The 57353-nt window shown below is 62.8% G+C and carries 50 protein-coding genes and 2 pseudogenes (2 of these 52 running past the window's edge); 19 read left to right on the top strand and 33 right to left on the bottom strand.

Annotation, left to right across the window (positions count from 1 at the left end; translation table 11 throughout):
• Window positions 1-360, top strand: partial view of a polysaccharide pyruvyl transferase family protein gene (locus tag ASPU41_RS01890; protein WP_197515730.1) — the final stretch only. It extends 819 nt beyond the left edge of the window; 360 of the gene's 1179 nt are visible here — the last part of the coding sequence; its start codon lies off the left edge, out of view; its stop codon occupies window positions 358-360.
• 162 nt (window positions 361-522) lie between these two features.
• Complete coding sequence (locus tag ASPU41_RS01895) at window positions 523-1557, top strand: IS30 family transposase (RefSeq protein WP_069952410.1); 1035 nt, start codon at window positions 523-525, stop codon at window positions 1555-1557.
• Window positions 1558-1720: 163 nt separating this feature from the next.
• Here ASPU41_RS01895 and ASPU41_RS23680 read toward each other — a convergent pair whose 3' ends face one another.
• Entirely contained in the window at window positions 1721-1843 is a 123-nt protein-coding gene (locus ASPU41_RS23680; protein WP_269450069.1) for a hypothetical protein, read from the bottom strand.
• Between the two features lie 106 nt (window positions 1844-1949).
• Here ASPU41_RS23680 and ASPU41_RS01900 point away from each other — a divergent pair.
• Together ASPU41_RS01900 and ASPU41_RS01905 are read left to right on the top strand one after the other, a co-directional pair.
• A pseudogene (locus ASPU41_RS01900) lies at window positions 1950-2189 on the top strand (transposase); the annotation flags it as partial.
• Between the two features lie 54 nt (window positions 2190-2243).
• Window positions 2244-3278: an IS30 family transposase gene (locus ASPU41_RS01905; RefSeq protein WP_069952410.1), complete on the top strand. Its 1035-nt coding sequence runs from the start codon at window positions 2244-2246 to the stop codon at window positions 3276-3278.
• Between the two features lie 404 nt (window positions 3279-3682).
• Here the strand turns inward: ASPU41_RS01905 and istB are convergent, their stop codons facing one another.
• Complete coding sequence (gene istB / locus ASPU41_RS01910; RefSeq protein ID WP_197515653.1) at window positions 3683-4414, bottom strand: IS21-like element helper ATPase IstB; 732 nt, start codon at window positions 4412-4414, stop codon at window positions 3683-3685.
• Window positions 4411-5877 carry an IS21 family transposase gene (gene istA, locus ASPU41_RS01915; protein WP_083266303.1) on the bottom strand — a complete coding sequence of 489 codons (1467 nt, stop codon included), beginning with the start codon at window positions 5875-5877 and terminating at the stop codon, window positions 4411-4413. Before istA ends, istB begins: the two co-directional genes overlap by 4 nt.
• A gap of 400 nt (window positions 5878-6277) precedes the next feature.
• On the opposite strand from istA, the gene ASPU41_RS01920 reads away from it, so the two are divergent.
• The 3 genes and pseudogenes from ASPU41_RS01920 to ASPU41_RS23945 form a co-directional block, all read left to right on the top strand.
• The gene (locus ASPU41_RS01920) at window positions 6278-6613 is read left to right on the top strand and encodes a hypothetical protein (protein WP_069949477.1); all 336 of its coding nucleotides are present in this window, start codon (window positions 6278-6280) and stop codon (window positions 6611-6613) included.
• The gene (locus ASPU41_RS01925; RefSeq protein ID WP_069949478.1) at window positions 6591-7358 is read left to right on the top strand and encodes an ATP-binding protein; all 768 of its coding nucleotides are present in this window, start codon (window positions 6591-6593) and stop codon (window positions 7356-7358) included. The genes ASPU41_RS01920 and ASPU41_RS01925 overlap by 23 nt, the downstream gene beginning before the upstream one ends.
• 255 nt (window positions 7359-7613) lie before the next feature.
• Window positions 7614-7754: pseudogene (locus tag ASPU41_RS23945) on the top strand (ATP-binding protein); the annotation flags it as partial.
• 182 nt (window positions 7755-7936) lie between these two features.
• Here the strand turns inward: ASPU41_RS23945 and ASPU41_RS01930 are convergent.
• From ASPU41_RS01930 to ASPU41_RS01945, 5 genes are all read right to left on the bottom strand, one after another.
• Window positions 7937-9055, bottom strand: a complete 1119-nt coding sequence (locus ASPU41_RS01930) for an O-antigen ligase family protein (RefSeq protein WP_197515731.1) — start codon at window positions 9053-9055, stop codon at window positions 7937-7939.
• 247 nt (window positions 9056-9302) lie between these two features.
• Window positions 9303-10352 (bottom strand): glycosyltransferase family 4 protein, encoded by a 1050-nt coding sequence (locus ASPU41_RS23685; protein WP_083266304.1) that lies wholly within the window; start codon window positions 10350-10352, stop codon window positions 9303-9305.
• Entirely contained in the window at window positions 10339-11115 is a 777-nt protein-coding gene (locus tag ASPU41_RS01940) for a glycosyltransferase family 4 protein (RefSeq protein WP_197515733.1), read from the bottom strand. Before ASPU41_RS01940 ends, ASPU41_RS23685 begins: the two co-directional genes overlap by 14 nt.
• A 377-nt stretch (window positions 11116-11492) precedes the next feature.
• Complete coding sequence (locus ASPU41_RS21870; RefSeq protein ID WP_197515734.1) at window positions 11493-12044, bottom strand: acyltransferase; 552 nt, start codon at window positions 12042-12044, stop codon at window positions 11493-11495.
• Window positions 12045-12154: 110 nt separating this feature from the next.
• A complete protein-coding gene (locus tag ASPU41_RS01945) occupies window positions 12155-13276 on the bottom strand; it encodes a DUF1972 domain-containing protein (RefSeq protein WP_069949482.1) in 1122 nt (373 codons plus the stop codon).
• A gap of 394 nt (window positions 13277-13670) precedes the next feature.
• Here ASPU41_RS01945 and ASPU41_RS01950 point away from each other — a divergent pair, with 394 nt between their 5' ends.
• From ASPU41_RS01950 to ASPU41_RS01965, 4 genes are all read left to right on the top strand, one after another.
• Entirely contained in the window at window positions 13671-15056 is a 1386-nt protein-coding gene (locus tag ASPU41_RS01950) for a sugar transferase (RefSeq protein WP_069949483.1), read from the top strand.
• A 77-nt stretch (window positions 15057-15133) separates the two neighbouring features.
• Window positions 15134-17008 carry a DUF4012 domain-containing protein gene (locus ASPU41_RS01955; RefSeq protein WP_069949484.1) on the top strand — a complete coding sequence of 625 codons (1875 nt, stop codon included), beginning with the start codon at window positions 15134-15136 and terminating at the stop codon, window positions 17006-17008.
• 172 nt (window positions 17009-17180) lie between these two features.
• Window positions 17181-17777, top strand: a complete 597-nt coding sequence (locus ASPU41_RS01960; protein WP_069949485.1) for an LPXTG cell wall anchor domain-containing protein — start codon at window positions 17181-17183, stop codon at window positions 17775-17777.
• An 87-nt stretch (window positions 17778-17864) separates the two neighbouring features.
• Window positions 17865-18299, top strand: coding sequence for a VanZ family protein (locus tag ASPU41_RS01965; RefSeq protein WP_069949486.1), 435 nt, complete (start codon window positions 17865-17867; stop codon window positions 18297-18299).
• On the opposite strand, the gene galU is transcribed toward ASPU41_RS01965, so the two are convergent.
• Genes galU through paaA form a run of 7 tightly spaced genes read right to left on the bottom strand, consistent with a single transcriptional unit; the run spans window position 18292 to window position 24071 of the window.
• Window positions 18292-19182, bottom strand: a complete 891-nt coding sequence (gene galU / locus ASPU41_RS01970) for a UTP--glucose-1-phosphate uridylyltransferase GalU (protein WP_069949487.1) — start codon at window positions 19180-19182, stop codon at window positions 18292-18294. The two genes, ASPU41_RS01965 and galU, sit on opposite strands and share 8 nt — an antisense overlap.
• 38 nt (window positions 19183-19220) lie before the next feature.
• Complete coding sequence (locus tag ASPU41_RS01975; RefSeq protein ID WP_069949488.1) at window positions 19221-20000, bottom strand: enoyl-CoA hydratase/isomerase family protein; 780 nt, start codon at window positions 19998-20000, stop codon at window positions 19221-19223.
• 37 nt (window positions 20001-20037) lie between these two features.
• Window positions 20038-21258: a 1,2-phenylacetyl-CoA epoxidase subunit PaaE gene (gene paaE, locus ASPU41_RS01980; RefSeq protein WP_069949489.1), complete on the bottom strand. Its 1221-nt coding sequence runs from the start codon at window positions 21256-21258 to the stop codon at window positions 20038-20040.
• A 14-nt stretch (window positions 21259-21272) separates the two neighbouring features.
• The gene (gene paaD, locus ASPU41_RS01985; RefSeq protein ID WP_069949490.1) at window positions 21273-21797 is read right to left on the bottom strand and encodes a 1,2-phenylacetyl-CoA epoxidase subunit PaaD; all 525 of its coding nucleotides are present in this window, start codon (window positions 21795-21797) and stop codon (window positions 21273-21275) included.
• Window positions 21798-21799: 2 nt separating this feature from the next.
• Window positions 21800-22741: a 1,2-phenylacetyl-CoA epoxidase subunit PaaC gene (paaC, locus tag ASPU41_RS01990; protein ID WP_069949491.1), complete on the bottom strand. Its 942-nt coding sequence runs from the start codon at window positions 22739-22741 to the stop codon at window positions 21800-21802.
• Window positions 22738-23043, bottom strand: coding sequence for a 1,2-phenylacetyl-CoA epoxidase subunit PaaB (gene paaB, locus ASPU41_RS01995; protein WP_028265291.1), 306 nt, complete (start codon window positions 23041-23043; stop codon window positions 22738-22740). The genes paaC and paaB overlap by 4 nt, the downstream gene beginning before the upstream one ends.
• Window positions 23040-24071 (bottom strand): 1,2-phenylacetyl-CoA epoxidase subunit PaaA, encoded by a 1032-nt coding sequence (gene paaA, locus ASPU41_RS02000; RefSeq protein WP_069949493.1) that lies wholly within the window; start codon window positions 24069-24071, stop codon window positions 23040-23042. Before paaA ends, paaB begins: the two co-directional genes overlap by 4 nt.
• A gap of 132 nt (window positions 24072-24203) precedes the next feature.
• Between paaA and lepB the strand changes: the two genes are divergently transcribed.
• On the top strand, window positions 24204-24920 hold the full coding sequence (lepB, locus tag ASPU41_RS02005) for a signal peptidase I (RefSeq protein ID WP_069949494.1): 717 nt from the start codon (window positions 24204-24206) through the stop codon (window positions 24918-24920).
• A gap of 66 nt (window positions 24921-24986) precedes the next feature.
• On the opposite strand, the gene ASPU41_RS02010 is transcribed toward lepB, so the two are convergent.
• The 3 genes from ASPU41_RS02010 to ASPU41_RS22455 form a co-directional block, all read right to left on the bottom strand.
• The gene (locus ASPU41_RS02010; protein ID WP_069949495.1) at window positions 24987-26453 is read right to left on the bottom strand and encodes a polysaccharide biosynthesis tyrosine autokinase; all 1467 of its coding nucleotides are present in this window, start codon (window positions 26451-26453) and stop codon (window positions 24987-24989) included.
• Between the two features lie 85 nt (window positions 26454-26538).
• Window positions 26539-27636 carry a hypothetical protein gene (locus ASPU41_RS02015; protein WP_231941137.1) on the bottom strand — a complete coding sequence of 366 codons (1098 nt, stop codon included), beginning with the start codon at window positions 27634-27636 and terminating at the stop codon, window positions 26539-26541.
• A 272-nt stretch (window positions 27637-27908) separates the two neighbouring features.
• Entirely contained in the window at window positions 27909-28499 is a 591-nt protein-coding gene (locus ASPU41_RS22455; RefSeq protein WP_157356902.1) for a hypothetical protein, read from the bottom strand.
• 201 nt (window positions 28500-28700) lie between these two features.
• On the opposite strand from ASPU41_RS22455, the gene ASPU41_RS02025 reads away from it, so the two are divergent.
• Window positions 28701-29333 (top strand): arsenate reductase/protein-tyrosine-phosphatase family protein, encoded by a 633-nt coding sequence (locus ASPU41_RS02025; RefSeq protein ID WP_442856229.1) that lies wholly within the window; start codon window positions 28701-28703, stop codon window positions 29331-29333.
• Between the two features lie 58 nt (window positions 29334-29391).
• Window positions 29392-30468, top strand: coding sequence for an LCP family protein (locus ASPU41_RS02030; RefSeq protein WP_231941138.1), 1077 nt, complete (start codon window positions 29392-29394; stop codon window positions 30466-30468).
• Window positions 30469-30511: 43 nt separating this feature from the next.
• On the opposite strand, the gene ASPU41_RS02035 is transcribed toward ASPU41_RS02030, so the two are convergent.
• Window positions 30512-31933 (bottom strand): sugar nucleotide-binding protein, encoded by a 1422-nt coding sequence (locus ASPU41_RS02035; protein ID WP_069949499.1) that lies wholly within the window; start codon window positions 31931-31933, stop codon window positions 30512-30514.
• Between the two features lie 3 nt (window positions 31934-31936).
• The gene (gene rfbB / locus ASPU41_RS02040) at window positions 31937-32935 is read right to left on the bottom strand and encodes a dTDP-glucose 4,6-dehydratase (protein WP_069952413.1); all 999 of its coding nucleotides are present in this window, start codon (window positions 32933-32935) and stop codon (window positions 31937-31939) included.
• Between the two features lie 66 nt (window positions 32936-33001).
• On the opposite strand from rfbB, the gene rfbA reads away from it, so the two are divergent.
• Window positions 33002-33874: a glucose-1-phosphate thymidylyltransferase RfbA gene (gene rfbA, locus ASPU41_RS02045; RefSeq protein WP_069949500.1), complete on the top strand. Its 873-nt coding sequence runs from the start codon at window positions 33002-33004 to the stop codon at window positions 33872-33874.
• A gap of 96 nt (window positions 33875-33970) precedes the next feature.
• The gene (locus ASPU41_RS02050; protein ID WP_069949501.1) at window positions 33971-36214 is read left to right on the top strand and encodes a S9 family peptidase; all 2244 of its coding nucleotides are present in this window, start codon (window positions 33971-33973) and stop codon (window positions 36212-36214) included.
• Window positions 36215-36563: 349 nt separating this feature from the next.
• On the opposite strand, the gene ASPU41_RS02055 is transcribed toward ASPU41_RS02050, so the two are convergent.
• Both ASPU41_RS02055 and ASPU41_RS02060 read right to left on the bottom strand, forming a co-directional pair.
• Entirely contained in the window at window positions 36564-37559 is a 996-nt protein-coding gene (locus ASPU41_RS02055) for an ROK family protein (protein WP_231941139.1), read from the bottom strand.
• A 268-nt stretch (window positions 37560-37827) separates the two neighbouring features.
• Complete coding sequence (locus ASPU41_RS02060; protein ID WP_442856230.1) at window positions 37828-39141, bottom strand: FAD-binding protein; 1314 nt, start codon at window positions 39139-39141, stop codon at window positions 37828-37830.
• A gap of 198 nt (window positions 39142-39339) precedes the next feature.
• Between ASPU41_RS02060 and xylA the strand changes: the two genes are divergently transcribed.
• Together xylA and ASPU41_RS02070 are read left to right on the top strand one after the other, a co-directional pair.
• Window positions 39340-40530 (top strand): xylose isomerase, encoded by a 1191-nt coding sequence (gene xylA / locus ASPU41_RS02065; protein WP_069949502.1) that lies wholly within the window; start codon window positions 39340-39342, stop codon window positions 40528-40530.
• A 5-nt stretch (window positions 40531-40535) separates the two neighbouring features.
• Window positions 40536-42059, top strand: coding sequence for a xylulokinase (locus tag ASPU41_RS02070; RefSeq protein ID WP_069949503.1), 1524 nt, complete (start codon window positions 40536-40538; stop codon window positions 42057-42059).
• A 335-nt stretch (window positions 42060-42394) separates the two neighbouring features.
• Here ASPU41_RS02070 and ASPU41_RS02075 read toward each other — a convergent pair whose 3' ends face one another.
• The 7 genes from ASPU41_RS02075 to ASPU41_RS02105 form a co-directional block, all read right to left on the bottom strand.
• Window positions 42395-43582, bottom strand: a complete 1188-nt coding sequence (locus ASPU41_RS02075) for a Gfo/Idh/MocA family protein (protein ID WP_069949504.1) — start codon at window positions 43580-43582, stop codon at window positions 42395-42397.
• A 152-nt stretch (window positions 43583-43734) separates the two neighbouring features.
• Complete coding sequence (locus ASPU41_RS02080; RefSeq protein WP_069949505.1) at window positions 43735-44886, bottom strand: Gfo/Idh/MocA family protein; 1152 nt, start codon at window positions 44884-44886, stop codon at window positions 43735-43737.
• A complete protein-coding gene (locus tag ASPU41_RS02085; RefSeq protein WP_069949506.1) occupies window positions 44883-45671 on the bottom strand; it encodes a ThuA domain-containing protein in 789 nt (262 codons plus the stop codon). Before ASPU41_RS02085 ends, ASPU41_RS02080 begins: the two co-directional genes overlap by 4 nt.
• Before the next feature lie 70 nt (window positions 45672-45741).
• Entirely contained in the window at window positions 45742-46611 is an 870-nt protein-coding gene (locus ASPU41_RS02090; protein ID WP_069949507.1) for a carbohydrate ABC transporter permease, read from the bottom strand.
• An 11-nt stretch (window positions 46612-46622) separates the two neighbouring features.
• Complete coding sequence (locus ASPU41_RS02095) at window positions 46623-47489, bottom strand: carbohydrate ABC transporter permease (RefSeq protein WP_442856231.1); 867 nt, start codon at window positions 47487-47489, stop codon at window positions 46623-46625.
• A gap of 151 nt (window positions 47490-47640) precedes the next feature.
• Complete coding sequence (locus tag ASPU41_RS02100) at window positions 47641-48849, bottom strand: sugar ABC transporter substrate-binding protein (RefSeq protein ID WP_231941140.1); 1209 nt, start codon at window positions 48847-48849, stop codon at window positions 47641-47643.
• 1161 nt (window positions 48850-50010) lie between these two features.
• Window positions 50011-51534, bottom strand: coding sequence for a SulP family inorganic anion transporter (locus ASPU41_RS02105; protein WP_069949509.1), 1524 nt, complete (start codon window positions 51532-51534; stop codon window positions 50011-50013).
• Between the two features lie 183 nt (window positions 51535-51717).
• Here ASPU41_RS02105 and ASPU41_RS02110 point away from each other — a divergent pair, with 183 nt between their 5' ends.
• A complete protein-coding gene (locus ASPU41_RS02110) occupies window positions 51718-52098 on the top strand; it encodes a MerR family transcriptional regulator (protein WP_069949510.1) in 381 nt (126 codons plus the stop codon).
• 242 nt (window positions 52099-52340) lie between these two features.
• Here the strand turns inward: ASPU41_RS02110 and ASPU41_RS23950 are convergent, their stop codons facing one another.
• The 4 genes from ASPU41_RS23950 to ASPU41_RS02130 form a co-directional block, all read right to left on the bottom strand.
• Complete coding sequence (locus tag ASPU41_RS23950; RefSeq protein ID WP_069949511.1) at window positions 52341-52619, bottom strand: recombinase family protein; 279 nt, start codon at window positions 52617-52619, stop codon at window positions 52341-52343.
• 89 nt (window positions 52620-52708) lie between these two features.
• On the bottom strand, window positions 52709-54070 hold the full coding sequence (locus ASPU41_RS02120; RefSeq protein ID WP_069949512.1) for a phenylacetate--CoA ligase family protein: 1362 nt from the start codon (window positions 54068-54070) through the stop codon (window positions 52709-52711).
• A gap of 12 nt (window positions 54071-54082) precedes the next feature.
• Window positions 54083-56635: a heavy metal translocating P-type ATPase gene (locus ASPU41_RS02125; protein ID WP_069949513.1), complete on the bottom strand. Its 2553-nt coding sequence runs from the start codon at window positions 56633-56635 to the stop codon at window positions 54083-54085.
• A 323-nt stretch (window positions 56636-56958) separates the two neighbouring features.
• Window positions 56959-57353, bottom strand: the 3' portion of a protein-coding gene (locus tag ASPU41_RS02130; RefSeq protein WP_083266311.1) for a DMT family transporter. Its footprint extends 31 nt past the window's final position; the window shows 395 of its 426 coding nt (coding positions 32-426); its start codon lies off the right edge, out of view; the stop codon is at window positions 56959-56961.

Consider the following 57353-nt stretch of genomic DNA (forward strand, 5'->3'; position numbering starts at 1 on the left):
CGCAGAAAGAGCCCAATGGCCCGACGTGCCGACGTTGTGGAAGCTCTGATCTCCCCTAGTGAAGTTCTTTCGCTTGTAAGAAGAGCAGACATGGTCGTAACCGGGCGGATGCACTTGTCAATTCTGGCCCTTTCTGCCGGCACGCCAGTCATAGTTCTGGCGACGCAAGGCAAGGTTTCCGGATTGATGAAACTGTTTGGCATTCCCGACCACTGTGTCGAACCCACCCTAGGGTTCGGCAAGAGAATCTCAAAGCTCCTTCGTGAAATTGAGAAGGATCGCTCCAGTATTTTCGATACGACGGCATCGAATCTTCAGGCCGTACGCGCCCTTTCTCAGGTCAACTTCCGCCACAGGTGACAGTTCCCCTGCGCGAAAGAAGTGGTAGGAAACCGCGGCGAGAAATGCGGTGTCCTCGGGGATGACTGGCGCCGAGAAACATGTGGTCTACCCGTATCCCGTTCGAATAATGGGCGGTGTCATACCCTCGAAGCAACAACACGTTGAATAGAGGGGTTGCCGGTGGCGCGCAGGGCGTTGACTTTTTCGGATCGGGCGGATATCGCGGTGGGGCTTCAGGCCGGTAAAACGGACCGGCAGATCGGGTCCGATATCGGCCGGGACCACACGATCGTGTGGCGTGAACGGCGGCGGAATTCCACCAAGACCCGTGGCTACCGCCCTGTCACCGCAGACGTGAGGGCGGAGCGGAAACGCAGCCGTCCGCAGGCCCGGAAGATGGACACCGATCCTGTCCTCGCGGCACGGGTGAAGGCTGACCTGTTCCGGTCCAGGACGCCGCGGCAGATCGCCGGGCGCTTGCGTTTGGAAGCCACGGAGACCAGCGTTGAGACCATGGTTAAATCTCCTGACGCGCAAGGCCGGACCGTCTCCCACGAGGCCATCTACCGGTGGATCTACGCCCTGCCCAAGGGCGAGCTGGCGAAGTCCGGGATCCTGCTGCAGTCCAAACGAACCAAGCGAAAAACCCGCAAGCCGTTGGGTGAGCGGACAGGCGGGAGGATCATCGGCATGGTCAGCATCGATGACCGCCCGGAAGAGGCCGCGGACCGGCGGGTTCCAGGGGCGTGGGAAGGGGATCTCGTGGTCGGCAAGGCCGGCAGGACCGCTGTGGCCACGCTGGTGGAGCGGAACAGCAGATTCCTGATCATGCTCGGCCTTCCCGACGGCAAAAAGTCTGCAGGACTGGCCGATGTGCTGATCGAGAAAGTCAATGACCTGCCGGCACTGATGCGCGGATCCCTGACCTGGGACCAGGGCACCGAAATGGCCCGCCACGCCCAGCTGACACTCGCCACGGACCTGCCCGTGTACTTCGCCCACCCGCACTCACCGTGGGAGCGGCCCAGCAACGAAAACACCAACGGCCTCATCCGGGAATACCTGCCCAAAGGCGAAGTCCTTCCCAGCCACCAGCCGTTCCTGGACTCCATCGCCGATGAACTCAACGACAGACCACGCGCCGTCCTGGGCTACTTCACACCGAGGGAAGTATTCACCAAGCTACTCAACGACGACGTTGCTAAGACGGGTTGACACCGCCATGGGCTACGGGCCCTCGACACAGTGACCCGTTCCGGACCACGAGGAATTCCTGGCCGCCGTGCTGTCCCGGGAAGTCGCCGCGGCTCTTCGTGGTTCGTGGGGAATTGAGTGAGGTGTGTCAAGGATGTGAGACAGCCGGTTGGTTTCTTTTTGGTTAGGCGGCCACGGGTAGTGGCTGGTTTTTGGTCTTGAAGTTGGCCATCGCCGTGGCCGGCGGCAACCCGTCATTGTTGGTATGGGGCCGCCAGCGGTTGTAGAACACCTCGATGTAGCGCATGGTCGCCCGGCGGGCGTCCTGCCGGGTAGCGAAGCTGTGAGCTGCCGCGGAGATATCGGACAGTGGGCCCTCTTAAAATGGGGGTCTACCGAAAGTAGAGATCAGCATGACCGCGTCACGTAAGCGATTTACCCAGGAGTTCAAGGACGAGCTGTGCCGCGAGGTGATCAACACGTCCAAGCCGATCAAGGACGTGGCCACGGCGTATGGTGTCGGGCCCGAGACGCTCCGCAACTGGCTGGTCAAGTACCGCGAGGCCAACGGCGGGACGGAGGTGGATCTGACGGTTTCGGAACGGGCCCGGCTGAAGGAGCTCGAGCGTGAAGTTCAAGAGCTGCGGGCGGAGACTGGGCGGTGTCATACCCTCGAAGCAACAACACGTTGAATAGAGGGGTTGCCGGTGGCGCGCAGGGCGTTGACTTTTTCGGATCGGGCGGATATCGCGGTGGGGCTTCAGGCCGGTAAAACGGACCGGCAGATCGGGTCCGATATCGGCCGGGACCACACGATCGTGTGGCGTGAACGGCGGCGGAATTCCACCAAGACCCGTGGCTACCGCCCTGTCACCGCAGACGTGAGGGCGGAGCGGAAACGCAGCCGTCCGCAGGCCCGGAAGATGGACACCGATCCTGTCCTCGCGGCACGGGTGAAGGCTGACCTGTTCCGGTCCAGGACGCCGCGGCAGATCGCCGGGCGCTTGCGTTTGGAAGCCACGGAGACCAGCGTTGAGACCATGGTTAAATCTCCTGACGCGCAAGGCCGGACCGTCTCCCACGAGGCCATCTACCGGTGGATCTACGCCCTGCCCAAGGGCGAGCTGGCGAAGTCCGGGATCCTGCTGCAGTCCAAACGAACCAAGCGAAAAACCCGCAAGCCGTTGGGTGAGCGGACAGGCGGGAGGATCATCGGCATGGTCAGCATCGATGACCGCCCGGAAGAGGCCGCGGACCGGCGGGTTCCAGGGGCGTGGGAAGGGGATCTCGTGGTCGGCAAGGCCGGCAGGACCGCTGTGGCCACGCTGGTGGAGCGGAACAGCAGATTCCTGATCATGCTCGGCCTTCCCGACGGCAAAAAGTCTGCAGGACTGGCCGATGTGCTGATCGAGAAAGTCAATGACCTGCCGGCACTGATGCGCGGATCCCTGACCTGGGACCAGGGCACCGAAATGGCCCGCCACGCCCAGCTGACACTCGCCACGGACCTGCCCGTGTACTTCGCCCACCCGCACTCACCGTGGGAGCGGCCCAGCAACGAAAACACCAACGGCCTCATCCGGGAATACCTGCCCAAAGGCGAAGTCCTTCCCAGCCACCAGCCGTTCCTGGACTCCATCGCCGATGAACTCAACGACAGACCACGCGCCGTCCTGGGCTACTTCACACCGAGGGAAGTATTCACCAAGCTACTCAACGACGACGTTGCTAAGACGGGTTGACACCGCCCTGCCTTCTTGAATTATCCTGATGTCCGGATTATGCCGATGTCTGCCTGAACCCGCAGCTCAGGGCCGGGAAGGTGCCGGAAATGTTCGGCATAATCCGGCGACTGTCTGATACTTGTCCTCCCGTCTTCTCTCGGAAGGACAAGGATCATGAGCGATCCTGCCAAGGTACGTGTCCGCGGCCCGCTGGCCTCACTGTTTCCAGGGTTCCGCGTCAGGCTGGCTGCGCTGGGCTATTCGCCGGGACCAGGTCATCTGCGAGCACGCCCGACGGCAGGGCCGGAAAGGCCAGTATTCCACCGATGTCGCGCATGTGTGTTTCGTCAAGTTTAAGTAGGCCGTTTCAGCGCTAAGAATTAGGCCACGTCGGCTCTTTTCTGGTCCATTTCAGCGGTTGGCTATTTCATGAGGGCATTTTTGACCCGGTAGGACTCGCCGCGGAACTGCAGAAGCCGCCCGTGGTGGACCAATCTGTCAATGACGGCGGCGGCCATGTTGTCGTCTCCGAACACGGTGCCCCAGCGGGAAAACTCCAAATTTGTTGTGATGATCAGGCTTCGTTTTTCATACCCGTCCGCGATCACTTGGAAGAGTAGCCTGGCCCCTTCGGCGTCGATCGGGAGGTAGCCCAGCTCGTCGATGGCCAGGAGCCGGTTCTTGGCCAGGGAGGCCAGTTCCTTGTCGAGGCGGTCTTCGTCCTTGGCGCGGCGCAGCATCATGACCAGGGCGGAGGTGGTGAAGAACCTGGCGGGGATGCCCTGCCGGCAGGCGGCGGCCACCAGGGCGGTGGCCATGTGAGTTTTGCCGGTGCCCACGTCGCCGTAGAGGACCAGGTCCTGGGCCCGGTTGATGAAATCCAGGGATTCGAGAGGTCCGCGGCCGTAGTCCTCCGGGAACCTGACACTGCTGTAGTCGAACCCGGTGAGTGTTTTCATGGCCGGCAACCTTGCGGCCTTCAACAGCCGCTGGCGCCGTGACTCCTGCCGGGATTCGTGCTCGGCGACCAGCACCCCGTGCAGGTATTCACGTTGCTTCGGGGTGCCCTTCTCGGCCCAATCGGTCAACACGCTGCCGGTCAGCGAGGCGTGCTTGCCCGCCTCAAGGAGGTCCTGGACGGTGATCGTGCTCATGCTATTTCTCCTGTGGTGGTGTTCAGGGTGGTGAAGGTGTCATAGACGCTCAGGTCCACGTTCGTTGCCTCCGGTTCGGTGCCATCAGCCAGACGGCGGGCCAGCATGCCCAGCATGGCCATGTCCGGTGCATCCCCGCGCTGGATCAGGGTGTCGGCAGCGGCCACCGCGGCATCGAATCCCGCCACCGATGAGGCAGCATCCACCGAGTTGAGCAGCCGGCGCCGATCCGTGGCCGTGGCCCGGTCCAACCAGTCACGCACCGGGTCCGTCACCAGGGCCCGCAGCGGCGAATGGGACCACGCCCCGGGCTTCGTCACCAGCAACGGCACCAGGGAAGCAGGGTCAAAGACCGTCTCGGCCTGCTTGCCGAAGACGCGCGGGAACGTGCGGACAGGTTCGGAATGCTCATCAAGGATCTGCACCACGTCGTGTCCCAACCCCACCGTGAGCATTCGCCCGTGGAAAGCGGGCCCGGCGGCGTACGTGTTCCCGTCAATGAGCAGGTTCCCGGTCTTGTCGGCCTTGCGCGATTCGTAGCGCACGGCATCGAAACCGATCCCCGGCAGGTCTATGGACGCCGCAACGTCCTGGGCGAACAGCTCACCCAGGGGCAGGCCCTTGCGGTAGTGCACGGTGGTGGCCAACGCGTCGCAGCGCGCCATGAGGTCCTTGTTCAGCCCCTCCAGGGTGGCGGCCTCCGGCTCGGGGACCATGAAGTTCCGGCGCAGGAACCCCACCGCGTTCTCCACGTTGCCCTTCTCATGGCCCGAGTACGGATTGCAATAGCGTGACTCGGACCTGTAGTGGAGTTTGAAGGCGCCAAACAGCTTCGTCTCGGTCACCCGGGTTCCCACCCGATTTCCGATGCCCGTGGCATTATCAAAGACCATGTGCCGCGGCGCAGCCCGAATGTGCTCAAACACCCTCCGCAGCCCGTGGGCCACGCATTCGGCGGTCTCGCCCCGATACGCCTGCACGAAGCGCATGTTCGAGAACGGGAAGGTCACCACCAGGATATGCAGGACCTGCCGGATCCCGGCAACGATGGCCTCGGCCTGACCGAAGTCGACCTGCACGGTGCCGGCAGGCCAGACCAGTTCGGTAAACCCCTCACCGGGCTGCCGGTGGGCGGCCAACCATTTCTTCACGTACCGCTGGACCGGTGAATAGGTGGCGGTAAAACCATGCTCGTCAACGAGCCGGTCGAAGATCCGCTTCGCCGTATGCCGCTGCTTGCGGTTCCGGCGCTGATCCTCGATGAGCCACCGCTCAATGATGTGCTCGAACCCGGTCAGCACCGAGGCCCCCGGCCTGGCCAGCGGTGCCCGCGGCGCCGGGGAGAAGTCCTCCTGCTCGGCGTACTTGGCCGCCGAGGTCCGGCTCACTCCAAGCCTTCGGGCGATCTGACGCACCGGGACTCCCTGGGAGTCGAGTCTTCTGATATTTTCTTGAACGGACATGGGTACCGTCATCTCACTTTCCAGCCCTTCCGGCGCATACGCTTCGCAATGGCAGCACCGTAAGGAACCTATCTGGGGGTGGCGGGCCCATGTCCCCAACACTCTGGGAAAGGCCCCCGACCACCCGGGTGATCTCTAACTTCAGGCAAGCCCCCGAAACCTGATTCCGGGAAGAAAAAACTGGCCTAATTCTTACCGCTCTTTTGGCCTGAAACGAGCCACCAACATGGCTCAAATTCCTGGCTGAAACGGCCTACAGATAGTCGATCACACACAGCATGCCCCGACCCGGCACCGGGGTATCGACGGGCTGTGGTCCAAGCGGTGGTTCACGGACCGCGCCCGGGGCTTCGGGCCAGCCACCGAGGCGGTCATCGCCGGGATCATCGACCGACACGCTGTGGAGGCCCAAGGCTATCTGGACTGCCAGAACATTCTGGAGTCCCTGGGCAAGCGGAACAAGGCCCGCCTGGAGGCCGCCTGCCAGGTCCTGCTCGACACCGGTCAGGGCCCGGGAACCTACAGCACGATCAAGCGGATCATGGCCACCATCGACTCCGACACCAAGAAGCCCAGAACGGTCACACCGGCGGCGGCCACCCGCAAACCCGCCGCCGGCGCCGACCCCGGCGCCGGCCTCGGGGCCGCGGGGCCGCGGTGCACGTGCGCTCGGCCGAGCACTACCGGCGCGGCGGCCAGGGAGGCGAGGGCTGATGTTCACCAGCGAGGACCATGAGAAATTCCGGGCCCTGCGCATCGCGCACCTGGCCGTGCGATTCGAGGAACTGATCACCGACGAGGCCAATGACGAGCTCACTCCCGAGCAGATCTTCCTCACCGCCGTGGACGACGCCCTCGAACAGCGCCGGGCCCACCGGATCGACAAGCTCATCCGGGCCGCCAGGTTCCCCATCACGCAGGCCTCGGTCGCCGAGATCAACTACCAGGAGGGACGCGGGATCACCCCGGTGCGGATGAAGCGCTATGCCGCCCACCAATGGCGCCAGGACCCCACGAACCTGCTGGTCATCTCACCGACCGGTGGTGGCAAGACCTACCTGGCCTGCGCGATCGGGATCGCCGCCTGCCAGAGCGGACACACCGTCGCCTACACCCGGATGGACGACCTCGCCCGCCGGTTGGTCATCGCCCGCGGTGACGGCATCGGCCACCAGAAGCTGCTCAACGAGCTCTCGGGCGTGGACCTGCTGGTCATCGATGACGTCCTCACCGTGGGCATCGACCCCGAAGCGGCCAACGACCTCTTTGCGGTCCTGGCCAACCGGGAACACCGCCTGCCCACGCTCATCGCCTCGCAGTCCGGTCCGGCCTACTGGGTCGAGGCCCTACCGGACCGGGTGGTCGCGGACTCGATCGTGAACCGGCTGGCCAACAACGCCCGCCAGCTCAACCTCGGCGACGTGGACATGCGACGGCACCGCGACGACAGGGCCCGGGCTCAACCGGACCACTGGGAATAGACCCCACCCAGGACGTGGTGCCGGCCCCGAGCGGACATGCGGAGGGCCGGTACCAAGTTCCCGGAATGCCGGTACCAACCATCCAGACCAGCGGTACCAACTGAAGCTATCTGTCATCAAGAACATAAAACGCACCGCCCGTGGCTATCGCAACCCCGCCAACTACAATCAGTTATTCTCTTGAGAAGTGCCGTCCGGACGGCGGCATGACACTCATCCGGGAATCCATTTCCCCACGAACCTTGAAGAGCCAGCTTCGCCCGCTGGGGCGATGTCTTCGGGGACCAGGTCGTCGCCTCCGCGATGATCGACCGCATCGTCCACCACACGGAAGTCGTCACCCTCAAAGGCTCCAGCTACCGGCTCAAGAACCACCAGATCGAAGCCCTGCCCTCAACGACCGAAAACTACGGCAGAATATTTTCGTCAACGTGGCTCAGTTTTCACCCCACGAAACGGCTCACTTTTCGACCAGCACTGACAGCTTGACAGGTCGAGAACGTCGAGGTCCAAAGATGATTCCCGACACGGAGCAGTTCTACCAAGGGTGCGATGCGACATTCTTACCAGTCAGGGTCTCATCGAATATCCGTTGCAAAAGCGAGGGATCGATCGCTCACCTTGTTCGAGAGCTGTTGCTGGAAACAAAAAGCAGCAAGGAACAGCCAGAGCGGGAGCACGTCGCTCATCATGCCCCACCCAGTGAGTGCCACGAGAGAGATTCCCGGCAATGCCGAAACATAGGCTCTAGCAAAATCACCGGTCTTCGAATCTTCACGACGGCGACGCCATGCAACACCAAAAGCGACTAGCAACGGCATAAAAAGAAGAATGGTGCCCAACATCCCGATCTCGACCGCCGCAAGCAGTACGGAATTATGCACAGGCCATCCCTGGGCCGTGAGCATGTCAGTGGGGCCGGCTGTGGTGATGTAAGTATTGGGTCCAGTGCCGGCAAGCGGATTGCCGGGAATCAAGGCAAGCGCCACTTCATTGAAGTGCTGTCTCGTCGATCCTTCAGGGTCTTCTTCAAACCTCGCAAACCAGACGCCCGCTGATGCGAACCCCACAACTGCCACCCCCAGAGGAATCGCAACCTTGCTCGCCAAGGCTCGGCCGCGAGGCAAGAGAAGCGTCCAAAGCAAGATCATGACCACTGCCGAGAAGAAGTTTGCTCTACCGCCGGACAACACAAACATCGGGAACGATGCAGCAACGGCAGCCCATGCTGCTGAACGCGTCCGGCGCAACGTAGACCTGGTGAAAGGCAGAGAAGCCATTATGAAGAGTAGAAGTACTTTACCTAAGGTTGTCGGGTGTCCGAAGGATCCGTTTACTCTGCTACCAACAAGTTCAGAGGTCACCGCATTCGTTGGGAACAACTGAAGACCCACAAACTGAAGCACCGAAATGCCCAATTGTAAGAGAACTGTTGCCAGGATCCAGTAAATAAAGATCTGTCCGTTCTTCTGGTCCCTCTCCACGCATGAGGCCGCATAGGCGCCTGCGGCCCAGGCTGCCGCGGCCGTTAGCATGTGAATCATGCCAGCCTGGACTTCACCCGTTTGCGTCCAAACGAACGAGTAGCAGAAAATGAGGAAAGCCACGAAAGGGAAGAACAGACGATTCGACTCCAAGCGCCTGCCAGTTAATAACCCTAGAACGGCAATGACAGCAATCCCTACGGTGTAAGTCATTACACGGGGCTCGGAACTGGATATACCACTTCGAGTCACGTCCGCTAATGATCCGCCGTACAATACCTTGGGCAAAAAGCACATTGTCGACATGGAAATTACCATAATTGTGTTGACTCGACCAGCCAGAGCGTGAAATATAAATAATCCCACGGCTGCCAATATGAGAATGACAATTGTCATCGAAGCGGCGCCTTTCATGATGACGTGTGAACCGAACTAGCCGCTGGAGCTACTTCCGGGTGTATCAGGACAGCTTGAACCCAGAGCGCCGCAACAAATCCCCCACACCTTCTGTGAAGCTGGACTCGCTAAACCGCGAATGCATCGCGCGGAGGGGTGCCACTTCCAGATTCCTATGATCATCATTCATAAGGTCGTAAACGTCACCAATATATTTCCAAAACGATGGATCAAAACCACTACGCACGTGTTCGGTTCCGTATATCGGCACACCGTAAACCATTGCCTCGAGAGCTTTCACTTTAATGCCACCACCGTGGTTGATGGGAACAATGACAGCATCAACGGCCGAATAGAAGGCTGCTACGTCGCCCACGGCGCCGAGTACAGTAACCTGGCTGGTCCACGACTTGACGACCTCTGAACCATAGCCCGCGACCACGAGTTCCATTCCCATCAGCCCCAACCGATCAGCGTACGTCGATAGGAACTGCTTTAGAGACATGACATTTGGTGGATAATTCATGTTTCCAAGAAACCCGATGCGGCGAGGCCTCTTCGATGGCCGAGGCACGATGGATTCTGGCCATTCGACTGGGGTAGGCAGCCAAGCAGAAGGCACTCTCCGGGAACGAGACAGTGACAAGAAGTCCTGGTGGCCGGCAAATGCATTGCCCGCAGCCTTCACCGGCAATCGTGACTCCAGCCTTCTCCACCAAAGAGATTGAGCAAGCCCCCCGGGCCGGAGCGACCGTGACGACTGGGCCATGGTCCTCGCGTTTACACTCCACAAGTCCATCCAATCAAAGAGCAACGTTGATTGATTAAGACTTCGGCCCGCGGAGGCAAAAACGGATGGAACCGTGATGACATTGAGGTCAGCGGCAGGCAGATTGGGCAGGCGGCCCTGAAGGGGCATAGGGATGACCCGCTTTTTGAAATTCCTCAGTCGGCTTTGTTTGGCTGCTTGGGGTTCCGTCGACCTAAGTGCATGGATGGATGCTTCATAGCCAAGATCGTTGAGTGCCTTATGCCAAGCAAGGGCTCGGAGGCCGCCCCCGTCTCGAGGCATCTCTGACAAGCCATACCAATAAACGATATTAGCTCTGCGCATATGCTTCGCCAGAGTCTTCAATCTTCATCTTGTGCCAAAGTTGGCGAAATCGCCCACGATATGCCTCTATGGAAAAGTTCTCTTCGTAACTCCGGCGAGCATTTCTCCCCATTTCCTGCGCCATTCCTCTGTCAAGAGAATTGAGCACCGACGCCAGCCCGGATGCGCTTCCCACTGGGAATAACCAACCGTCAGTTCCCCTAGTGACGACGTCCAGGACACCGCCCGCCTCGCTGGCAATGACTGCCCGTCCTCGGGCGAACGCCTCCAGCAGAACCAAACCAAACGGTTCCGGCTTGTCCGAGGGAAGTATGAGAAAATCCGCCGCATCAATATATGATGCGATATCGTCCACTTCCCCCACCACCGATATGTGTTCCCGGTGTCTTAGCCCACTGACCAGCCCCGGAACGTCGATTCCTGTCCCCATCGTCGGAGGCCCTCCAAGTATGACGAGGTCGCCAGGGCACACCTCTTCATCCCAGGCGCGGAGCAAGGTGCTATGACCCTTCCAAGCATTCCACCGACTAGCGACGACGAACCTAAGCTGTTCACCCTCGGGAGGAACTGGCACAAGTCTTACTTCAGAGTCACTGTGCGCGTTGAACAGTATTTCTGCTCTGTTCTGCAATTTCGCCGGAAGCGCGTCCCGCGCTGCCGTCGAGATACAGAAAATTCGATTAGCACCCCGGGCAAACAGGCCCAACACCGCAGCCTCCCTAGGCGACCATATCTCCTGCACATGGAGAACGATCTGCTTCACTCCGGCGACCCGAGCCAGCAACAGGCAAATCACCATTGCTGAAGTCGTGCAATAAACAACTTCCGGTCGAAGCCTCTTTAGCATCCTGGATGTCTTCCAAAGCCGAATGGGCAAGGGCCAGATACCAGATGGTGAGAGATATTTGCGCCTGAGAACCGGTGCAGGGCTGGGAAAATTCGGTATTCCCCTGGCTCTGAGCTCGGAGCTTAGGCGATTTTGCCCTTCCGGCAGATCGTCCGGCAACCAGACAACCGAGCGCCGCAAATCTACGTCAGGGAGGCTGCTGAGGACTTCTAACAGTATTTTGTCGGCACCATACATTTCGTTGGATGAGTGAATGAAGACAATTTCTTGCGGGGTGATATGGCTCTCAGTGCTCACCGCAGTCTCACAACCTTTGCGGGCACGCCTGCTGCGACGGAATTATCTGGAAGGTCGCGGGTGACGACACTGCCCGCAGCGATGATCACACCCGACCCGATGCACACCCCCGCAGTTATTGTGGCCCCACTACCAATCCACACATTATCTCTGATTGTCAGAAAATAGCGTTCAACCCCCTGGGCCTTTATCGGGAGGTCAGTCTCCGAAAAAATATGGTTTTCCGAGAATAGCCTGACGCCTGGCCCCAACATCACATCGTTGCCTATCCTGATCTCACCTGAACAGCCAATGAAACAGCCAGCGCCGAAGCTTGTTCGGTCCCCGACCCAGAGACCTTCGCCAATTTCACCGCCGTAATAGCTGCTGGGACGAATCTGTGTCGAACGCCCGATCGACACTTCGTTTCCAAAGTTGAGTCCATGCTTCGAAAGGCCCTGAACCTCGGCGAAGTCCTCAATGACCAGGCGCCCGTCGTGAGAGATTAGTTGGGGGTTCTTGAGTCGCGCCCCCCTGCCAACAAATAGGGGCCCCTTAGACCGTCTCAACCACGGCTTCGTTAGGCCCCCTCGAAGAAGCATGGGTCCGGAGCGCGCCACCATTTGAGCAGTGGCTACCAAGTTCGCTCCGTTGGTTAGCCCTTCGTAGCGCAATAAGTTCATGACAGTACTTTGCTGTGGGGGAACTGCGCGACCTGCTGAGTCAAAGCATGGTCGTAGGATGCGCAAACAGAGTCCCAGGTATAGCCCTCCTGAAGGCGCTGAAGTGAAACTTCCCTCAATCGGCGCTGTTCCTCACGGGACTCCATGACTGCGCGGATGGATTCCTCTATGCTCCGGGCGTCTGGTTGGCAGAACCTACCCTGCGGACCAAGCACCTCCCTGTTGTAAACAGTGTCCCGGGCGACAGTTGGTGCTCCGTTAGCCATGGCTTGGACTAGCGCTGGATTTGTTCCTCCGACGCTGTGCCCATGAAAATAGGCCGCACAATGCTTCCAAAGGGACAACAGACGCTGGTCGTCAGCCACGTGGCCCAGCCATTGAACATTGGCCTTATCAGCGACAAGCTTTTTTACATCATCTTCTAGCTGGCCGCCGTAGCCCGAAGACCCCACGATAACCACTTGGTAGTCAGCCGAGAGTGCTCTCACAGCCTCGAAAAACTCCGGGATCGTGTTTTCCGGTACGAATCGAGCCACCGCAAGAATGTAGCGATGTTTGAGGAACGACTCTTCAACAACGTCCTCGACGCTGGCGTCACCGCCGTATGGAATGAAGAGAGAGGATCGAGAAAATTCGTTCTGCCATCTACGAGATATTTCTTTTGAATCTGCCACGAGGACCGTGCCGAATCGCGCCGTGAGCTTGGCGCCCCATTTGAAGACTAGCTTTGCGATTCGTCCCCATTTGGCACGCTCCCATTCAATCCCGTCGACGTTCACCACAGTCGGTATCCCTCGCATGGCCAACAGAGGTAACCAGAAACCGTTGGCCACGTTCATTACCAATGCGACGTCGGGCTTCTTCCACGCCGCATGTAAACAAGCCATCAATCCGTATGAGAGCGTGCTGAGAGACTTGTTCTCGATTCCGCCGGTCGTCACAACGTTGACTCGCGCATCGCGGTTCGGGTCCCCTGGTGTGGGAGACGAACGGCCGTAGACCGTGACGTCCCATTCGTGATCAGCCAGATATGGGGCCAACTTTCGAACGGCGGTCTCAAATCCTCCGTAGAAGCTCGGATACCCGCGGGTCCCAATAATCGCAACAGATCGACTCATGAACGCTCCCCCATTGTTGACACATCTTTCAGGCTCCGACACAGTGCCAGCGTCAAGAATATCATTCGAGATTTGGACATCTAACCCCCCATAGGCATCCAGGTGCCGCGGCAACGGTTGGTGCCTACGGATCGCTTTCGCCTTAGTCACGCAGGATCGTGTGACCAAGACGGCGGATCACCGAGCTCGCGTGCCCCCGAGCAAAAAGACATGCGGCTGGTGGCGCGTCTGCACATGCGCCGGCCGCCGGTAATCGCAAGATTACGACCGGTTCGCCGACCGACTGTATCCTTTCGACAGGGATCTCCCTTGAGCGGAGTTACTAACCTTTGGGGGATGTTTATTGAGCGCCGTGTCGGATTGGCGGGTACGGACTTCACGAACGCTGCGTTTTGTGGATGCGTTCGTTGTGATTTGGGCCGTTGCAGGTGCATACGTAATTAGGTTCGGCGTCGAACCTAATTTTGGCGCATCGGGGGACGAGTCAAACTATATATGGTTTTCAGCTGCACTAAGCGTTGCTTGGTGGCTGATGTTGGAGGCCTGGAACAGCAGGAATAGCAGAATTCTGGGTTCTGGACCCGACGAGTATAAGCGAGTGGCCGCGGCCTCTCTTTGGCTTTTTGGCCTGGTGGCCATCTTCTCCTACGTTTTCCGAGTCGAAACAGCACGTGGCTATGTAGGGATTGCGCTGCCCGTCGGACTATTGGGACTCATAATGGGTCGCTGGCTCCTCAGACAGCACCTCAGCGTGAACCGCCAAAGCGGCGCGAGCATGTCCCGCCTAATGCTCTTGGGCGGTCCTAGCGCCGTTGCGCATTTGGCGTCGAGCCTCGTCGCGGCCAAGCACGCGGGATATCTTCCGATTGCGGCATATATACCCGGAGTACAGGAAATCCTCGCGACAGAACCTGAATCTGGCCTCCCGGTCCTTGGCCACGACCCAGAAGCACATGCGATTTTGGAGGCTATTGACCGGTGCCAGGCCGACGCAGTCGCGGTTTCGGCCGGCGTTCAGTTGCATCCCCAAACCCTTCGGCACCTTGGGTGGGAGCTAGCGGCGCGGAACGTTGGACTTATCATGGCACCCGCGCTCACTGACATTGCGGGGCCACGTATCCACACCCAGCAAGTGGCTGGCCTTCCATTGATTCACGTCACCACGCCAGCGCTTGATGGCGGTCAGCGTGTAGCCAAAAGGCTGTTCGATGTCGGAGTTTCAGGGGCCCTAATCGTCCTCGCATCTCCCGTTCTCATCATCATTGCACTGGTGCTCAAGCTAACCGACCCTGGTCCGGTGCTCTTCAAGCAGGAACGAGTCGGCATCGAGGGAACACATTTCGGCATGCTCAAATTCCGCTCGATGGTTGTTGATGCCGAACGACGACTCGCGGCGCTCGAAAATCAGAACGAGGGTAACGGTGTCCTTTTCAAAATGAAGGACGACCCCCGAATCACACCGGTCGGAAGATTTCTTCGAAAATACAGCCTCGACGAGCTACCCCAGCTCTTCAACATATTTACCGGCTCTATGAGTCTCGTTGGCCCACGTCCGCCCCTTCCTCGCGAAGTCGCAGCCTATGAGAAAGATGTCCGGCGAAGGCTGCTGGTAAAGCCGGGACTGACCGGACTCTGGCAAGTTAGCGGCCGATCGAATCTGTCATGGCAGGACTCAGTTCGCCTTGACCTTTACTACGTGGAGAACTGGTCACTGGCTGGCGACCTCGTAATCATCCTGAAGACAGCGCGCGCTGTCTTCAACAGCACGGGCGCCTACTAGTCACACCGACGGCGTTTTGACCACGGCCCCCAGCGGGGTCGTGACCGAAGACCCCTAGTGGGGAAGGAACCCGCTTCATGACTGAACCAAGCAAGATGGAACCCGACGAATACCAACAGAGCCACCTCAGCCGTTCAGTGAGGCGCCCAGCACGCCGGCGTCTTTACGTGATCGCAGCTGCATGTCTGACAGCCGCTGCGGTCATCGCAGTAGTGGCAGCATCGTGGCTGGGCACCCGAGCCTCTATCATCAAGGATGAACTTCAGGCCACCATTGACCTCATCCCCGTCCTTAAAGGCAGTATTTCAGGAGACAAGCCACAAGAGGCCATAGCTGCGGCCAATCAGCTTCGGGCCCACGCAGCGGCAGCACGCGAAGCCTCCGGAGATCCGCTTTGGACCCTGGCCGCTTCGGCGCCTTGGGTCGGAGCCAATTTCGGAGCCATTTCAGAAGTTGCCCGATCAGCGGACGATGTTGCCAGCCTGGGTGTCGTGCCCTTGGTGAAGGTCTACGAATCGCTCGATTGGGGTAGTCTCCTGCCTAGCAGTTCGGGGACGAACCTAGACCCGATCCAAGATGCATCCCCCAGCATTTCAACCGCCGCCCACGCCGTACGGGCCTCCGCCGAAAGGCTGTACAGAATCGACGCGAGCAACCTGTGGCCCCAGGTCGCTGAACCGTTGAAGCGGGCCCGGGAGCAGCTGCGCGAAGTAACAGGCGCCCTCGATGCCTCCGCAAACGCCGCCCAAATAGCGCCTAGCATGTTGGGAGCCGACGGCGAGCGGAACTACTTACTCATGATCCAGAACAACGCCGAAGCCCGCGCCTCCGGAGGTATTCCTGGAGCACTGGCAGTCCTCCAATTGGACAACGGCAAGCTGACGCTGGGGGCACAGAGCAGCGCCGGGGACGTTGGCGTGATGTCGCCCGTGGTTCCTGTGGACGCGGAGCAGCAGCAGATCTACTCGACGCGTCTCGGCAAATACATGCAGGACGTTAATCTGACCCCAGACTTTCCCACCGCGGCTTCCACTGCACAGGCCATGTGGGAGAAGAAGTCCGGCCAGCGGGTGGACGGCGTGATCTCCATGGATCCAATCTCGTTGGGGTATGTCCTTGACGCAACCGGACCCGTGGAAATCACGGAGCCCGAGCTCCTTGCCTTGGCTAGCCGCGGACTGCCGACCCAGCTGAGCGGCAAGAATGTCGTACCAACTCTTCTTTCCGACGTCTACGCCAAAATTCCCGTGCCAAAATATCAGGATGCTTACTTCGCCGGAGTGGCCAAAGAAATCTTCGGCGCGCTTTCCACCGGTGCACACGGCGACGCAAAGGGCCTCATCGACGGCATTTCCCACGGAACGTCAGAAGGGCGAATTCTGCTTTGGTCGGCCGCTGCGCAGGAGCAGTCAGTTCTTGCTAAGTATCCGTTAAGCGGATCAATCGCTGGCCCAAGCGTCGCCCCCGCGCAGTTCGGCGTCTATTTCAACGACGGCACGGGGGCAAAAATGGATTATCATGTCAAGCGGACGGTCCAACTTGTCAAGCAGTGTTCCGTCGGCGGCTACGAACAAACATCCGTGCGCATTACCAGCACCAACACGGCCCCCGCAGATGCGGCCACTTCGCTGCCGGCCTACGTCACCGGCGCTGGCGCTTTCGGTGTTCCGGCAGGCTCTGTCCGCACCAATGTGATCGCGTACGGCCCAGTGCAGGCCAACGTGGAAACAGCCTCAGTAGACGGCAAGAAGGCGGACTTCAACGCGCAGCGCCATGCCAATCGACCCGTAGGAACAGTGACCGTCACCTTGGCGCCGGGCCAAAGCAGCACGGTTGAGCTGACCTTCGGCAAAATCGTCCAGCACACGGAACCTAACGTGGTTGTCACGCCCACAGTCCAGCCTGTCAAAGACGTGAAACTCGCCACTGAGGAAGCAGTCTGCAATCAGTGAACGTAAACACTGCGTTAACGGTATGTAAAGCAACTTGATTCACTTTGGTCACACCCGTTATCAGTGCTATCGTCGGCAGGGACTTAACTAATGAGATTCCATCTGGCGGCCACTGGGGGGTCGGGAATCTCCACATCGCGTGACACTCGTATATACGGTCTCAGGGGGACTCATGAAGAAAACACTTGCCGCGCTCACACTTGCCGGCTCTATTGCGCTCATCGGCGCAGTTCCGGCCATGGCCGCCAACACGACCTACCCGGCTCCGCCCGCAAACTCCGCCGTTTCTGATGGCACCGTTGGCCCGGGCGAGCAGTTCGTCTTCCGCGGCAAGGGCTTCAAGGCCGGCGAAGGCCTCACCATCAGTGTTACGCCGGGCGCCCGGCCGGCATCGACCGGCGCAAGCGTCGCTGGCCGCGGTATGACGGTGACCGGAAAGATCACACTGCCGCTGGCAGCGCAGAGCTTCCCCTCCGCAGCAGACGCCAATGGCGCGTTCTCCTTCCCGCTCACCATCAGTGAGACTGGTGTTTACACCCTGACCGCGACCGGTCTGGAGTCTGGCATTTCCGTCAGCTCGAGCGTCACGGTGGAGGGCCGCGCGGTTGGTGCTGGCCTTGCAAACACGGGTAACGGAACCGCACTGGCTAACACCGGCGCAGATTCCAATCTGATGATCTGGTCCCTCGTGGGCGCTGGCGCCCTGGCTGCCGGCGTTACCTCCGTCGTGGTGGTTCGCCGCCGTGCCAAGGCTGACGTCACCGTCTAAGCACAAGTAACACGCATCAAGAAGGTGGTGGTCTCCGGGATACTGGAGACCACCACCTTTTGCTTTTAATACTTCCCTGAGGAGCATATGAGGGCCACGGCGACTCCCCAGGCCTGGCGCGCGGTCCTGGCAGGGTTTTTGGCGTTCCTGGCGCTGGTTGGTTTCTGGCCCAGCCCGGTGGACAAGCCAGTGCAGGGACAGGTTGCCGGATTCATCTTCTTTATCCACGCCCTTGGTGTTCCGGCATGGATTGGCTACGGCTTCATTGAGGCCTCCGCCAATGTGGCCCTCTTTGTGCCCCTCGGCGTCGTGGCGGCTTTGGCGTTCCCGGGGAAACCGTGGTGGCGGATCGGCGCCCTTGGCCTGCTGGTCTCCGGATTCATGGAGCTGGGCCAGCTGCTCTTTCTTCACAACCGCTTTCCCAGTCCGTTGGACCTTGCCACCAACACCGCCGGATGCATTCTGGGGGCTTTCCTGGTGACGCAGGTAGTCCGCTCCCGGAGCGGCGCGAGGGTTAGCTGACGAAGGCTTTCATCCAGGCCTTGAGCTCTTCACCGAATTCGACCCGTTCCGAGGCGATGGATATGACGGCCTTCAGGTAACTCAGCTTGTCGCCGGTGTCGTAGCGGCGGCCCTTGAAGACCACCCCGTACACCCCGCCGCCCTCGCAGTCCGAGGTGGCGAGGGTCTGGAGGGCGTCGGTGAGCTGGATTTCGCCGCCGCGGCCGGGTTCCGTTTCCTCCAGGACGTCGAAGACCGCCGGGTGGAGCACGTACCGTCCGATGACGGCCAGGTTGGAGGGAGCATCGGCGCTCGAGGGTTTTTCCACCAGCCGGTTGACGCGGACATGGCCTTCGCCGTCGACGGGTGAAACGTCTGCGCAGCCGTAGGCGCTGATCTCGAACGGGTCCACTTCGATCAGGGCGATGACGGATCCTCCCGTCCGGGCCTGCACCTCGATCATGGTGCTCAGCAGCTCATCGCGCTCGTCGATCAGGTCATCGCCCAGCAGGACGGCGAAGGGCTCATCACCCACGTGCTGGCGGGCGCACAGGACGGCATGTCCCAGCCCCTTGGGGTCCCCCTGACGGACGTAATAGAGGGGCCCCAGGGCGGACGCGTGCTGGACCGCTTCCAGCTTCTCGAAATCGCCCTTGAGTTCCAAGGCGCGTTCCAGGCTGGGCTCACGGTCGAAGTGGTCCTCGAGCGCGCGCTTCTGCCGGCCGGTGATCATCAGCAGATCGGTCAGGCCGGCGCGGACGGCTTCCTCGACAACGTACTGGATGGCCGGCTGGTCGACCACGGGCAGCATTTCCTTGGGCATCGCCTTGGTGGCGGGCAGGAAGCGTGTCCCAAGTCCCGCGGCCGGAATGACTGCTTTGGTTACTGGTTTCCCCGAAGTCATAGGGGAACCCTACAAGCGCACCCTCGAAATGAGAATGGCTAGCCCTTGAAAACCGGCTTGCGCTTTTCCTGGAAAGCCCGGAAGCCCTCCGAGTAGTCCTCGGTCTTGCAGAGCCGGGCCTGCTCGGCGTTCTCCTCTTCCATGGACTCCCAGAGGCCGAGGCGCTGGTCCCGGATGTGCGCCACGAGTTCCTTGCTGGCGGTGAATGCGCTGGTGGCACCGGTGGCAGCCTTGGCCACGATGGCGCGGGTGTTCTCCAGCAGCTCAGCCGCGGGCATGGCCCGGCTGAACATCCCCTGGGCCACGGCGTCCGCGCCGGACATGAGCTCGGCGGTGTAGATCAGGTCCAGGGTCCGGTGCATGCCGAGGCGTTCGGTGAAGTACCAGTGGCCGCCCGAATCGAGGGTGGCGCCCAGATTGGCGAACGGTGAGCCGAATTTGGCGTTCTCCGCCACGTAGACCACGTCCGTGGCCAGCAGCAGACCCAGCCCCACGCCCAGGCAGGCGCCCTGCGCCGCCGCGAAGGTGGGGGCCGGGAACGCAGCCATCTTCTTCAGCAGCGGCTGCAGAAGCCCGCCCAGGTACGCCTGGACGTCATCCGTCTCCGGCGTCACGCCGGCGATGTCCCGGCCCGCGCAGAAAGCCCGGCCCTCTCCCCTGAGCAGCAGCGCCCGCACTTCGCCCCGCGAGGCGGCGGCAGCGGCGTCGTCGTACGCCTGTGCTAAATCCCTGAGGGCCTGCCCGTCGAGCGAGTTTAGCTTGTGCGGGGCGTCAAGGACGATCTCGGCGATGCCGCCGGCGATGGAGAGGGAAATCATGGGGCTCCTGAGGTCGGGGCGGGAAGCGGGTGGGCTGCTAGACGTCGAAGTCGACGGTGACTTCCGGCGTCGTGGGGTGGGACTGGCAGGTGAGCACGTAGCCCTTATCCAGTTCGTCCTGCTCCAGCGCGTAGTTCTCATCCATGGTGACGGCACCGGTGACCACCTTGGCGCGGCAGGTTCCGCAGACGCCGCCGGCGCAGGCGAACGGCACGTCCGGGCGGACCCGCAGGGCCGCGTTGAGGATGGATTCGCGGGCGTGGGTGGGGCTGGCCACCTCGCCCTGGAGGCCGTCCAGCTTGAAGGTGATCTTGTAGGTTGCCTGGGACTCGTCCACAATCACGGGACGGCCGGCGTTGCCCTCGGGGCGGTCCGGCTTGCCGGTGGTGAAGAGTTCGAAGCGGATGTGGTCCGGGTTGACGCCGCGCTCGGCCAGGGTGTCCCGGCAGAGCTGGACGAGCTCGAAGGGCCCGCACAGGAACCACTCGTCGACGTCGTCGGCGTGGATCGCGGTCCCCAGCAGGGCCTGCAGTTTCTCCGCGTCGATCCGGCCGCTGAGCAGCGGGGCGATCCGTTGTTCGCGGGAGAGCACGTGGTGCAGGGCGAGCCGGGCCGGGTACTTGTCCTTCAGGTCGGCGAGCTCCTCGAGGAACATCACGTCCATGGCGGCCTTGTTGGCGTAGACCAGGTCGAAGCGGGTTTCCGGGTGTGCCGCGAGCAGCGTGCGGGCAATCGCGATCACCGGGGTGATGCCGGAACCGGCGGCAATCGCGACGAAGGAGCCCGGCTCCCCCGCCAGCTCCTCCGGATGGTTCATCGAGTTCATCAGGTTCTGCTCTTTGCCGTCGCGGCCGTGCTTGGACACGAACGCGCCCATCGGGCTCATGACGTCCAGGACGTCGCCGGCCTTGAGCTCGGCGTTCGCCCAGGTGGAGAACTGCCCGCCCAGGTCCTTCTTGATCGCGACCCGGATCTCGCTGCTGCCGTCCGCGAAGCTGCGCGGTTCGGCGCAGATCGAGTAGCTGCGCCGGATTTCCTTCGGCCCGCCGTTCTCATCCGGCAGCGTGGTGCGCAGGGCGACGTACTGGCCGGGGAGGTAATCGAACTGGCCGGCGAGCTCGGCCGGGACGCCGAAGGTGACCTCGATCGCGTCGTCGGTGAGCCGGCGGACCTCATCCACGGTCAACGGGTGGAAGGACGCGCGTCGGCGTCCGGTGGCTGCAGCCGTTTCAGCGGCGGTCTGGCGGACAACAGTCATGGGGCACCTGTTCCTTACAAAACTTTGAAGTAGTCGAACGGTTCCTTGCAGTCCTGGCAGACGTACAGCGCCTTGCAGGAGGTGGAACCGAAGCGGGTGAGTTCCTTGGTGTTCAACGATGAACACTGCGGGCATTTGACGGCGAGGGACAGCCGGACCGGCCCGGCGTGCCGCACGGCCGCCGAGTGGCCCGACGGCGGGGCGATGCCGTATTCCTGGAGCTTGGCCTTGCCTGACTCGGTCATCCAGTCCGTGGTCCACGCCGGGGAGAGCACCAGCTCAACCCGGACGTGGGGGTAGCCGGCATTGTGGAACGCCGTGGTGAGGTCGTCCCGGATGGCGTCCATCGCGGGGCAGCCGGAGTAGGTCGGCGTGATGGTGACCTGGACCGCGGGAACCTGCCCGCCGTCGTCGAACAACTGGACGTTCCGGAGAATCCCCAGGTCCGCGACCGTGAGGACGGGGATCTCCGGATCGCAGACCGTGGCCGCGATGTCCCAGGCCTTCTGCTCGGCCGTCTTGGTGTCCATCTCAGGCATGATTACCAGCTTGCTCCGGGGTACTCGCGGGCGAGCACCTGCATTTCGGCGAGGATGTAACCGAGGTGCTCGGAGTGCAGTCCCTTGCGTCCGCCGCCGGGGGCGGGCTGGACCTTGGGGACGTCGAGTTCGGCCTCGGCGAGGACCTCGCCGGTAAGCCGGTCGAAATCGGCGCGCAGGCTGGACGGCTCGACGGCGGCACCGGCCGCGGCGAGGCGGGCGGTGAGTTCATCGTCGCGGAACAGCTCGTCCACGTAGGGCCAGACGACTTTGAAGCCGTGGATCATCTTCTCGCGGGACTCATCCGTGCCCTGGGCCAGGCGCAGCACCCACTGGGCGCTGTGGTCGCGGTGGTAATCCACTTCCTTGACGGCCTTGGCGGCGATGCCGGCCAGGGTGGCGTCGGTGGACTCCACCAGGCGGCGGTACAGCTCGAACTGGTAGTAGCTGACGACGAACTGGCGGGCGATGGTGACGGCAAAGTCACCGTTCGGGATTTCGAAGATCTCCACGGAACGGAACTCGGGCTCGCGGCGGAAGTACGCGAGGTCATCCTCGCTCCGACCGTCGAGCCCGCCGGCGTAGCTGAGGAAGGACCGGGCGTGACCCAGCTGGTCCAGGGCGATGTTGCCGAGGGCGATGTCCTCCTCGAGCTCCGGGGCGCGGGAGATCCAGTGGCCAAGGCGCTGCGCGAGGATCAGCGCGTCATCGCCCAGGCGCAGGGCGAACTCGGCGACGTCCTCGCTCGGATTGGCGGTGCCGCGGCTGACGGCCAGGGCGATGTCCTCCGGGCGGAGGGCGTTGCCGGGGGTGATGCGGGTGGCGCTGGCCGTGGCCTCGCCGCTGCCGCTGGCTGCCTTGACGCCGACGGAGACGTCCCCGTGGCCGGAGGCTTCTTCTTCTGCGGGGGCCGCTGCGGCCGCGGTTTCAGGTGAGGTGCTCACAGGTGCTTCACGCCCTCGCTCTTGGTGTAGTACGTCGCGTGCCGGTAGTCCTTGCCCTGGGGCGACTCGAAGAACGAGCCCTTGGAGTCCGGATCGCTGGAGGCGATGGCGTCAGCCGGGACAACCCAGATGGAGACACCCTCGTTGCGGCGGGTGTACAGGTCACGGGCGTTGCGCAGGGCCATGGCGGCGTCCGGCGCGTGCAGGGAGCCGGCGTGGACGTGGGAGAGGCCGCGGCTGGAGCGGACGAAGACTTCCCAGATGGGCCAGACGTTACCTGCGTGCGGTTCGGGGGTGGTCATGCTGCGGATTCCTTTTCTGCTTGCTTGCGGCTCTGCTTTTCCGCGTAGGCGGCGGCGGCTTCGCGGACCCAGGTGCCGTTGTTGTGTGCTTCGCGGCGCCGTTCCAGGCGCTGGGCGTTGCAGGGGCCGCGGCCGGCGAGGACTTCGTGGAATTCATCCCAGTCCAGCGGGCCGTGCTCCCATTTCTTGGTCTCTTCGTTGAAACGGATGTCCTTGTCCGGGAGGGTGAGCTCCAGGACCTTGACCTGCTCCATCATCATGCCGACGAAGCGGTTGCGCAGTTCGTCGTTGCTGAAGCGCTTGATGTTCCAGGCCATGGACTGCTTGGAGTTGGGCGAGTCGTCATCCGGCGGGCCGAACATCATCAGGGCCGGGGCGTACCAGCGGTTGACCGCTTCCTGGGCCATCTGCTTCTGCTCGGGGGTGCCGTGGGAGAGTTCCAGCAGGATCTCGAAGCCCTGGCGCTGGTGGAAGGATTCTTCCTTGCAGACGCGGACCATGGCGCGGCCGTAGGGGCCGAAGGAGGCGCGGCAGAGCGGCACCTGGTTGGCGATCGCGGCGCCGTCGACCATCCAGCCGATGGCACCCATGTCCGCCCAGGTCCGTGCCGGGTAGTTGAAGATGGAGGAGTACTTGGCCTTGCCGTCCATCAGGTCCTGGTTCATCTGGTCCCGCGGCTGGCCGAGGGTTTCGGCGGCGGAGTACAGGTACAGGCCGTGGCCGGCCTCGTCCTGGACCTTGGCCATCAGGATGGCCTTGCGCTTGAGGCTGGGGGCGCGGGAGATCCAGTTGGCTTCCGGCTGCATGCCGATGATCTCCGAGTGCGCGTGCTGTGAGATCTGGCGCAGCAGGGTCTTGCGGTATGCCGGGGGCATCCAGTCGCGGGGTTCGATCCGCGAGTCTTCCGCCATGACTTTGTCGAAGTATGCCTGGCCTTCAGCGTCACGCCGGGCCGCATCTTCGAGGCTCTGTTCGTGCCGTGCCGCTGTTGGCTCTCCGGGCACTGACTGCAGGGTCTGCGCTGCCATGGTTGCTCCTATGCATTTCCGATAAATAATTACCGACCGTTCGTTCAGGATATGCGGAAGGCGGGAGATGCGTCAAGCACCGGGGCTGAACCGGGGCGCTTTGGAGCGGATGGCCGGTGGTAGCTTGAACTCGTGAAGATCGGCACCGGCAAGCAGCTCCCCCTCTGGGCCTCCGTGGCCCGGAACATGCTCATTGCCCTGGTGGCCGTGTCCCTGGTCCAGGGGTTCCTGGTGAAGGCCTACCGGATCCCGTCCGGATCCATGGAGCCGACGCTGCAGGGTTCTTCGGACGGCGGCGACAGAATCCTGGTGAACCGGCTCGCCTACGCCGGGTCAGAGCCGCGCACCGGCGACATCGTGGTGTTCACCCGGCCGGAGAGCTGGCAGGCGGAATCTGGGGTGCCACGCAGCGGCGGGGTGGCCGGGCTGGCCCGTTCCTTCGGCGACGTGACCGGGATCGGGCCCTCCAACGAGCAGTTCCTGGTGAAGCGGGTGGTTGCGAGCGGCGGCCAAACCATCAGCTGCTGCGGGGACGACGGCAAACTGCGCATCGACGGCCTGCCGCTGGACGAACCCTATGTTTTTGAGGACCTGCCGTTTGCCGCTGGCAGCCTGGACTGCCAGGGCAGCCCCCAGTCGCTGCGGTGTGTTCCCTCGTTCACCGTTCCTGAAGGTGAGCTGGTGGTGCTGGGCGACCATCGGTCCAACTCGGTGGATTCCGCCATCGCCTGCCGGAGCCTGACTGGTGAGGCCGGCGGGGACTGCGTCAGGACCGTTGGCGCCACGGCCGTCGTCGGCCAGGTGGCGGGCAGGTTCTGGCCGCTGAACCGTTTTGGTGGAGTGGGCTGACTTCTCCCGGACAGCAAAGATCCCCCGGAGCGGCTTTGAACTGCTCCGAGGGGATCTTTTCGCTTGCTAGCGCACGGGCTGCGACTCCGGCTCGCGGGACTGATATGCGGTGTAGTACCGGTACGAATCCGCCCCGGTGGTGGGCACCCGGTTGAGGATCGTGCCAAGTACGTTGCCGTTGACCCGCCCCAGGTTGCCGAGCGACTTCCCAAGCTCCTCATCGGTGGTCTTCCCGGACCTGATAACAACAATTGCTCCGTCGGCAATGCGGGTGAGGACGGCGGCGTCCGTGACGGGAAGCAGCGGCGGGGCGTCGACGAGCACAATGGCGTCCTGCGCGAGCGTTCTGAGCAGAGTCTTCATGGCCTGCGAGCCCAGCAGCTCGCTGGGGTTCGGCGGGATCCGGCCGGAGCCGAGTACCCGCAGGTTGGGCATCGCGCTCCATTCCTGCAGCACGTCCTCCAGCTCGGCGTGGCCGCTCAGGACGTCGGTGACCCCGACCCCGGGGACCAGGTTGAAAACATCTACCAACGTGGGGCGGCGCAGATCGCCGTCGACCACCACCACGTTCTCGCCCGCGGCGGCCATGGTGACCGCCAGGTTGGCCGTCACCGTCGACTTGCCCTCGGCCGGAACGGAACTGGTCACCACGATGATCCGCGGGGGATTGTCGACGTCGACATACTGAAGGTTTGTCCGGAGCTCCCGCAGGGCCTCGGTGATCGCATGCGATCCTTCGCCTGCGGCGACCGGGCTGAACCCGTCGTCCAGTACGGTGCTTTTGCCATCCAGGCGGTGGTCCACCGGGAGCGTGCCCAGCACGGGCACGCCGAAGCGGCGCTCGATCGCCGTGGCGCTGCGGAGCCGGCGGTCCAGTCGGTGGCGAATGAGTGCATAAGCGAGCCCGAGAGCCAGGCCGGCCAAAGCTCCGATGGCCAGCGACAACTTCACATTGGGGGAAGTCGGGGCCGTCGGCAGCGTGGCTTCGCCCAGCGGAACCACACGAATTACCGGAACAGGAATGACGTCCGAGCCTTCCACCGCGGGGATGCTTTCCAGCTCCTTGACCTGCTCGGCCAGGCCCATGACCCAAGCATCCGCGACCTTTCGGGCCATTTCTGGGTTAGTGGACGTTGCGGTCACGGCAAGCTGGGCGCTTTCCTTCGGCACGGCCACGGTGACGGAGCCCAGCAGCGCGTCGGGCGATGTGGTGAGGCCCAGCGAGGTGACGACGCGCTCGGCCACGAGCCTGGACTTGGCCACAGACTCGTACTTGGCGGCCTTGGTCTGGGCCAGATTCTCGCTCATGAGCGAAAGGCTGAGGTTGTCCGAGCCGCCGGCCACCACGATCCCGCTGGACTGTGCGGCGTAAATCTTCGGCTGCAGGAGGGTCCAGCAGAAGGCGAGCACGGTCAGCGCAAGGGTGAACGCCAGAATGCCCTTCCAGCGGGCCCGCGCGATGCGCAGGTAGTCCTCCAGCGCCAGTCCCGCCGAAGTTTGACCGCTGTTGTCGGCCGTTTCAAAACCAGTCACGCTAAGGTCCTCTCCCCCGTGCCTGGCCCCAACGACCCACACGAAAAGTTACTGTACGGTACGGTGACCGCGTTTGATGTGCACGTTAACCGCGCTGGAGCATTCCCTGCCGGACGAGTCCGTCCACGGCTGCATCGAGCAGGGCCTCGTAGCCTTCCGGCAGTCCATGCTCGGCTTCGATCCGGCTCGCCAGAGTTTGCATCGAGACTGGCCGCAGGGCGGATTTCCAGATGATGGGTCCTATTCCACTGAGCTGGGTGAGTTCGGCTTCCGTCAGGACCAGCAGGTCCCCGCCGATCTCCACCGCGTCAACTGCATGGGTCCTTTGCACCCAGCCCGCGGGGATTGGTTCTTGTGGTTTTTCTCCGGCGGGGTCTGCAGCTTGTTCCACTTCCGGCCCCAACTCCCCCAGTGCGGGTGACCATGCCTGGGCCTCCGACGGGTTGGCCGGCACCGTAAGAAAAAGCGGCGCGAGGCTGTCCTTCAGGTCAGCAGCTTCGGAATAGCTGACCCGGAACACTCCGCCCACGCTGTCAATCAGCCGGCAGAGCGATTGAAGCGGCTGGGCCACCGCAGCCTGGGAGGACGTGTCCGGAATGAGCGCCAGCACAGCCTCCACCAGGGGGACCGGTCCGATGACGGGCAGCTGGTGGTCCGCGCCGGCAACCCTGTCGAGCAGTGCGATGGCCGCGATACGGGGATTGTCCGAGGCGACCTGCAGGCCCAGCTCGTCCGGTCCAACCTGCAGTTTGGCGGCACCGGGCGTTGCCTGCTTAACGGACAACGGCTTGGGGTACGGCAGGACAGTCCCGTCCGCCCGGATGGCGACGGTTTCGTCAGTTATGTAGCCGAAGGTCCGGGCGAGCTGCGACGAGGCCGTCGTCTTCCCGGTGCCGGACTTTGCGACCAGGGCAATGACGGCTCCCCCAGGATCCGCGACTCCGCAGGCGTGCAGCATGGTCAGATCGCCGGCACGCTCGAGGATGGCGGCGATAGTGACTTCAGAGGTCACGGCCTCGGCCAATCCCTCGAAGGTGTCCGAGCCGAGGTGTCTCGCGCCGGCGTTCGGCAGCTTGGATTCAAAGTGGAGGGAGGCAGTGAAGGGTAAGCCTGAGGTGCCGGGCTCCACTTCCGGCACGAAGGGGCGCGGATCCCCCAGGCATCGACTCCAGGCCTCAGCCATCGAATGCCTCTGTCCGGCCGTGACGGCTGATCCCCAAACAACGGTGAAGCTTGTGCCCAACACGTCAAGGTTCAAGTCGCCCGGTGCCCTCAATCAGTCTCACCAATCCGGCAACGCCTCAGTAAATTGAATCCTTCTACCAGCCGGCGCCCGCACGGCCAGAACCCTCCCGGCATGGCGCCCCCAACATGATCCCGGCATTTTGCTTCTGGCCATTAGATCACTTGTGGAATGCCGCCCGGACCATAATTTGGTGGCGGGAAGGAGTGTTACTAGGTCAGTGTGATTTCAGAGCTGGCTGCCGGCGCGGCGGGGTGGGTGAGCGTTACCGTGATGGCGTATTTGCCGCCCGTAGCCAATTTCGCTCCGAGGTACTTGAACCCCCCGAGGTTAAAGATCTGGGATGCGCCGCCGGCAAGGCCGATCGAGTAAAAGATGGGGGCCGTGAAAACGTTGCCCGAGAAACTTCCCGCAGCCCCGGCTGTCGGCGTTGTCGTTTCAAACCCAACCCCCGTTGCGCCAGTGGTAACAGGCTGGATGGTGACAAAGCCCTGAATCGTGCCGGTGGGAACAGTTGAGGTGTTCTTGATTGTGAATTCCGCCGGGGCCAACCCACTCCTGTTCTGACCGGGCACCGGGTTCTCAACCCGAGTGAACGTGGCGCCAGCCGGAGCCTTAGCAAAGGACGCTGCAGCCGTAGCGGTCGTCGTAGACGCCGCAGCCGCAGCGGTCGTCGTAGACGCCGCAGCCGCAGGCGCTGCAATGGCTGCCGCGATGACGGGCACGCTCCACGCGGCGGTCTTTACAACGGTCCGGCGGTCGAAACTGGCTTTCGGTGCGGCCAGGCTCTTAATCTCCGACATCTTCTACCCCAAGTTCTAATGCGGCGGAGAAAACCCCTGTGCGGGCGCGCTCCTGCCGAGCGTTTCGGCAGCCTTTGCCGAGTGTACGCAGGAAAGCATGATTCTTCAATATCAAGCTTCTTTATTATCAAGAACAACAGAACGCGGCCCTATCTCCTTCCAACCGTCACGGCGGTGAAGGCGCGGCTAGACTCGGAAACCATGCCGCAGGCACGAGTCCCGCTACTGGAAGTTGGAAAAACCTTGGAAGCGCTTCACCCCGTTCGGATCCTGACGGTCTGCACCGGCAACATCTGCCGCTCGCCGGTCGCCGAGCGCCTCCTGCAGGCCGGCCTGGACCAGGTTCAACCCGGCGCGTTTGTGGTGAGCAGCGCCGGAACCCGGGCCATGGTGGGCGATCCGATCCAGCCGCTCTCCGCGGAGATCATCAGGACGTACGGCGGAACGCCGGAGGGCTTTGCGGCCCGACAGCTGACGCCCAGGATCCTCAGGGAGTCCGATTTGGTGCTGGCGATGACCGCCAAACACCGCGGCGCCGTGATGCAGATGGACGCCTCCTTGCTGAAGCGGACCTTCACTATCCGCGAGTTCGCCCGGATGCTGGAGGTCCTTGGCCAGCGCGACGCGCCGTCCGCCGCCGTCGACCTTCCGGCGTTTTGGCGGGGACTCCCCGCCCGGGCGGCCTCCGCGCGGCACCTCGCGCTGGCCGCGGAAGCCGCCGACAACGATGTGGTGGATCCCTACCGGCGCGGGCCGGAGCTGTACAACCAGATGGAGGACGAGCTCGCCCCGGCCATCCTCGGCATTCTGCGGTTCGCCCGCGAGCACGGCTGACCATTTAATCTCCGTGCCGCCGGCATCATCTGGCGGATGGCGGTGGTAGTGTCCGGCCATGGGGATATCTCCGGAACCAGCAGCAGCCGCAGGCTCAGCCGCGGCACCGGGCGGAATGAACCGCCGTCGCACCATTGCCATCGCCGTCATCGCCGGGCTGGTGGTACTCGCCGTCGTCGTGGCAGCATTCCTGCTGAACCGGCCGCGCACCGAAACCGCGGCCCCGGTGGAAACCTCCGCCCCGGCGCCGGAGACCACACCGCCCGTAACGCCGGAGCCCACGCCCACCCCGACCCCGGATCCGCCGCCCACGGCACTGAACATCCTGCTGATCGGCAGCGACAGCCGCGTGAACGATCGGGCGGTCGCGGCCTCCGGCGGGACCTCGGACCAGCGCGGGGACGCCCTCGTCTTCGTCCATCTCCCGGCGGACCGCCAGAGTGTCTATGGCATCTCCCTCATGCGTGACCTGTGGGTGGACATCCCCGGCTACGGCGGGGGAAAGGTCAACGCCGGGCTCGAACTGGGCGGGGTGCCGCTTATGACGCAGACCGTGGAGGCCCTGCTCGGCCAGCACATCGACCACACCGTGATGGCGGACTTCCAGGGCTTCGCCGCCATGACCGATGCCCTCGGCGGCGTCGACGTCGACATCAAGCGGCCCTTCCAGGGCACGATCGACGACTTCGTGAATTTTCCGCCGGGTGTGAACAGGCTCAACGGCTCGCAGGCCCTGGCCTTTGTCCGGGAGCGCAAAGCGTTCGCGGACGGCGACTACCAGCGGGTCCGGAACCAGCAGACCTTTATCAAGGCTCTGATGGCCAAGATGGCGGCTGAGGGCGGACTGTCGGACCGCAACACCGTGAAGCAGCTGGTGGCGACCGTCCTCCCGCACGTCACGGTGGACCCCGGGCTCACGGTGGAGACGCTGGAACGGCTCGCCTTCAGCCTGCGCAGCACGGCCCCCGGCAGCGGGGTTTTCTTTACACTCCCCACTGCCGGCGTCGGGACCACCACCAGCGGCCAGTCGGTGATCTGGCAGAACCCCGCCGCCACCGCGGCCGTGTCCGCCGCGCTGTCTTCCGGGACTTTGGCCGACTACGTCGCCGCCAACGGCCTGCAGAACGGCAACTGACTGCCCCGCCGGGGCCGTGGCTACGGCCCCAAGTGAACCTGCGCTAGTCAGCCAGGACGTCAGCGAGGTAGTCCGCCAGGGGTTCTTTCACGTGCCTCGGCTGGAACCCGCTTGCCTGGATCTTGTGCAGGGGCAGCAGGCTATTAAGAGGCCGTGGCGCCGCAGCTTTGCCTTGGAAGTATTCCTCCGTGCTGACGCCTGTCACGGCGGTCCGGGATCCCCCGGAGAGTTCGAACACATCCGCGGCGATGTCGGCCCAGGACTGGGAGGGCCCGTCGTTGCTGAGGTTGTAGATCCCATACGGGGCGCCCGTGGCGAGCAGGTGGCGGATACCCGCGGCGATGTCCTCGGTGAAGCTGAGCCGGCCGGTCTGGTCGTTGACCACCTGCGGCGCTATGCCGCGTTTCGCCAGGGAGGCCATGGTGCGGACGAAGTTGTTGCCGTCGCCGATGACCCAGCTGGTGCGCACGATGTAGTGCCGGGGCACCACGCTGACGGCGGCGTCGCCGGCGGCCTTGGTCTGGCCGTAGACGCCCAGGGGCGAGACTGGCTCGTCTTCGGGGTGGATCTCACGGGTGCCGTCGAAGACGTAGTCGGAGGAGACGTGCACCAGGGTCAGGTTGTGCTCGACGGCGGTGCGGGCCAGGCGGGCGACGGCGGTGACGTTGATGGCCCAGGCGGCCCTGCGGCCTTCGGGGGTTTCGGCGGCGTCCACGGCGGTGTAGGCGGCGGCGTTGATGATGGTGGCGTAGTTTTTCCAGGTCCGGGCGGTGAAGGACTCCTCGGTGCCGAGGTCGAATTCCGCCCGGCCGGCGAACTCGACGGACGGGTCGCCGTCGTAGAGTTTCCGCAGCGCCGTGCCGAGCTGGCCGTCGGCGCCGACAACGAGGGTTTTCTTCGGCGGCATCGGGGCCACGTCCGCGAGCCGGGGGTGGTTTTTGTCCTTCTCGGAGAGTTCGGCCTGGTCCAGCGGGACCGGCCAGGGGATCGCGGCACTCTCGTCGGCGAGGTTCAGGAAGGTGTACCGGCCCTGGGCGTCGGCGGACCAGTGGTCGTTGACGAGGTAGGTGTAGGCGGTGTTGTCTTCCAGGGTCTGGAACGCGTTGCCCACCCCGCGCGGGATGAAAATCGCCTGGCTGGCATCCAGTTCGGCGGTGAACACCGCGCCGAAGGACGGTCCCTCGCGCAGGTCCACCCAGGCCCCGAAGATCCGGCCGGTGGCGACGGAGATGAACTTGTCCCACGGCTCGGCGTGGATCCCGCGGGTCGTGCCGGCCTTTTCGTTGAACGAGATGTTGTTCTGCACCGGCGCGAAGTCCGGCAGGCCCAGGGCCAGCATCTTTTCCCGCTGCCAGTTCTCCTTGAACCAGCCCCGGTTATCACCATGGACCGGCAGGTCGTACAGGACCACGCCGGGAATCGGGGTGTGGTGCGCGGTGAGCTTTTTCGAGAACTCGATCGGCATAATCTACTGGCCCTGTTCCAGGTACTTCGCTTCCGTCGCGGCCTTCTGCGGCCGCCACCAGTCCTCGTTGTCCCGGTACCAGGCAATGGTGTCCTCGAGGCCGGCGTCGAAATTGGAAAACCGCGGCTCCCAGCCGAGCTCGGTGCGGAGCTTCGTGGAGTCGATCGCGTAGCGCAGGTCGTGCCCGGGCCGGTCGACGACGTGGTCGTACGCGTCCGGGGCCAGGCCCATGTGCTTGAGGATCAGTTCGACGACGTCCTTGTTGTTCTGCTCCCCGTCCGCGCCGATCAGGTACGTCTCCCCGATCCGGCCCTTCTCGATGATCGCCAGCACCGCGGAGGAATGGTCGTTGGCGTGGATCCAGTCCCGGACGTTCTCGCCCTTGCCGTACAGCTTGGGGCGGATCCCGTCGATCACGTTGGTGATCTGGCGCGGGATGAACTTCTCCACATGCTGGTACGGGCCGTAGTTGTTCGAGCAGTTGCTGATCGTCGCCTGCAGCCCGAACGACCGCACCCAGGCCCGCACCAGCAAATCCGAGCCGGCCTTCGTCGAGGAGTACGGGCTCGAGGGGTTGTACGGGGTGTCCTCGGTGAACCGTTCCGGGTCGTCCAGCTCCAGGTCGCCGTAGACCTCGTCGGTGGAGATGTGGTGGAACCGCCTGCCGTGCTTCCGGGCCGCCTCGATCAGCGTGTAGGTGCCGATGATGTTCGTATCCAGGAACGGGCGCGGGTCATGCAGGGAGTTATCGTTGTGTGACTCCGCGGCGTAATGGACCACCACATCGGCCCCGGCAACCAGTCCCTCGACCAGGGCCGCGTCGCAGATGTCCCCCTGCACGAATTCGAAGCGCTCCCCCGGCAGGCCCTTCAACGACTCCAAATTTCCGGCGTAAGTGAGCTTGTCCAGCACGGTCACGTGATCGTCGGTGTTCTCAAGGACATAGTGGACAAAGTTGGAACCGATGAACCCGGCGCCACCGGTGACAAGGAGCTTCTGCATGATTTCCATCGTTCCACAGCGAGGACGATTTGGTTGAACCTGAAAGCTCAGTGGAGGATTGGCGTCATGCGCGGAATTATCCTCGCCGGGGGGACCGGTTCAAGACTTCATCCGATTACTTTGGGCATCAGCAAACAGCTGGTTCCGGTCTATGACAAACCGATGATCTATTACCCGCTTTCCACGCTGATGCTGGCCGGAATCCGGGACATCCTGATTATCACCACCCCGCATGACGGTGACCAGTTTGAGCGCCTGCTCGGTGACGGCTCGCAATTCGGGATCAGCATCACCTACAAGGTCCAGCCCTCCCCGGACGGACTGGCTCAGGCCTTCGTGCTCGGCGCCGAGCACATTGGCGACGGACCTGTTGCCTTGGTGCTGGGCGACAACATCTTCTACGGCCACGGCCTGGGAACCCAGCTCCGCCGCTTCGCGAACATTGATGGCGGCGCCGTCTTCGGCTATTGGGTTGCGGACCCCTCTTCCTATGGCGTGGTGGAGTTCGACGACTCCGGTAAGGCCATCTCACTCGAAGAAAAGCCCGAAAAACCCCGGAGCCACTACGCGGTGCCCGGACTCTACTTCTACGACAACGACGTCGTCGAGATCGCCCGCGAACTGAAACCATCGCCGCGCGGCGAACTCGAAATCACGGACGTGAACAAGGCGTATCTTGGGCTGAACAAGCTACAGGTGGAGATTCTTCCCCGTGGATCCGCATGGCTGGACACTGGAACATTTGATTCGTTGAACGAAGCCTCTGAGTTCGTGCGCACGGTTCAGAAACGCCAAGGCCTTGCCATCGGCTGCCCCGAGGAAATCGCGTGGCGGCTCGGATTCCTGAACGACGATGAGCTCCGAGAACGCGCAGAGCCCCTGGCCAAGAGCGGCTACGGAAGCTACCTGCTCAACCTTCTGGCGGACGGGCCCAAGTAGCACCGGACCGCCGCGGGGCCGACTCTGCGAGGCGGCCGAATACCCCCGTGGCGAAAGTGGGCGCCACGCGCCGGATGGCTCTATATATTGGGGAGCATGACTGAGACTCCCGCCATTGATGGCCCATCCATCGCCGTGGAAAAATCCGCTGTAGCCGCACCCGTGGCCAAGAAAATCCCCGCCCTCCGCACACACCACGGAGATGCCTTCGAGGACAGCTATGAGTGGCTGCGGAACAAGGAATCCGCCGAGGTCGTGGAGCTGCTCAAGGCCGAGAACGCCTACCAGGAGGCAGTGACGGCCCACCAGGAGCCGCTGCGCGAGGCCATCTTCCAGGAGATCAAGGCCCGCACCCAGGAGACGGACCTCTCCGTTCCCAACCGCAAGGACGGCTGGTGGTACTACACCCGCTCGGTGGAGGGCAAGGAATACGGCATCCAGTGCCGCGTCCGGGCCCGGGACACCGGGGACCGCGTCGCCGACTGGACTCCCCCCGCCGTCGAGGTTGGCGTCGAGATTCCGGGCGAGGAAATCCTGCTGGACGGCAACGTCGAGGCGGAGGGCAAGCCGTTCTTCGCCGTCGGCGGTGCCGCCGTGACCATCGACGGGAACCTCTACGCCTACGCCGTGGACAATTCCGGCGACGAGCGCTTCACCCTGCGCATCAAGGACCTGCGGACCGGGGAACTCCTTCCCGACGTGATCGAGAACGTCTTCTACGGCATCTCCTTCTCCCCCGACGGCACCCGGATCTTCTACACCGTGGTGGACGACTCCTGGCGGCCCTACCAGGTGAAGTCCCATGTCCTGGGCACGCCCGTCGCCGGTGACGAGGTCATCTACCAGGAGGACGACGTCGCCATGTGGCTGGGCTTCGAGCTCTCCGCCGACCGGCGCCACCTTGTCCTGGGCATCGGCTGCTCGGAATTCAGCGAGACCCGGCTGCTGCGCTTCGACGCGCTCGACGCCGGACTCCGCACCGTGATCTCCCGGGACGAACGCATCCTCTACGAGGCCGAGCCGTTCCTCCTCACGGACGCCTCGGGGAAGCAGTCCGAGGTCATCGTCCTGACCCACAACCGGGACGCCATCAACTCCATGGTCTCCCTCGTGGACCCGGCCGAGCTCGCCAAGCCGGTCGCCGAGCAGCACTGGACGACCGTCGTCGAGCACTCCGATGAGGTGCGCGTCAACGGCGCCGGGGTCACCTCGACGCACCTGGTGGTCTCCATCCGCAAAGACACGATCGAGCGCGTGCAGGTCCTGTCGCTGACCGGGCTGGGCACGCCGGAGCAGGGCGCGCCGGTGGAGCCCGCCTTCGAGGAGGAGCTCTACACCGCAGGCGTGGCCGGCTCCGACTACGACGCCCCCGTGATCCGGATGGGCTACACCTCCTACTTCACCCCGACCCGGGTCTACGACTTTGTGCTGCCCACCACGGAGCAGCCCGCCGGCCAACTGCTGCTGCGCAAGGAAAGCCCCGTGCTCGGCGGCTACTCCTCCGCCGACTATGTCGCCACCCGTGAGTGGGCCGTGGCTTCCGACGGGACCCGGATCCCGCTCTCCGTGCTCCGGCACGCCTCGGTGAAGCGCGACTCCACCGCCGCGGGCCTGGTGTACGGATACGGCTCCTACGAGATGAGCATGGATCCCGGCTTCGGCATCCCACGGCTCTCGCTGCTGGACCGGGGCATCGTGTTCGTGATCGCGCACATCCGCGGCGGCGGGGAACTGGGCCGGCACTGGTACGACACCGGCAAGAAGCTGCAGAAGAAGAACACCTTCACCGACTTCATCGCGGCCACCGACTGGCTGGCGGAGTCCGGCTGGGTGGACCCGGCCCGGATCGCGGCCATGGGCGGCTCGGCCGGCGGCCTGCTGATGGGCGCGGTCGCCAACCTGGCACCGGAGAAGTACGCGGCGATCGTGGCCGCCGTGCCGTTCGTGGACGCCCTGACCACCATCCTGGATCCGGAACTGCCGCTCTCGGCGCTGGAGTGGGAGGAGTGGGGCAACCCGATCACCGACCGCGCCGTGTACGAGTACATGAAGTCCTATACGCCGTACGAGAACGTCCGCGCGGTGGCGTACCCCAAAATCGCCGCGGTCACCTCGTTTAATGACACGCGGGTGCTGTACGTGGAGCCCGCCAAATGGGTGCAGCGGCTGCGCGAACTCAACACCGGCAGCGAGCCGATCGTGATGAAGATCGAGATGGAGGGCGGCCACGGCGGCGCCTCCGGCCGGTACGTGCAGTGGAAGGAACGCGCCTGGGACTACGCCTTCGTCGCCGACTCCCTGGGCGCGACCGAGCTCCTGCCGGGCGCCGGGGTCAAGTAAGGGGTCCTTCTCCTCTCGATCGGTTGCTCCGTAACCGCCCTTTTGAGCCCGGATAAGGGCGGGTGCGGAGCAACCGATTGTGCTCGCCGGGCTCGCCCGCGCCGGGTGCTCACCGATTCGTCACAGATGGCCGCTATGGAGCTTTCATAGCGGCCATCTTCGTCGAATCGTTGGGGCAAGGGCTTCCGTTCCGACGATAACAATTTACGGGCCTCCCGGAGATCCTTGCCCGGCACTTCCCCGAAGCATCGACTAGCCCTGTGCAAGATTTGCTCGCCCACTGCAGCCGCCTTTGGTGGCCCTGAGTTCAACGACTTCGCCCATTAGATATCTGTCTCCGTCGGGCATTTCACCTTTTATGCGCACCGCGAAAGGAGAGGGTGCCGAGGCTTGCGGGATCGGCCAATACCCGTGTAAACGCCAGCTCTGCGGCTCCGATCATCATCAGGTCCGAACCCAAGGCCGCCCGGTGGATCTTTGCCTGGCTGACCGGGCCCTCCAGAGCCTGGGAGAGGAGTAGATTGTCCAGTGTTCCGGGGGAAAGTGCGTACAGAACACCCAGAAATCCGTCGAGAATTATCGCTTCCGGGTTGAACGTGTTAACCGCGTTCCGCAGGGCTATTGCCAGATATCCCAGCTGCCGTGTCACTTCCACTGCCACTTCCGGGCTTCCGCTATTTTGGAGAGCTTGTTCGAGCTGGGATACATCGCCGCCGGTCAGCCCGGCAAGTTTGAAGAGCCGTGACTGCGAGACCTCGGTCTCCAGGCAACCCGTAGCGCCGCAGTGACAGGTGCTCCCTGATGTGCGGACAAAGGTATGCCCCAGTTCCCCCGCATATCCCGAGGCACCGCGCAGCAGTGCGCCGTCGGAGATCACACCTCCGCCGATGCCACTGGCACCGCCATTGAGGTAGACCAAGTTTTGCCGTCCGGCGCCCGCGCCGAAGATGAGTTCGGCTTCTGCAGCCAGGGAAGCGTCGTTAGCGGCCTCGCAGGGGTAGCCCGTGGCCTCACTCAGCATCGTCGCTACGGGTTCATTTCGCCAGCCCAAGTGCGGGGCGTGTCGAACCACGCCCTCAGCCCGGTGTACCAAGCCCGGCACAGCCACTCCGATCCCCGTAATGCGGTAGGACGTATCGAGTTCTGAACGCATACCTTCGATAACTGCCGCAGCAATATTGACGGCTTCCCTCGCCGTGGGAATCCGTTCTGTGTCAAACCGGATCTTCTTTCGGACTGTCCCGCCGAGGCTCACCAGCCCGATTGTCACTGCATCGATCTCCGGATTGACAGCAAGTGCCGCCGTCGCCTGGCTGGGGCGCACCTCGGGGCTGGGCCTGCCCACGTGGGCTTCGCCAGAAGGGGCCGATTCGTAGACTAAGCCCAATGCAACGAGTTGTCCGATCAGGGTCCCTACCGTGGACCGGTTCAGCCCGGTCCGCTTGGTCAGCTGTGCCCGACTGAGGACGCCGTGGTGATGGACCAAGGATGTGATGAGGGACAGGTTGTTCCGTCTAGAAGGATCTGGCTCGCTGGACGGCAGTAGTGGCTCTGTGAGTGACGGCGGCGGTGTGGCGGGCCGTTGGGTTTGGGAGGGCATCAACGGGACGATATCAGTTACCGAACACGGCGCGGCTGAGGAAGCTGTTGCGGAACTTCCCGGTGGGGTCTAAGCGGTCCGCCAGCGCAGTGAAGTCGTCAAAACGCGGGTACAGGGGCGCGAGCGAGGCCCGACCGCCGTCGAATAGCTTGCCCCAATGCGGCCGGGCTGCGAATGGGGCCAGCTCCGCTTCGAGCAGGGGCAGTATTAGTTGAACGGCCGGCAGGTCCTGGCGCCAGGTGAAGTGAAGGCCGATGCCGTCACGGCCGTAGTTAGGGCTCAGCCACAGCTTGTCCGCCGCAATGGTGCGGATTTCGCTGACCAGCAGCAGCGGGGTCACCACGTCCGCGAGCTTGCGCATGGTGCGCAGGGCGCCCACTGCGTGCTCGCGCGGGATCAGGTATTCGCTTTGCAGTTCATCGCCCTTGCTCGGGGTGAATTCCAGCCGGAAGTGGGCCAGCCTGTCGGACCAAGGACCCGGAATGCCGAGTTGCTGCGTGCAGTTCCTGCCGGAGACCCCTGGAAGCGGATGCATGGCCGCAACCGCCGGAGTACCGCCGAAAAAAGCTGACGGCACGTCGGTAGCCACGGGGTCGCCGACGCGACTCTTGAGCCAGGCCTGCCCCACGGTTCCTCCGCTCCAGTCGGTGAACAGGCTCACGCTGTAGGCAGCGGACGTCACCTGATCAAAGTCCTCCAGCACCTGCTCCCAGTCCAGGCTTTCAATTACCTGTTGGCCGATTCGGAAGCTGGGCTCGATGTCTAGGGTCACGCGCGTGACTATGCCTAGGGCACCCAATCCGACCACCATGCCGTCGAAGTCGACGTCGCCGCGTCGGACCGTGAGGATGTTGCCGTCCGCAGTGATCATTTCCAGTCCTGAGACTGCGGTGGCCAGGTTGCCGTTCGTATCTCCAGAGCCGTGTGTAGCCGTGGCAACTGCTCCGGCCACTGTGATGTGTGGCAACGAGGCCAAGTTATGCAGGGCGAAGCCGAGGCGTTCGAGCTCGCTCGCGAGCTTCCCGTAGTGCGTTCCCCCGCTGACGGTCACCGTCATTTTGCGTACGTCGACACTAATTTCAGGGCCAAGCCGGTCAAGAACGACCAGTGGCCCCGAACTGTCCGCGATGTCGTTGAAGGAATGCCTGGACCCCAAGGGCCGTATCTTAGAGGCCCTAGCCACCCTCTCCTGCAGTTCTTCCAGGCTGCCCGGGTGGGCGATCTCCGGAGCTTGGTAGCCGTAGTTGCCAGCCCAATTTCGTTCGGTCACAAGCTGATCCATCGTAGTTTCATCCCGGTCCGGATATCGCAGCAATGTTTGATGCATGAAACAACATAATAGTCCCCGCGACGCAAAACGACATCTTTTATCGCCCCCAAAAACGGTCGGGTCAGGACTTTGCCCTTGGCCAGCCTCTTGACATCAAGGGGAATAGCAATATGTTTGTCTTCGGAACAATTTACTGTGATCGCCGTTGGAAGGTGACCGCAGCACATCCAGCCCCTATATCTCCCGGAGCATTCAATGACGATTCAGCCCACCCGTGAAGACAAGTTCTCGTTCGGTCTCTGGACCGTGGGCTGGGAGGCGCAGGATCAGTTCGGTTCCGCCACCCGCCCACCACTGGACACCGTTGAGGCCGTCAACCGCCTCAGTGACCTTGGTGCCTACGGCATCACATTCCATGACAACGATCTCTTCCCCTTCGGATGCTCCATAGCTGACCGGCAGCGGGAAATCGACCGTCTGACCGGAGCGCTGAAATCCACCGGCATGGTGGTGCCCATGGTGACCACCAATCTTTTCAGCCACCCAGTCTTCAAGGACGGGGGGTTCACGAGCAATGACCGCGGTGTGCGCCGCTTCGCCCTCCGCAAGGTTTTGGAGAACATCGACCTCGCCGCAGAGCTTGGCGCGGAAACTTTCGTCATGTGGGGCGGGCGCGAAGGCAGCGAGTATGACGCCGCCAAGGACATACGTGGTGCCCTGGAGCGCTACCGCGAAGCCGTGAACCTGCTGGGGGATTATGTCACGGACAAGGGATACAAAATCCGGTTCGCCATCGAACCGAAGCCCAACGAACCCCGCGGAGACATCCTGCTTCCGACGCTTGGCCACGCACTGGCATTCATCGAAACCCTCGAGCGGCCGGAATTGGTGGGCATCAACCCGGAAACCGGGCACGAGCAGATGGCCGGGCTGAACTTCACCCACGGCATAGCTCAGGCCCTTTACCAGGGCAAGCTCTTCCACATCGATCTCAACGGCCAGCGCAGCATCAAGTTCGACCAAGACCTGGTGTTCGGCCACGGTGACCTGCAGAACGCCTTCTCCCTGGTGGACCTGCTTGAAAACGGCGGGCCCGACGGCGGGCCGGCCTACCATGGCCCGCGCCACTTCGACTACAAGCCTAGCCGCACCGAGGACATCGACGGCGTGTGGGACTCCGCGGCCGCAAACATGCAGACCTACCTCCTGCTCAAGGAACGAGCCAAAGCCTTCCGCGCCGATCCCGAGGTCCAGGCAGCACTGCAGGCCTCGCGCGTGGCAGAAATCAACGAACCCACCCTCAACCCGGGAGAAGGGCACGAACAGCTCCGTGCCGACCGCGCCTCCTACGAGGACTTCGACGCCGACGCGTACTTCGGCGGCAAGGGCTTCGGATTCGTAAAGCTGCAGCAGCTCTTCATCGAGCATCTGCTCGGCGCGCGCTGATCCCCATGTCACTGGTTGCCGGCGTGGATTCCTCCACGCAAAGCTGCAAGTTGGTCATACTCGATTCAGGGAGTGGAGCCCTGGTCCGCGAGGGCCGCGCCGGCCACCCGGAAGGCACAGAGATCCACCCCGACCTCTGGTGGCACGCCCTCGCCGCGGCAATAGACGACGCCGGGGGGCTGGCCGACGTCAAAGCCCTCTCGGTCGGGGGACAACAGCACGGCATGGTCCTGCTTGACGTCGAAGGCAACGTGGTGCGTCCGGCCCTGCTCTGGAACGACACCCGCTCGGCAGGAGCCGCTGCTGACCTCGCCGCTGAGGTGGGCGCAGGGGAATATGCCCGCAGGACAGGTCTAGTCCCGGTGGCGTCATTTACAGTCACCAAGATTCGCTGGGTGCGGGACCACGAACCAGAGTCCGGGTCCCGCGTGGCGGCCGTGGTGTTGCCACACGACTGGCTTACCTGGCGACTCCGGGGTTACGGCCCCGCCGGATCTAGCGCCTTAGGGCCAAACCTAGAGGAGCTCACCACGGACCGCTCGGACGCAAGCGGCACCGGCTATTGGAGTCCAGCCCTTGGCACGTACGATTTCGATCTCTTCCGGCTGGCGTTCGGCCGGAAAGCACGGCAAGCCATGCCCGGCCAATCGGCGGAAGCGACACCCGATACTGTGATATTGCCGCGAGTTCTGGGGCCTTCAGACTCCGCCGGGCACATTCATCCCGACTGCTTCAGTGCCTCAACTTTCAATTCCGACAGAAGCCCCCACGTTGATCTTGGCAATGAAATCATACTCGGCGCGGGTGCAGGTGATAATGCGGCCGCTGCGCTTGGTCTGGGTGTCCAACCCGGAGATGTCGTGCTGTCGGTGGGCACCAGCGGCACGGTGTTCGCCGTCGACGCCACACCTGGGCAGGATGCGAGCGGAACGGTTTCGTGCTTTGCGGACGCCAGCGGAGGTTACCTGCCCATCGCCGTGACACTGAACGCTGCGCGGGTCTTAAGCTCTATCGCCGCAGTCCTTGACGTGGACTTCGACGGCCTCTCCGAGCTTGCCCTGAAGGCCGAACCCGGGTCGGGGGGCGTAGTGCTAGTGCCATATCTTGAAGGCGAACGTACGCCAAACCTGCCCCACGCCAAAGCCAGCTTCCACGGCCTGAGCATCTCCTCCATGACCAGAAGCAACATGGCCCGGGCATCGATCGAAGGCATGTTGTGCGGACTCGCCGGGGGGCTCGATGCTCTGCGCGCCCTGGGCGGTCCGGCGAGGCGGCTGCTGATGATTGGCGGGGCCGTGCAAAATCCAGCCGTACAGCACATCGCAGCGCAAGTCTTTGACCTCCCAGTTGTGGTCCCAAGCCAAGGCGAATACGTGGCGCGGGGCGCCGCGGTGCAGGCGGCTTGGGTGCTAGCGGGAAGTCGGCCAGATTGGCCTGTGCCTGTGGATGCTGCACCAGAGCCGGATTATCGCGGAATCATTAGCCGGAACTACAAACGGGCCAGTGCCCAAAATGACACCGGCAGTTGATGACGACAGCTTCCCGCCCGGCACCTGGGAGCTGCGCCCGAAAGGACCGGGATCGTCGGGCAAGGACTCAGCGCGGGTCAAGGCGGATAGAAGAAGAGCCGTTGGGCCCGCGGTTCGTATGAAGCGAAGCGCCCGTTTGAAGTTAACTTCAACGCAATCGGCGGGTCGGCACTAGACATCAAAATAATGCGCTGCCAGAGTCGACGGCTCGAAGGGGCATCCTCATGCTCCGGAGATACTAAACGTCAGCATCGGAAACGTCGAATCAAAAAGCGCTCTTTCCGCGCAGCGATCAGGCTCCGCGTGCCTTCCGACAGTTGCATCTCAAGCAGAGCCTAGACACTTCGCCAGCAAGAGTTTGCGCCACCACTCACTTCCACTGCGTCGAGGACGAGCTGAATTTGCAGGGCATCGGAGAATGACGGTGAAGGCTGCTCTCCGGCGGCGATGGCTGCGACCAGGTCCGCCGTCTGATGAATGAAGCTGTGGTCGTAACCCAGGCCGTGGCCTGCCGGCCACCAATTTCCTACGTATGGGTGCACAGGCTCCGTGACAAGAATGCGACGGAACCCTGCCGTTTGTGGGTTTTCGGAACCGTCGAAATAGTGCAGGACATTCATGTCCTCAAAGTCAAAGGCAAGTGCGCCCTCAGAGCCATTGATCTCCAGCCGCATTGCGTTCTTGCGCCCCAATGCGAACCGCGTCGCTTCGAAGACTCCAATGGAACCACCCTCGAATCTAGCGGTGAAGATGGCGGCATCATCGACGGTTACCCGACCGCGCTTTGCGTCCTGGCCGACGTCGCCTTGGCCACCCAGACCGACGAAGTTTCCACCAATTGGCCGGTCGTCGACGAACGTCTCAAGTAGAGCGGAGACACCCTTGATTCGTTGGCCTGTGACAAACTGGGCCGCGTCTATGATGTGCGCGCCCAGGTCTCCCAGTGATCCGGATCCGGAAGCTGCCTTGTCCAGACGCCAGGTCAGGGGCGCGTTCTCGTCTGACAGCCAGTCTTGAAGGTACTGTGCCCGTACGTGACGGATCTGTCCCAACCGTCCCTGCTCGACCAGCGTACGCGCGAGGGCCAAGGCTGGAACCCTCCGGTAAGTGAAACCACACATTGCGTAGGCTCCACCCAGCGCGGCCTGATCTGCAGCGGACACCATTCGTCTGGCCTCCTCAACTGAATTTGCGAGCGGTTTTTCGCACAACACATGCTTACCCGCTTCCAGCGCCGCGATTGCGATCTCTGCATGCATATTCCCTGGCGTGCAGATGTCGATGAGGTCAATATCGTCACGTTCTATCAAACGGCGCCAGTCCGTCTCTGTGTCGGCCCATCCCATCCGATCTGCAGCCATTTTGACCGCCGGCCCATTGCGCCCGGCAAGTACGGCCAGTTCCGGACGGATCGGAAGATCGAAGAATCTCGGAGCCGTGCGCCATGCGTGCGAATGCGCCGCCCCCATGAAGGAGTACCCAACCATTCCGACACGCAAAGTCGGCTTCGTTTCAATCGTCATTCTGGGTTCACTTTCTTGCTTATGCAGCGACATGGCCGTGCAGTTGACCGCGGAGCCGACTCTGAGCCGTAAGCGACCGGACTCTCCGCCGCCAATTTATCGGCTATTCAAGTAGGGCGGCAGACTCAATTTTGAGCCGAGTGCGTTGGCGCTCAGGCCGCGAATTCGGACAAGCTAGCGAGGGTTGCCCGATCCGATGACCAAGCGCTGAGCGCCGCCTTCACCGTCGGGTTGGACTCCTCGCGGAGGGCGGTTGCCCGGGCTGCACTAAGTACCCGATCGATGCTGACACGCTCCCCCCGCTCGGACGATTGCACCGCTGCCTCTACCATCGCCAGGCTGAGAATGTTCCCGTGAACCTCCCCCGAAGGTACTATTCCGGACCGGAGTGAGTTAACGAACTCGGCTAGCGAACCCGCGATTTCCTCAGGCGACGCTGTGCCCCCGTCCGGCGGCAAAGGACAATCTCTTTCGCCCTGATCTACCAGCTCGAAGGTGGCGTCGTTCTCGCCATCCCACTTCGCAGTGCCGTGTGCTCCACTCATACGCCAGTTCCCGTTCCATGAAGTTTCAAGCCCTGCACTACACCAGCTACCCGTGAAGACGAAGCGGGCCCCACCGCTGAACTCGAAAACTGCCGTTGTGGCAGCGTCCCCGGCATACCAGCTCCACGACGGGTTGTACTCCTCGCAGTAGACTGAAACAGGTTCCTGTGCAAGTAGATAGCGTGCTACGTCAAAGGCATGAATGGCCATGTCGATCAAGAGAACATGTTCCATTTCTTCGCGGAAACCACCGAAGTGCGGAGCCTTGAAGAATTCAGTCGTCACTATGCCGACCTCGCCAAGCGAGTGAAGGTTGTTCTTCAGAGCCGCCAGGGTGCGATAGTAGCGGCGATTTTGGCTGATCATCAGCAGCTGTCCGGTCACTTCCGAGGCGGCGGCCAGCGACAAGCCCTGACTGACGGTCGGCGCGACAGGCTTCTCACACAGCACGGGCAGACCGCCGAAGAGAGCCTCCATGTTGGTTGGATGGTGGGCTGCGGGGACAGTTACGTTGACCACGGCCTGGGCACCTGTGACCGTTGCCAGTTCAGTCAGGTTCGTTCCAGTGGAAATGTGGCCCAGCCCCGCCTCACGGAGAGCGGCCTCGGCTGCTGAAAGGTTGAGGTCAACAAGACCGACCAGCTCGACATCCGGGGATGCCGTGAGTACAGATATCCATTTCTTCCCCATAAGCCCAGCGCCGATGAGGATGACACGGATAGGGGAACTCTGGTCGCTAAGTGTGGCAAAGGTGCTCAATTTTGCATCGCTCCCCGGTATCCGTGGCCGTTGTAGAAGTCTTCGGTTTCGTAGCGAAGGAGTTCCGGACTTGTGCGCTCCGGACGCTCCGATTTGGCCCATTCGACTCCGTTGGCAATTACTCGTCGGACGTCCTTATGGAAGTAGACGGGGTAGTCCTGGTCCCCGGGGCTGAAGAAGAAGATCTTCCCATACCCTCGCCGGAACGTGCAGCCGCTGCGGAATACTTCCCCTCCGGAGAAGGTACTTAGGAAAATAAGCTCGTCGGGGGCAGGAATATCAAAGAACTCTCCATACATTTCCTGTTCAGGAATGATGAACGGGTGGGGAATTCCCTTCGCGATGGGGTGAGTGGGCTCCACCGTCCAGACGATCTCACGGTCGCGTTCGGAACGCCAGCGAAGGGTGCAGCTAGTGCCCATGAGTTTTCCAAAGATTTTTGACCAGTGGGCAGAATGCAGCACGACGAGACCCATCCCGGCAAGGACGTGTGAGTGAACCCGATCCACGACTTCATCAGAAACCTCGGCGTGTGCAGCATGACCCCACCAGACCAGAACGTCGGTTTTCGTCAGAAGTTCTTCGGTGAGACCGTGATCCGGGTCGTCGAGGGTGACAGTCGTTACCTCCGCACTAGTACCGAGGTTCTCCTCGATGCCCTGGCGGATGGTGGTGTGCATACCCTCGGGGTATATCGCAGCAACTTTAGGCTCAAGCTGCTCATGGCGGTTTTCTCCCCAAACGACGACCCTGAGTGGTTCGGCTTGGGTGGTGGGATCAGACATGTATTTCCTATCTGGCTAGAGCGTGAGTTCCAAACGTTGGGCGGACGATTACAGCAGGCTTTCTACATAGCTATTTGACTGCGCCACCTGTTGCCCCGGCAGCAATGTACTTCTGGGCAATCAAGAGGAGCACGATCGCGGGAAGAGACGAGAGGACCGCGGTGGCCATCACAGCGCTCCAGTTCGAGACTTCCGATCCTAGGTACTGGTAAATGCCCAAGGTCACCGGCCTTACGTCCTGGGTGGTCGTGAGTGTTAGAGCGAACAGAAAGTCGCTCCAGGAAAATAGGAAGGAGAAAAGCCCTGCAGTGATGACTGAGTTGCGACTGATTGGCAGCACGATCGAGAAGAACGCCCGCACTAAGCCCGCACCATCAACCCTGGCCGCTTCAACCAGCGAGGGCGGGATGCCGATCATGAACGCTCGCAGAATGAGGATCGCGAACGGGATCGCATGCGTGGCATCTGCGAGTATGAGACCAGGAATCGAATTGAGGAGTCCCAAGTCGTTATAGGCAGCATAAAGCGCGTTTGCGATCACTATTCCCGGGATCATTTGTGAAATCAAAATGGCAAGGAGGGCAAAATTGATCCAACGAAACCTGAACTGCGCAAGGGCATATGCGGCAGGTGCCGCAATCACGAGGCTGAAGACCACCGTTCCAGCGGAAACAACAAGGCTCGTGATGAGGTTCTTGCCCTGTTGGGAAATAGCGGCCTCATAACCGGCGAAGCTAGGATTCGTCGGGAATAGCCCAGCCGTCAAGGTATTCCCTGAGGGCTGGAGAGAAGCGTTGATCATCCAGTAAATCGGGAAGAGCATGATGCTGAGGAAAAGTATTCCAGTGATGGTGAAGATCCAGGGTGGGACTGTTCGCCGTCTCGTTGGCGCGCTCCTCAAGGAATTGGTACGAACCTTTATTGGTGCCGTAATAGTCATGGATGCATCCCCTATTCGTCGACGGCACGCCGGTTGGCGCGGAGATAGATAACGGCAAAAAGGAGCGAAATGACAATAAGAATGTTGCTGTACGCAGCACCCACCCCGAAGTCGAAGTCGATGAAGGACTCTTGATAGGAACGGACCGCTAGAGTCTGGGTCGCGTTGGCCGGGCCGCCGTTCGTCAAGCCCAGGATGATATCCAGGACCTTGATGGTGTAAACGACCCCCAACACGAGAACCACGCTGACGACCGGTCGAAGGCTCGGCCACGTGATGTGCCGAAACGCTTTCCACCCAGTTGCACCGTCGAGAGCCGCCGCTTCGTACAGTTCTTCGGGGATGTCCTGCAGGCCTCCGTACAGAATCGTGACGTTGAACGGAATGCCGACCCAAATGTTGACAATGATGACTGCTGTGAGGGCAACGGCTGGACTCGTGAGCCACGGGATTGGCTCCTGTATCAGGCCCAAGGTTTCCAGAAATCTGTTGAGAATGCCGCTGTCCTGATCCAAGATGGACCGCCACGTTGCACTTCCTACTATGAGCGGAAGGAGCCAAGGCAGGAGCAGCATTGAGCGGAGGAAATTGCTCAGCGGAAATCGTCGTCTAAAGAACGATGCCAACGCCAGCCCGATGACAAACTGTCCAGCAATCGAACCAATTGTAAACAGTGCCGTATTGGCTAGCGCGGGAGAAAACAGATTGCTTCCAAATACTGCGACGTAATTATCAAAGCCGACCCACGGGGCTTCCCCCGTGAAGAAGGTTCGTGTGGTGTATTGCTGCATGCTCATGCTGATGTTCTTCACCACGGGATAGCCGAAGAACAATCCGAGAAAGACGGCCGCTGGGACAACGAAGAGAACCTTGGCCACGTTCTCTTCAGAGAATCGTCTTCTGGCAGACAGGGTGGGCCGCTTGGGCTGCAACCGTGGAGGTTGCCGAGAGGAACGTTGAATTGTTGACATTTTTACTGGCCCTTCCGGCTCCATTGTTGACCCACCCTGTCTGCTGGCAGAGGACGAATCAGCGCGCTGCGGCCTTGGAGAAGGCATCCTCTACGGAAGCACCACCGGTGAGAGCGAGTTGGACGGCCGTGTAGATGGTGGTCGCTGCCTCCGGCCAATCCTTACCGAGCTTGCCCGTCCGGGACCTGGCGTCTTCCACCTGCTTGGTGAACGCTGCCATGGTCGGGACTTCCGAGACGTACTTCTCGTGCAGATCGTTCTGTGTCGGCACGGTGTTGCGGGCCTTCCCAAGGGCCATCTGGCTGTCTTCGGTTCCGGTACACGCTACGAACTCGGCTGCCTTCGCCTGCTTTGCCTTGTCACCGGTTCTGGGAATTGTCCAAACCATGCCGCCAAGCGGTGCGGTAGGTGTCTGGCCGGGCTTGTTCACGGGGATCTGAACCGTATCCCATTTGACGCCCGGGACTTTGGCCAACGCCGGAATCTGCCACGGGCCATTGACCATCATGGCTGCCTTGCCTGCCAGGAACTGGTCCTTAACATCCGCTTGGGTCCAGTTGATAACGCTCTTCGAAACGGAGCCGCTCTGGACTAGATCAACGTAGAGCTGCAGCGCGCCTTTGACTTCAGGGCTGTCCAGTTTGGTCTCGTCACCGCCGTTCGTCCACATGAAGGGCAGGAACTGCCATGCGCCCTCGTAGGTGGCCGCGGCCGAGAAAGCAAGGCCGTACTGATCTCCCTTGGTGAGCTTGGCGGCCGCCGCTTTAAGCTCGTCCCACGTTTTGGGCGGTGCAACACCAGCGGCAGAGAGAACGTCAGCGTTGTAGAAGAGGCCCAGGGTATCCGCAGGGAGTGGAAGACCGTAGACCTGACCATCCTGTGTGACGGCGTCTAGGCTGTTCCCTGCGAAAGCTGTCATGTCAACCTTGTAGTCACCCAGCGGGGAGAGCGCCCCAGTCGCAGCAACGTCTTTCACCTCGGGGTTGTCGAGCATTAGAACGTCGGGAAGCGTCTTAGAGGATGAACGCTGAAGAACGGTCTGCATCCGGTCCTTGCCCGGTACTGTCGTCCGTTCAACGGTGACACCAACTTTGGCCGCGCACTCGTCGATCGAGGCTTGGAGGATTCCCTTGTCCGGATCGTTGTTGTAGCTGTCCAAGATAGTAAGAGTCTTCACGTCCCCATTTGAGGCTGGGGCCGCTCCACCGCCGGCGCACGCAGTGAACGTAAGCGGTGCAATGGCGGCCATCGCCAGAATGACCGTCATTCTTCTTTTATTGTTCATTATCAAAAAGCTCCCTTGCTTTGTGACGTGACTAGAGGATCCCGACCTTCACTGTCGGTTTCACCCAGCCCCAATCTGCGCCGATGCGGATGACTACGGATGACTACATGTGCCAGATACTGATGCTATATGTCGTGCACCACAACATATTGACACGATATGTCGTGCATCACAACATATAGTCCACAATTCGCGGCGCATTCGGCTGTAGTCGCAGGGGGAAATTGGGTCTGCGACACACGTCGGCGGACAGGAAGACATACTCGTCGCCGTCGCTATCCCAGCTCGCCTCCCGCGCAAGGTGGCTAAACCCAGCCCCGCGCGAACCAAGGAACCCCGCCACGGAACATGCCCAGCGGCGGGGTTCCTGTGCTGGTCAAGGCGGAGTGGCGGCGAAGCTCCGGTCCAGTTACTTGGTGCCGCGCCCGCTTCCACCCCCGGATACCGCGTCGTTCCCCGGGTGCGGGGTGGGGTGGGCGGGAGTAAGTGGGCGGGAGCTCTTCGCGCCGGAGCCGGTGCGTCGGTTTGGCTCCGGTTCAGGAACAGCTGACGTCGCCGTTGCTCATGAGGTCCGGGGCAGTCCAGCCGTCCAGGTGGTACTCGGCCTGCACCGATTAGCGAAGCCCTTGATGCGCGGTTTCTAGCGTCATCTTCGTCGAATCATTGGGGCCGGGGCCTCCGCCGGACGACAAAATTCGCGGGCGCCCCGGACCTGGCTGCGCCGCTGTTCCCGCACGCACCGAATAGCCCTGTGCAAGATCTGGACACTTCCATCGCCAGCCAGTTGCCTCGTGCAGGATGAGGAAGTGCCGCAAATGCGGGATCCCAGGGGCTCATTGACGAGCTTATGGGTCATCACGGACGAACGCAGAGACGCGAAGCCGGGCGGAAACGCTGTGCGGGCGAACCAGCCTCCGCACCCCGGCCGCCAGCTCCCGTTGCATCCTTGTCACAGTGCCGGCAGCGGTATGGGCCGGGTAATCGCCCTCTCGCTAGCAGAAGAGGGAGCGAACGTCACCCTCTTCGACCCGAACCTCGACGCAGAGGGACCCCAGGGTTGTGTTGCTCTCAAGAGCAATCCACTTCCCTGGGGGTCCCTCTTCACCATTGGGTGCAAGAGGCCTCAGTCTGGCATGAATGGGATCAGTGGCCGGCGCCGAGTCTGCCGCCGAGGCGTTCGCGCATGAGGGTACTGGCGTCGTTGAGGCCGATGATCTTCACGTCTTTGCCGTGGTGGTGGTACTTCTCGGTGATGGCGTCCAGGGCTGCGATCGTGGAGGCGTCCCAGAGGTGGGAGGCGTGCATGTCGATGACGACGTGTTCGGGGTCCAGGGCGTATTCGAACTGGGTGTAGAGGTCGTTGGAGGAGGCGAAGAACAGTTCTCCGTCGACAACGTAGCTGGCTGTTTCGTGGCCGCCGATGGTCTTAACGGATCGTTCGACGGTGACGAAGTGGGCGACCCGCCGGGCGAACATCACCATGGCTACGAGCACGCCGACGCCAACGCCGATCGCAAGGTTGTGGGTCGACACGGTGACGATGACGGTGGCGACCATGACCATGGTTTCGTTCTTGGGCATGCGCTTCAGCGTGCTGATCCGGATGCTGTGCCAGTCGAAGGTCGCCACGGAGACGAAGACCATGACGGCCACCAGCGCGGCCATCGGGATCAGCGAGACGATGTCGCCCAGGACCACCACCAGGATCAGCAGGAAAACGCCGGCGAGGAAGGTTGAGATCCGGGTGCGGGCGCCGGAGGCTTTGACGTTGATCATGGTCTGGCCGATCATTGCGCAGCCGCCCATGCCGCCGAAGAAGCCGGTGACGATGTTCGCCACGCCCTGGCCCCAGGCCTCCCGGGTCTTGTGGGAGCGGGTGTCCGTGACGTCGTCGACCAGTTTGGCGGTCATGAGCGATTCGAGGAGTCCAACGAACGCCATGGCGAGGGCGAAGGGGAAGATGATCTGCAGGGTCTCGAGGCTGAACGGCACGTTGGGGATGAACAGTGTCGGCAGGGAGTCGGGCAGGTCGCCTTTGTCGCCCACGGTCGGGACCGCGACGGCGGCGAAGACGGTGATCAGTGTCAGGACCACGATGGCGACCAGTGGGGCGGGGACGGCCTTGGTGAGCTTGGGCAGGCCGAACACAATCACCAGGCCAAGGATGACGAGGGGGTAGACCAGCCACGGAACGCCGAGCAGCTCCGGAACCTGGGACATGAAGATCAGGATGGCCAGGGCGTTGACGAATCCCACCATGACCGAGCGCGGGATGAACCGCATGAGTTTCGCGACCCCGGAGAGTCCCAGGACGATCTGGAAGATGCCGGCGAGGATGACGGCGGCGATGAAGTAGTCCACGCCGTGGGATTTCACCAGCGGGGCGATGACCAGGGCGATGGCGCCGGTGGCCGCGGAGATCATGGCCGGGCGGCCGCCGGCGAAGGCGATGGTGACGGCCATGGTGAAGGACGCGAAGAGTCCGATCCGCGGGTCGACGCCGGCGATGATCGAGAAGGCGATCGCTTCCGGGATCAGGGCCAGCGCGACGACGAGTCCAGCGAGGACTTCGGTCTTGAGCCGGCGCGGAGACATGAGAGTTCCCCGGACCGATTGGAGCTGTTCAGGTGTGAACGCCGGGGGGTGTTCGGCTTGGGTGACGGCCATTTCTGGCTCCGTTCATGGTCAAGAAGACGCGCGGCTGCGGCTTCGTTTTGCTAATGAATGAGGGGGCGCAGCGCCGCGCCGGGACGAGGGAGAATTAGTCTTGAAGATCTCACCCCACCACCTAAACCCTACCCTACCCTAACGTGATGGTAGGGTTTGAATCAGAACAGGACGGAGGCGCTGATGACGGCTAAGACCAGCAGCACCAACACCATGCACATCGGTGAACTGGCGGAGCGGACGGGCCTGTCCCTGCGGACCATCCGCCACTACGACGATGTGGGCCTACTCCCTGCAACAGCGCGGACGGACGGTGGCTTCAGGGTGTTCTCGGAGGATGATTACGAACGCCTTATGGTCATCAAGCAGATGAAGCCCCTGGGTTTCTCACTGGAGGAAATGGCTGAAATCCTGGGTTTGCTTGCGGCTCCGGACGGCTCGGCCCCCGAGGGACCCAGGCCACTGGCGGCCTTCCTGGAGAGGGCCGTGCATCAGCGGGCCAAGATGGCCCGGAACCTAGCCCAAGCCGACGAGTTCATCCAAAAGCTGAGCGGCCGGGCCTGACTTTGAAACACCCACCTGTCGTACGTTGCATCTGCTGGCAACGCTGGTTGGATTACTACTCACAGGTGCCGCTGTCGCCTTCGTTATAGGCGGCCAGTTCCATGCCGGCGCCTCCCGCGGGCTGCGGGCCAGGTAAAGGGGCAGACCCCAGCCGGCGAAAAAGCCGATGGCCTCGATCCAGGACGCGTTCTCCCCGCTCCCCACCGGTGCGCCGTAGTCCGTCATGGATTCAGTCAGTTTTCTCATCCGTCCCCTGGTTTCCCGTAAATGCGAGGCCACAGCGGGAGTGTCTCCCGGCACCAGGCTGTGGTGTGCGCCAGCCCGTTGGCTTCAACGGTGAGGGCCTCGCACACCAGGCAGCCACGCCGGGTCGATGCCGTCGGCGATGGACCGGACATGGACGCCGCGGTCGAACAGCAGGGACCGGTGCTGAGCACGTCGATCAGCGACCGGCTCAACCGGTGGACCCGCCGCACAACGACGGTGTCGCCCTCCTCGGCGTACTCGAGGAGCCTTTTCATTCCGGTCCGCTCAATGGCCGTTTTGACTCTTCGCCGAATCCCCAAATCCCCACAAGCCGGCACGAGTTGCCTTCAGGAGGAAGGCTTGGTCATCGCGGGCCCGTCAGCCCTTGCACGAAGGGTGCTTTCCCCAAAGCGGTCCGTTCAAGGCGTTCAACAACGTGCACGGTCACCTGGGTGTCCACTACTCCGGCTTCCTTGAGCGCGCCGGCTACGGCAGTCCGAATCCCTTCGGTAGAGGCTTCGGGAGCGAGGCCCGCCATGAGGACCCGCAGCCCGTAGGTCTCCTGGATGACCTGCCACCCCGCAGCGGCGGCTTGGTCGAGAATGTGGTGGAACACGATCGGGTGGACATTTACCTTGCCTGCCGTCCCTGGTAGCTGCAGGACGTCTTCGATGCGCCCTTCGATGCCCTCCAGAATCCTGAAGGCGCGTCCGCAGGGGCAGTCCCGTCCTCCCAGACTCACGGTGTCGGACATTTCGTAACGGATCAGTGGAAGCGTGCGGGAGAACAGGACAGTGACGAGGAGCTTTGCCCCGGTCGTCCCCGGGGGCACGGGGTTACCGGCCTGGTCGACGGGTTCAATGATGAGCAGGTCCTCGTAGACGTGGCGGTTCCGGTAGGCGCAGGGCGACGCGATTCCAGCCGTTTCGGTGGCGGCGTAGACATCGAAGGGCGCACTCCCCCAGGCGGCCTCCAGTTCCGAGGCGGTGTGTCGGGTGAGCACTTCGGAGGCGGACATCACGCCTTGCGGTGAGATGTGCAGCCGTCCGGCGCGTTGCTCCGCCGCGAGGGGTTTCAGTGCTGAGGCGTAGCCGACGAGGATCCTGGGCTGGAACCGGTTCAGTGCGGCGACCGTCTCATCCATGGGTGCGGTGACGTCCAGGCGGAGGGTGGGGACGAGTCCGGAGCGCAGGGACGCTCCGACGACGGCGGACTGGTGTGTGGGGACGCGGGAGCTCACCAACGCCATTTTCAGTGGCCGGGTCAGCCCTGCGGAGATCCCGGCCCAGTCATTTGCTCGGGCGTAGGAGGCCAGGACGGTCGCCCATTCGGAACGGTTCCAGACGAAGGTTCCCCGCCGGCCGGTGGTCCCGGCCGTTGCCGCAGCCCACCACCGGCGCTTCCACGGCCGCCCCGGGTCTCCCCCGCCCTGCGTCAGGGACAGAAGGTGGTTCTCCAGCTCCGCCAGACTCAGGTCCGGTGTCGTGACGGCCTCGTCGAAGTGCTCCATCAGGTCCGCTTTCGTCACGGACGGCAGCTGGTCCAGAGGGGCATCGTGCAGGCCGGCGTGATGGCGCCGGTAGAACTCCGAGCCGGCGTAAGTTGCGCGGCGCAGCCCCCCGAGGGCGTGGTCCTGGTGGGCTGTGATTTGGGCGGCGTCCCAGTGGTCCCGTCTCCGCCAGGCAGCCCGCAGGAAAAGCACCCGGGAGATGAGGCGGAGGTCCATGGCGGTGGTCGCTTAGCGGGTCCCGGCAGGGGCCAGCGGCCGGTCAGCACGCGCGGTGGTGGCCTCGGGTGTTTCCGGCCGGGGCAGCCGGAGCCTCTTGAGCAACAGGGCGTTGACGGCGACCAGGAAGCTGGACCCGGACATCGACAGGGCCGCGATCTCCGGGCTGAGGACAACGCCGGCGAAGGCGAAGACCCCTGCTGCGATGGGCAGGGCTATCGCGTTGTAGCCCACGGCCCAGCCCAGGTTCTGGCGCATCTTGCGCAGGGTGCCTTTGCCGATCCGCAGAGCGATCGGGACATCCAGCGGGTCCGAGCGCATCAGGACGAGGTCGGCCGTTTCGATGGCCACATCGGTGCCGGCGCCGATTGCGATGCCGAGGTCGGCCTGGGCCAGGGCCGGGGCGTCGTTGACGCCGTCGCCGACCATGGCGACTTTTTTCCCCGCCTGTTGAAGTTCGGCGATCTTCGCTGATTTGTCTCCGGGAAGTACTTCGGCGATGACGGTGTCAATGCCGAGTTGGCCGGCGATTCTCCGGGCGGTCGCTTCGTTGTCTCCGGTGAGCATGACGACCTCGATCCCGGCCTCGTGCAGGGCCGCGACGGCGGCGGCCGCGGTTTCCCTCGCGGCGTCGGCCAAGGCGATCACCGCGGCGGCCTTGCCGTCGACGGCGACGAGGACGGCGGTCCGTCCGGTGTCGGCCAGGTCATCGCGCACGGCGGCCAGCGGGCCCAGGTCGATGCCTTCGTTGGCCATCAGTTTGCGGTTGCCGACCAGCACCCGGCGCCCGTCCACGGTAGCGCCGGCCCCGTGCCCGGGAACGTTGAGGAAATCCGAGGCAGCCAGGACGGGTGCGCCGTGTTCGCGGGCGTGCCGGACCACGGCCGCCGCGAGCGGGTGTTCGGATTCCTGCTCCACCGCGGCGACCAGGGCCAGGAGTTCGTTTTCACCGATTCCCTCAACGACGACGTCGGTGACTTCCGGTTCGCCCTTGGTCAGGGTGCCGGTTTTGTCCATCACCACGGTGTCGATCCGGGCCGAGACTTCCAGGGCGGTGGCGTTCTTGAACAGGACGCCGCGTTTGGCGCCGAGGCCGGTGCCGACCATGATTGCCGTCGGCGTGGCAAGTCCGAGAGCGTCGGGGCAGGTGATCACGACAACGGTGATCGCGAACAGCAGGGCCGTCTGGACTCCGGCGCCGAGGGCGATCCAGGCGGCGAACGTCAGGGTTCCGCCGATCAGGGCGACCAGCACGAGCCAGAACGCGGCCCTGTCGGCTAGCCGCTGGCCGGGTGCCTTGGAGTTCTGGGCTTCCTGGACGAGCGCCACGATCTGCGCCAGGGCGGTGTCGGCTCCGACCTTGGTGGCCCGGACCCGCATGGTGCCGGTGGTGTTGATGGAGGCGCCGATGACTTCCGAGCCGATGGTCTTGGTCACCGGAAGGCTCTCGCCCGTGACCATGGACTCATCGACCTCCGACTGGCCATCCTCCACTTGCCCGTCCACGGGGATTTTCGATCCCGGCCGGATCAGCAGCAGGTCCCCGGTCTGGACCTCGGAGGTGGGGATCTCGACCGTCTCGCCGTCGCGGATGAGGACCGCGACCGGCGGGGCCAGCTCGAGCAGGGTGCGGATGGCCTCGTTCGCCCCGCCGCGTGCGCGCATCTCGAACCAGTGGCCCAGCAGCACGAAGGAGGTCAGGACAGTGGCGGCTTCGTAGAACACTTCACCGCCGCCAGTGAAGGTGACCCAGACGCTGTAAAGCCATCCGGTGCCCACGGCGATCGCGACCAGGACCATCATGTCCAGGGTGCGGGCTTTCAGCGCCCGGTAGGCGCCATCGAAGAAAATCCAGGCCGAGTAGAAAATGACCGGAAGGGACAGGATCAGGGCCATAACGTCATCACGAAGCCCGAAAGGGGTCGGCGCTGTGAAGCCGAACATGTCCCGGCCCATCGGAGACCAGAGCGTCACACCTACTGACAGGATCGCTGCGACCAGGAACCGGTTGCGCATGTCCTTGACCATGTCATCCATCGACATTCCGCCGTGGTGTCCGCCGTGGCCCATCATGTCCTGCGGGGTCCGGGGCATCGCACCGTGCGGGCCCGGGCCGTGGCCGGCATGGCTGTCCGCCGGAGTACGGACATGGCCGGGGCGGGTTTCCGCCGTTTTCGGCGCACGACCGGGGTGCATTCCCTGGTGATCCGGCTCCGTCGGGTGCACATGTTCCGTCGGGTGTGCTGCACCGGGGTGGACGTGCCCGGACGGATGGCCGGTTCCGGACTTGCCAGCGGTGCTCACGGCTTCGTCCATCGGGTAGCAAACGTGGTCGGGGACCGATTCTCCCCGGCAGTGGTATCCGCAGTCCCGGATCCATCCGGAGATCTGCTCCACGGAGGTCACGGACGGGTCATAGCTCACGGTCGCGGTCTGGGCGACCGGGTTCGCATCGACGGCGGCGACTCCGGGCCGCTGAAGCAGGACGCGTTCGACGACCGTTTTGGAGGTGGCCCAGTTCAGGCCGCGGACTTCCACGATGGTGCGTTTCAGAAGCGTGGTCACTGCTCCTCCTTCTACTCCGGTGCTGCAATCAGGATGTACCCCCGGACGCCCATGTTCCCGTCCCAATACATCATCGCTGTCTCCTCCCGGCACGCGAACGCAACAGTTCCTGCGGTTCACTATCACCCCGTTTGGCCTCTGGCGTCAGAGTCTTTGGTCCCCGCGCCTTGGCCTGTCCGGCGGCTGGGCCGGCGCAACACAAGCCAGAGCGAGGCCAGGCCCAGACCCGTGCCGGCCGCTGCCCACGGTGGCCGCCGTTCCCCGGGGATGAACAGGGGCAGCCAGGCACCGGAGCCCCCGCCGCTGGTCGGCCCTACCACCGGCTAACCGGCGAATCCGAGGCTGATCCCGAGTATGGTGCGGGCCGACAGGGACTCGCCGTAGAGCCACCAGGCGGGCAGGATGATCAGCAGGGGCTGGGCGTTGGCCAGGACCGCCGCGGCTCCGATGGCCATCCCGGCGGTCCCGGCAAACATGGCGGCGAAGGCTACCGTGACATTCGTGACCCCCATCAGCGTGATCAACGCCCAGGTCCGCCGCCCGCGGGGCAGCTTCTTGCCCTGGACCAGGCAGACCAGCAGCAGTGCCGCTGCCGCGATCAGGGCCCTCAGTGCCGCGAACCACAGGACCGGCGCATCCTGCAGGCCAAGCCTGATGGCCAGAAAACACAGGCCCCACGCCGCGGTGATCCAGAGCATCGTTCCGGGGCGGGGTGCTC

It is taken from the genome of Arthrobacter sp. U41, assembly GCF_001750145.1.
GTDB lineage: Bacteria > Actinomycetota > Actinomycetes > Actinomycetales > Micrococcaceae > Arthrobacter.

Bases quoted from the DNA above. Each gene is read 5' to 3' on its own strand.
- ASPU41_RS23680 (WP_269450069.1), bottom strand. From the start codon at position 1,843: ATGCGCTACATCGAGGTGTTCTACAACCGCTGGCGGCCCCATACCAAC.
- istB (WP_197515653.1), bottom strand. From the start codon at position 4,414: ATGAGCACGATCACCGTCCAGGACCTCCTTGAGGCGGGCAAGCACGCC.
- istA (WP_083266303.1), bottom strand. From the start codon at position 5,877: ATGTCCGTTCAAGAAAATATCAGAAGACTCGACTCCCAGGGAGTCCCG.
- ASPU41_RS01925 (WP_069949478.1), top strand. From the start codon at position 6,591: ATGTTCACCAGCGAGGACCATGAGAAATTCCGGGCCCTGCGCATCGCG.
- ASPU41_RS01930 (WP_197515731.1), bottom strand. From the start codon at position 9,055: ATGACTTACACCGTAGGGATTGCTGTCATTGCCGTTCTAGGGTTATTA.
- ASPU41_RS23685 (WP_083266304.1), bottom strand. From the start codon at position 10,352: ATGCGCAGAGCTAATATCGTTTATTGGTATGGCTTGTCAGAGATGCCT.
- ASPU41_RS01945 (WP_069949482.1), bottom strand. From the start codon at position 13,276: ATGAGTCGATCTGTTGCGATTATTGGGACCCGCGGGTATCCGAGCTTC.
- ASPU41_RS01955 (WP_069949484.1), top strand. From the start codon at position 15,134: ATGACTGAACCAAGCAAGATGGAACCCGACGAATACCAACAGAGCCAC.
- ASPU41_RS01960 (WP_069949485.1), top strand. From the start codon at position 17,181: ATGAAGAAAACACTTGCCGCGCTCACACTTGCCGGCTCTATTGCGCTC.
- ASPU41_RS01965 (WP_069949486.1), top strand. From the start codon at position 17,865: ATGAGGGCCACGGCGACTCCCCAGGCCTGGCGCGCGGTCCTGGCAGGG.
- galU (WP_069949487.1), bottom strand. From the start codon at position 19,182: ATGACTTCGGGGAAACCAGTAACCAAAGCAGTCATTCCGGCCGCGGGA.
- ASPU41_RS01975 (WP_069949488.1), bottom strand. From the start codon at position 20,000: ATGATTTCCCTCTCCATCGCCGGCGGCATCGCCGAGATCGTCCTTGAC.
- paaE (WP_069949489.1), bottom strand. From the start codon at position 21,258: ATGACTGTTGTCCGCCAGACCGCCGCTGAAACGGCTGCAGCCACCGGA.
- paaD (WP_069949490.1), bottom strand. From the start codon at position 21,797: ATGCCTGAGATGGACACCAAGACGGCCGAGCAGAAGGCCTGGGACATC.
- paaB (WP_028265291.1), bottom strand. From the start codon at position 23,043: ATGACCACCCCCGAACCGCACGCAGGTAACGTCTGGCCCATCTGGGAA.
- paaA (WP_069949493.1), bottom strand. From the start codon at position 24,071: ATGGCAGCGCAGACCCTGCAGTCAGTGCCCGGAGAGCCAACAGCGGCA.
- ASPU41_RS02015 (WP_231941137.1), bottom strand. From the start codon at position 27,636: ATGGCTGAGGCCTGGAGTCGATGCCTGGGGGATCCGCGCCCCTTCGTG.
- ASPU41_RS22455 (WP_157356902.1), bottom strand. From the start codon at position 28,499: ATGTCGGAGATTAAGAGCCTGGCCGCACCGAAAGCCAGTTTCGACCGC.
- ASPU41_RS02025 (WP_442856229.1), top strand. From the start codon at position 28,701: ATGCCGCAGGCACGAGTCCCGCTACTGGAAGTTGGAAAAACCTTGGAA.
- ASPU41_RS02030 (WP_231941138.1), top strand. From the start codon at position 29,392: ATGGGGATATCTCCGGAACCAGCAGCAGCCGCAGGCTCAGCCGCGGCA.
- ASPU41_RS02035 (WP_069949499.1), bottom strand. From the start codon at position 31,933: ATGCCGATCGAGTTCTCGAAAAAGCTCACCGCGCACCACACCCCGATT.
- rfbB (WP_069952413.1), bottom strand. From the start codon at position 32,935: ATGCAGAAGCTCCTTGTCACCGGTGGCGCCGGGTTCATCGGTTCCAAC.
- rfbA (WP_069949500.1), top strand. From the start codon at position 33,002: ATGCGCGGAATTATCCTCGCCGGGGGGACCGGTTCAAGACTTCATCCG.
- ASPU41_RS02050 (WP_069949501.1), top strand. From the start codon at position 33,971: ATGACTGAGACTCCCGCCATTGATGGCCCATCCATCGCCGTGGAAAAA.
- ASPU41_RS02060 (WP_442856230.1), bottom strand. From the start codon at position 39,141: ATGCATCAAACATTGCTGCGATATCCGGACCGGGATGAAACTACGATG.
- xylA (WP_069949502.1), top strand. From the start codon at position 39,340: ATGACGATTCAGCCCACCCGTGAAGACAAGTTCTCGTTCGGTCTCTGG.
- ASPU41_RS02070 (WP_069949503.1), top strand. From the start codon at position 40,536: ATGTCACTGGTTGCCGGCGTGGATTCCTCCACGCAAAGCTGCAAGTTG.
- ASPU41_RS02075 (WP_069949504.1), bottom strand. From the start codon at position 43,582: ATGACGATTGAAACGAAGCCGACTTTGCGTGTCGGAATGGTTGGGTAC.
- ASPU41_RS02085 (WP_069949506.1), bottom strand. From the start codon at position 45,671: ATGTCTGATCCCACCACCCAAGCCGAACCACTCAGGGTCGTCGTTTGG.
- ASPU41_RS02090 (WP_069949507.1), bottom strand. From the start codon at position 46,611: ATGACTATTACGGCACCAATAAAGGTTCGTACCAATTCCTTGAGGAGC.
- ASPU41_RS02100 (WP_231941140.1), bottom strand. From the start codon at position 48,849: ATGACGGTCATTCTGGCGATGGCCGCCATTGCACCGCTTACGTTCACT.
- ASPU41_RS02105 (WP_069949509.1), bottom strand. From the start codon at position 51,534: ATGGCCGTCACCCAAGCCGAACACCCCCCGGCGTTCACACCTGAACAG.
- ASPU41_RS02110 (WP_069949510.1), top strand. From the start codon at position 51,718: ATGACGGCTAAGACCAGCAGCACCAACACCATGCACATCGGTGAACTG.
- ASPU41_RS23950 (WP_069949511.1), bottom strand. From the start codon at position 52,619: ATGAAAAGGCTCCTCGAGTACGCCGAGGAGGGCGACACCGTCGTTGTG.
- ASPU41_RS02120 (WP_069949512.1), bottom strand. From the start codon at position 54,070: ATGGACCTCCGCCTCATCTCCCGGGTGCTTTTCCTGCGGGCTGCCTGG.